Source organism: Williamsia sp., assembly GCF_036566845.1.
In the GTDB taxonomy this organism is placed as follows: Bacteria; Actinomycetota; Actinomycetes; order Mycobacteriales; family Mycobacteriaceae; genus Williamsia.
Window position 1 is genome coordinate 1 of the sequence record NZ_DATCVM010000115.1, and the last position, 57,394, is coordinate 57,394.

General features: G+C 64.5%; 53 protein-coding genes and 1 riboswitch (1 of these 54 cut by a window edge). Of the genes, 25 read left to right on the forward strand and 28 right to left on the reverse strand.

All coding sequences use genetic code 11. The features are described from left to right. Window positions 1–140: 140 nt before the first annotated feature. On the reverse strand, window positions 141–1,316 hold the full coding sequence (locus VIQ49_RS10515; RefSeq protein ID WP_331884162.1) for a PLP-dependent aminotransferase family protein: 1,176 nt from the start codon (window positions 1,314–1,316) through the stop codon (window positions 141–143). Between the two features lie 145 nt (window positions 1,317–1,461). Next, a complete protein-coding gene (locus tag VIQ49_RS10520) occupies window positions 1,462–2,880 on the reverse strand; it encodes an NAD(P)H-quinone dehydrogenase (protein WP_331884165.1) in 1,419 nt (472 codons plus the stop codon). A 140-nt stretch (window positions 2,881–3,020) separates the two neighbouring features. On the opposite strand from VIQ49_RS10520, the gene VIQ49_RS10525 reads away from it, so the two are divergent. Beyond that, window positions 3,021–3,509 carry a gamma-glutamylcyclotransferase gene (locus tag VIQ49_RS10525; protein WP_331884168.1) on the forward strand — a complete coding sequence of 163 codons (489 nt, stop codon included), beginning with the start codon at window positions 3,021–3,023 and terminating at the stop codon, window positions 3,507–3,509. Here VIQ49_RS10525 and VIQ49_RS10530 read toward each other — a convergent pair. Genes VIQ49_RS10530 through VIQ49_RS10540 form a run of 3 tightly spaced genes read right to left on the reverse strand, consistent with a single transcriptional unit; the run spans window position 3,506 to window position 6,656 of the window. Beyond that, window positions 3,506–4,720, reverse strand: a complete 1,215-nt coding sequence (locus tag VIQ49_RS10530) for a M20 family metallopeptidase (protein WP_331884170.1) — start codon at window positions 4,718–4,720, stop codon at window positions 3,506–3,508. The two genes, VIQ49_RS10525 and VIQ49_RS10530, sit on opposite strands and share 4 nt — an antisense overlap. Further along, window positions 4,717–5,922: an amidohydrolase gene (locus tag VIQ49_RS10535; RefSeq protein WP_331884173.1), complete on the reverse strand. Its 1,206-nt coding sequence runs from the start codon at window positions 5,920–5,922 to the stop codon at window positions 4,717–4,719. The genes VIQ49_RS10530 and VIQ49_RS10535 overlap by 4 nt, the downstream gene beginning before the upstream one ends. Window positions 5,923–5,963: 41 nt before the next feature. Further along, entirely contained in the window at window positions 5,964–6,656 is a 693-nt protein-coding gene (locus tag VIQ49_RS10540; protein ID WP_331884175.1) for an enoyl-CoA hydratase/isomerase family protein, read from the reverse strand. Between the two features lie 87 nt (window positions 6,657–6,743). Here VIQ49_RS10540 and VIQ49_RS10545 point away from each other — a divergent pair, with 87 nt between their 5' ends. Genes VIQ49_RS10545 through VIQ49_RS10560 form a run of 4 tightly spaced genes read left to right on the forward strand, consistent with a single transcriptional unit; the run spans window position 6,744 to window position 10,661 of the window. After that, window positions 6,744–7,583 carry a purine-nucleoside phosphorylase gene (locus tag VIQ49_RS10545; protein WP_331884178.1) on the forward strand — a complete coding sequence of 280 codons (840 nt, stop codon included), beginning with the start codon at window positions 6,744–6,746 and terminating at the stop codon, window positions 7,581–7,583. A gap of 7 nt (window positions 7,584–7,590) precedes the next feature. Then, a complete protein-coding gene (locus tag VIQ49_RS10550) occupies window positions 7,591–9,222 on the forward strand; it encodes a phospho-sugar mutase (RefSeq protein ID WP_331884181.1) in 1,632 nt (543 codons plus the stop codon). Window positions 9,223–9,231: 9 nt separating this feature from the next. After that, window positions 9,232–9,849 (forward strand): hypothetical protein, encoded by a 618-nt coding sequence (locus VIQ49_RS10555; protein ID WP_331884184.1) that lies wholly within the window; start codon window positions 9,232–9,234, stop codon window positions 9,847–9,849. 32 nt (window positions 9,850–9,881) lie between these two features. Beyond that, entirely contained in the window at window positions 9,882–10,661 is a 780-nt protein-coding gene (locus VIQ49_RS10560) for an ABC transporter ATP-binding protein (RefSeq protein ID WP_331884186.1), read from the forward strand. Window positions 10,662–10,698: 37 nt separating this feature from the next. On the opposite strand, the gene VIQ49_RS10565 is transcribed toward VIQ49_RS10560, so the two are convergent. Both VIQ49_RS10565 and upp read right to left on the reverse strand, forming a co-directional pair. After that, the gene (locus VIQ49_RS10565) at window positions 10,699–11,067 is read right to left on the reverse strand and encodes a cupin domain-containing protein (RefSeq protein ID WP_331884189.1); all 369 of its coding nucleotides are present in this window, start codon (window positions 11,065–11,067) and stop codon (window positions 10,699–10,701) included. 180 nt (window positions 11,068–11,247) lie between these two features. After that, a complete protein-coding gene (gene upp / locus VIQ49_RS10570) occupies window positions 11,248–11,871 on the reverse strand; it encodes a uracil phosphoribosyltransferase (RefSeq protein ID WP_331884191.1) in 624 nt (207 codons plus the stop codon). Window positions 11,872–11,922: 51 nt separating this feature from the next. On the opposite strand from upp, the gene VIQ49_RS10575 reads away from it, so the two are divergent. From VIQ49_RS10575 to VIQ49_RS10590, 4 genes are all read left to right on the forward strand, one after another. Then, window positions 11,923–12,240 (forward strand): type VII secretion target, encoded by a 318-nt coding sequence (locus tag VIQ49_RS10575; protein WP_331884193.1) that lies wholly within the window; start codon window positions 11,923–11,925, stop codon window positions 12,238–12,240. Further along, window positions 12,241–13,344 carry a C40 family peptidase gene (locus VIQ49_RS10580; protein WP_331884195.1) on the forward strand — a complete coding sequence of 368 codons (1,104 nt, stop codon included), beginning with the start codon at window positions 12,241–12,243 and terminating at the stop codon, window positions 13,342–13,344. 341 nt (window positions 13,345–13,685) lie between these two features. Further along, window positions 13,686–13,910 carry a three-helix bundle dimerization domain-containing protein gene (locus tag VIQ49_RS10585; RefSeq protein ID WP_331884197.1) on the forward strand — a complete coding sequence of 75 codons (225 nt, stop codon included), beginning with the start codon at window positions 13,686–13,688 and terminating at the stop codon, window positions 13,908–13,910. 87 nt (window positions 13,911–13,997) lie between these two features. Beyond that, window positions 13,998–15,293: a primosomal protein gene (locus tag VIQ49_RS10590; protein ID WP_331884199.1), complete on the forward strand. Its 1,296-nt coding sequence runs from the start codon at window positions 13,998–14,000 to the stop codon at window positions 15,291–15,293. 88 nt (window positions 15,294–15,381) lie between these two features. On the opposite strand, the gene VIQ49_RS10595 is transcribed toward VIQ49_RS10590, so the two are convergent. From VIQ49_RS10595 to VIQ49_RS10605, 3 genes are read right to left on the reverse strand one after another with little or no spacing between them, the layout of a single operon-like run. Further along, window positions 15,382–16,497 carry an adenosine deaminase gene (locus VIQ49_RS10595; RefSeq protein WP_331884201.1) on the reverse strand — a complete coding sequence of 372 codons (1,116 nt, stop codon included), beginning with the start codon at window positions 16,495–16,497 and terminating at the stop codon, window positions 15,382–15,384. Further along, complete coding sequence (locus tag VIQ49_RS10600; RefSeq protein ID WP_331884204.1) at window positions 16,494–17,801, reverse strand: thymidine phosphorylase; 1,308 nt, start codon at window positions 17,799–17,801, stop codon at window positions 16,494–16,496. The genes VIQ49_RS10595 and VIQ49_RS10600 overlap by 4 nt, the downstream gene beginning before the upstream one ends. Continuing rightward, on the reverse strand, window positions 17,794–18,213 hold the full coding sequence (locus VIQ49_RS10605; protein ID WP_414731619.1) for a cytidine deaminase: 420 nt from the start codon (window positions 18,211–18,213) through the stop codon (window positions 17,794–17,796). Before VIQ49_RS10605 ends, VIQ49_RS10600 begins: the two co-directional genes overlap by 8 nt. 226 nt (window positions 18,214–18,439) lie before the next feature. Between VIQ49_RS10605 and sdhC the strand changes: the two genes are divergently transcribed. The 4 genes from sdhC to VIQ49_RS10625 are packed head-to-tail and all read left to right on the forward strand — an operon-like array spanning window position 18,440 to window position 21,878. Next, entirely contained in the window at window positions 18,440–18,844 is a 405-nt protein-coding gene (gene sdhC, locus VIQ49_RS10610) for a succinate dehydrogenase, cytochrome b556 subunit (RefSeq protein WP_331884208.1), read from the forward strand. Between the two features lie 13 nt (window positions 18,845–18,857). After that, window positions 18,858–19,310, forward strand: coding sequence for a succinate dehydrogenase hydrophobic membrane anchor subunit (locus VIQ49_RS10615; protein ID WP_331884211.1), 453 nt, complete (start codon window positions 18,858–18,860; stop codon window positions 19,308–19,310). Window positions 19,311–19,338: 28 nt separating this feature from the next. Further along, window positions 19,339–21,093: a succinate dehydrogenase flavoprotein subunit gene (sdhA, locus tag VIQ49_RS10620; RefSeq protein ID WP_331884213.1), complete on the forward strand. Its 1,755-nt coding sequence runs from the start codon at window positions 19,339–19,341 to the stop codon at window positions 21,091–21,093. Continuing rightward, window positions 21,093–21,878, forward strand: coding sequence for a succinate dehydrogenase iron-sulfur subunit (locus VIQ49_RS10625; protein WP_331884215.1), 786 nt, complete (start codon window positions 21,093–21,095; stop codon window positions 21,876–21,878). The genes sdhA and VIQ49_RS10625 overlap by 1 nt, the downstream gene beginning before the upstream one ends. Before the next feature lie 170 nt (window positions 21,879–22,048). On the opposite strand, the gene VIQ49_RS10630 is transcribed toward VIQ49_RS10625, so the two are convergent. Beyond that, window positions 22,049–22,969, reverse strand: coding sequence for a CoA ester lyase (locus tag VIQ49_RS10630; protein ID WP_331884217.1), 921 nt, complete (start codon window positions 22,967–22,969; stop codon window positions 22,049–22,051). 760 nt (window positions 22,970–23,729) lie between these two features. Here VIQ49_RS10630 and VIQ49_RS10635 point away from each other — a divergent pair. Then, the gene (locus tag VIQ49_RS10635) at window positions 23,730–25,238 is read left to right on the forward strand and encodes an APC family permease (RefSeq protein WP_331884220.1); all 1,509 of its coding nucleotides are present in this window, start codon (window positions 23,730–23,732) and stop codon (window positions 25,236–25,238) included. Between the two features lie 75 nt (window positions 25,239–25,313). Beyond that, window positions 25,314–26,180 (forward strand): universal stress protein, encoded by an 867-nt coding sequence (locus VIQ49_RS10640; protein ID WP_331884223.1) that lies wholly within the window; start codon window positions 25,314–25,316, stop codon window positions 26,178–26,180. A gap of 72 nt (window positions 26,181–26,252) precedes the next feature. On the opposite strand, the gene VIQ49_RS10645 is transcribed toward VIQ49_RS10640, so the two are convergent. Both VIQ49_RS10645 and VIQ49_RS10650 read right to left on the reverse strand, forming a co-directional pair. Continuing rightward, window positions 26,253–27,689, reverse strand: coding sequence for an FAD-dependent oxidoreductase (locus VIQ49_RS10645; protein ID WP_331884226.1), 1,437 nt, complete (start codon window positions 27,687–27,689; stop codon window positions 26,253–26,255). Beyond that, on the reverse strand, window positions 27,686–29,179 hold the full coding sequence (locus VIQ49_RS10650; RefSeq protein WP_331884229.1) for a gamma-aminobutyraldehyde dehydrogenase: 1,494 nt from the start codon (window positions 29,177–29,179) through the stop codon (window positions 27,686–27,688). The genes VIQ49_RS10645 and VIQ49_RS10650 overlap by 4 nt, the downstream gene beginning before the upstream one ends. Before the next feature lie 188 nt (window positions 29,180–29,367). On the opposite strand from VIQ49_RS10650, the gene VIQ49_RS10655 reads away from it, so the two are divergent. Next, window positions 29,368–29,829 carry an Lrp/AsnC family transcriptional regulator gene (locus tag VIQ49_RS10655; protein ID WP_020108700.1) on the forward strand — a complete coding sequence of 154 codons (462 nt, stop codon included), beginning with the start codon at window positions 29,368–29,370 and terminating at the stop codon, window positions 29,827–29,829. Further along, window positions 29,826–31,199: an aspartate aminotransferase family protein gene (locus VIQ49_RS10660; protein WP_331884236.1), complete on the forward strand. Its 1,374-nt coding sequence runs from the start codon at window positions 29,826–29,828 to the stop codon at window positions 31,197–31,199. The genes VIQ49_RS10655 and VIQ49_RS10660 overlap by 4 nt, the downstream gene beginning before the upstream one ends. A 37-nt stretch (window positions 31,200–31,236) precedes the next feature. Here VIQ49_RS10660 and VIQ49_RS10665 read toward each other — a convergent pair whose 3' ends face one another. Genes VIQ49_RS10665 through VIQ49_RS10680 form a run of 4 tightly spaced genes read right to left on the reverse strand, consistent with a single transcriptional unit; the run spans window position 31,237 to window position 34,764 of the window. After that, entirely contained in the window at window positions 31,237–31,857 is a 621-nt protein-coding gene (locus tag VIQ49_RS10665) for a response regulator transcription factor (protein WP_331884239.1), read from the reverse strand. Further along, window positions 31,854–33,005, reverse strand: a complete 1,152-nt coding sequence (locus VIQ49_RS10670; RefSeq protein WP_331884403.1) for a sensor histidine kinase — start codon at window positions 33,003–33,005, stop codon at window positions 31,854–31,856. Before VIQ49_RS10670 ends, VIQ49_RS10665 begins: the two co-directional genes overlap by 4 nt. Then, window positions 33,005–33,826, reverse strand: a complete 822-nt coding sequence (locus VIQ49_RS10675) for an ABC transporter permease (RefSeq protein ID WP_331884242.1) — start codon at window positions 33,824–33,826, stop codon at window positions 33,005–33,007. Before VIQ49_RS10675 ends, VIQ49_RS10670 begins: the two co-directional genes overlap by 1 nt. Continuing rightward, window positions 33,823–34,764 carry an ABC transporter ATP-binding protein gene (locus VIQ49_RS10680; protein WP_331884244.1) on the reverse strand — a complete coding sequence of 314 codons (942 nt, stop codon included), beginning with the start codon at window positions 34,762–34,764 and terminating at the stop codon, window positions 33,823–33,825. Before VIQ49_RS10680 ends, VIQ49_RS10675 begins: the two co-directional genes overlap by 4 nt. A gap of 672 nt (window positions 34,765–35,436) precedes the next feature. On the opposite strand from VIQ49_RS10680, the gene VIQ49_RS10685 reads away from it, so the two are divergent. Genes VIQ49_RS10685 through VIQ49_RS10700 form a run of 4 tightly spaced genes read left to right on the forward strand, consistent with a single transcriptional unit; the run spans window position 35,437 to window position 42,078 of the window. Beyond that, window positions 35,437–37,365 (forward strand): hypothetical protein, encoded by a 1,929-nt coding sequence (locus VIQ49_RS10685; protein ID WP_331884247.1) that lies wholly within the window; start codon window positions 35,437–35,439, stop codon window positions 37,363–37,365. A 3-nt stretch (window positions 37,366–37,368) separates the two neighbouring features. Next, entirely contained in the window at window positions 37,369–38,856 is a 1,488-nt protein-coding gene (locus tag VIQ49_RS10690; RefSeq protein WP_331884250.1) for a hypothetical protein, read from the forward strand. Window positions 38,857–38,894: 38 nt separating this feature from the next. Continuing rightward, complete coding sequence (locus VIQ49_RS10695; protein ID WP_331884405.1) at window positions 38,895–40,391, forward strand: glycosyltransferase; 1,497 nt, start codon at window positions 38,895–38,897, stop codon at window positions 40,389–40,391. Beyond that, on the forward strand, window positions 40,381–42,078 hold the full coding sequence (locus tag VIQ49_RS10700) for an ArnT family glycosyltransferase (protein WP_331884253.1): 1,698 nt from the start codon (window positions 40,381–40,383) through the stop codon (window positions 42,076–42,078). The genes VIQ49_RS10695 and VIQ49_RS10700 overlap by 11 nt, the downstream gene beginning before the upstream one ends. Before the next feature lie 25 nt (window positions 42,079–42,103). Here VIQ49_RS10700 and VIQ49_RS10705 read toward each other — a convergent pair whose 3' ends face one another. Next, a complete protein-coding gene (locus VIQ49_RS10705; RefSeq protein WP_331884256.1) occupies window positions 42,104–43,264 on the reverse strand; it encodes a beta-mannosidase in 1,161 nt (386 codons plus the stop codon). A gap of 117 nt (window positions 43,265–43,381) precedes the next feature. On the opposite strand from VIQ49_RS10705, the gene VIQ49_RS10710 reads away from it, so the two are divergent. Beyond that, window positions 43,382–44,707 carry a D-alanyl-D-alanine carboxypeptidase family protein gene (locus VIQ49_RS10710; RefSeq protein ID WP_331884259.1) on the forward strand — a complete coding sequence of 442 codons (1,326 nt, stop codon included), beginning with the start codon at window positions 43,382–43,384 and terminating at the stop codon, window positions 44,705–44,707. A gap of 28 nt (window positions 44,708–44,735) precedes the next feature. Here VIQ49_RS10710 and yhjD read toward each other — a convergent pair whose 3' ends face one another. The 4 genes from yhjD to VIQ49_RS10730 all read right to left on the reverse strand — a co-directional run bounded on the left by yhjD (window position 44,736) and on the right by VIQ49_RS10730 (window position 49,026). Further along, entirely contained in the window at window positions 44,736–45,818 is a 1,083-nt protein-coding gene (gene yhjD / locus VIQ49_RS10715; RefSeq protein WP_331884261.1) for an inner membrane protein YhjD, read from the reverse strand. Window positions 45,819–45,872: 54 nt separating this feature from the next. After that, window positions 45,873–46,919: a tryptophan--tRNA ligase gene (gene trpS, locus VIQ49_RS10720; protein WP_331884263.1), complete on the reverse strand. Its 1,047-nt coding sequence runs from the start codon at window positions 46,917–46,919 to the stop codon at window positions 45,873–45,875. Between the two features lie 71 nt (window positions 46,920–46,990). Then, window positions 46,991–47,797 (reverse strand): exodeoxyribonuclease III, encoded by an 807-nt coding sequence (locus VIQ49_RS10725; RefSeq protein ID WP_331884265.1) that lies wholly within the window; start codon window positions 47,795–47,797, stop codon window positions 46,991–46,993. Between the two features lie 11 nt (window positions 47,798–47,808). Continuing rightward, window positions 47,809–49,026 carry an MFS transporter gene (locus VIQ49_RS10730; RefSeq protein WP_331884268.1) on the reverse strand — a complete coding sequence of 406 codons (1,218 nt, stop codon included), beginning with the start codon at window positions 49,024–49,026 and terminating at the stop codon, window positions 47,809–47,811. A 379-nt stretch (window positions 49,027–49,405) separates the two neighbouring features. Continuing rightward, a riboswitch (SAM riboswitch) is annotated at window positions 49,406–49,515 on the forward strand. 56 nt (window positions 49,516–49,571) lie between these two features. Between VIQ49_RS10730 and VIQ49_RS10735 the strand changes: the two genes are divergently transcribed. Next, entirely contained in the window at window positions 49,572–50,888 is a 1,317-nt protein-coding gene (locus tag VIQ49_RS10735; protein ID WP_331884271.1) for a bifunctional o-acetylhomoserine/o-acetylserine sulfhydrylase, read from the forward strand. Then, window positions 50,863–52,032 carry a homoserine O-acetyltransferase MetX gene (gene metX, locus VIQ49_RS10740; protein ID WP_331884274.1) on the forward strand — a complete coding sequence of 390 codons (1,170 nt, stop codon included), beginning with the start codon at window positions 50,863–50,865 and terminating at the stop codon, window positions 52,030–52,032. The genes VIQ49_RS10735 and metX overlap by 26 nt, the downstream gene beginning before the upstream one ends. A gap of 21 nt (window positions 52,033–52,053) precedes the next feature. Here the strand turns inward: metX and VIQ49_RS10745 are convergent, their stop codons facing one another. From VIQ49_RS10745 to VIQ49_RS10770, 6 genes are all read right to left on the reverse strand, one after another. Continuing rightward, complete coding sequence (locus VIQ49_RS10745; RefSeq protein ID WP_331884277.1) at window positions 52,054–53,553, reverse strand: Hsp70 family protein; 1,500 nt, start codon at window positions 53,551–53,553, stop codon at window positions 52,054–52,056. Window positions 53,554–53,726: 173 nt separating this feature from the next. Then, complete coding sequence (locus VIQ49_RS10750) at window positions 53,727–54,083, reverse strand: DUF3017 domain-containing protein (protein ID WP_331884280.1); 357 nt, start codon at window positions 54,081–54,083, stop codon at window positions 53,727–53,729. A 7-nt stretch (window positions 54,084–54,090) separates the two neighbouring features. Further along, entirely contained in the window at window positions 54,091–54,963 is an 873-nt protein-coding gene (locus VIQ49_RS10755) for a bifunctional methylenetetrahydrofolate dehydrogenase/methenyltetrahydrofolate cyclohydrolase (protein ID WP_331884283.1), read from the reverse strand. Between the two features lie 48 nt (window positions 54,964–55,011). Continuing rightward, window positions 55,012–56,025, reverse strand: coding sequence for an SMP-30/gluconolactonase/LRE family protein (locus VIQ49_RS10760; RefSeq protein WP_331884286.1), 1,014 nt, complete (start codon window positions 56,023–56,025; stop codon window positions 55,012–55,014). 6 nt (window positions 56,026–56,031) lie between these two features. Next, window positions 56,032–56,628, reverse strand: coding sequence for a pentapeptide repeat-containing protein (locus VIQ49_RS10765; protein ID WP_331884289.1), 597 nt, complete (start codon window positions 56,626–56,628; stop codon window positions 56,032–56,034). 21 nt (window positions 56,629–56,649) lie between these two features. After that, entirely contained in the window at window positions 56,650–57,057 is a 408-nt protein-coding gene (locus VIQ49_RS10770) for a RidA family protein (protein ID WP_331884291.1), read from the reverse strand. Window positions 57,058–57,134: 77 nt separating this feature from the next. On the opposite strand from VIQ49_RS10770, the gene VIQ49_RS10775 reads away from it, so the two are divergent. Further along, window positions 57,135–57,394, forward strand: partial view of a TetR/AcrR family transcriptional regulator gene (locus VIQ49_RS10775; RefSeq protein ID WP_331884293.1) — the 5' end (the start) only. The gene runs 346 nt beyond the window's last position; 260 of the gene's 606 nt are visible here — the first part of the coding sequence; its start codon is at window positions 57,135–57,137; the stop codon falls past the right edge of the window.

The following is a 57,394-nucleotide window of genomic DNA, read 5'->3' on the forward strand; positions in this document are numbered from 1 at the left end:
ACACCGGAACCGACACAGCATCAACAGACAAACCAGAATCAACAGAATGATCGTCAGTCACGGTGCCCCCCAGCACATCTGAACGAATACTTTCGACCAGTCTACGCCAATACCAGCGGTCTGTCGAACAAGAATTCGAACTAATTTGAGGAGCTCTCCAGAGCTATAGCCAATCGCCGAACCGCCTCGTGTAGTCCGTCCGGCGGCAACGCGGAGAAGCTGAGTCGCAGGCATTCACTGAAGTCGGCTTCCACACCGAAGGCCGCCCCCGGCACAAAGGCAACACCGGCAGTCACCGCGTCGGCCAATAGCCTCGACGTATCGACGCCGGGGATCCGAGCCCAACAGAACATTCCACCCTCGGGCTGCGAGAACTGAATCCTGCCACCCAGTTCACACTCGAGCGCCGATGTCAAAGCTGTTGCACGCAGCCGATATTCGGTCTGGACGTGAGCAACGTGAGTATCCAACCAGGCGCTGTCGTCCAGTAGTTCGGCAACCATCAACTGGCTGAAGGTCGATCCACACAGGTCGGCACCTTGGCGCAGTAGCTCCACCATCTCGATTACCCCTGACGGCCCACTCATCCAGCCGACCCGAAGCGCCGGCGCCAGGATCTTCGACGCCGAACCCAACCGGACCACCCGATCGCTATGCGCCGCAATCGGTTCGACATCCGCGCCAGAGAATCTCAACCGTCCGTACGGGTCGTCTTCGACGACGATGAATCCGTAACGATCAGCCAGGCGTGCCAGTTCGATTCGGGTTGCGGCCGTGACTGTCACTCCGGCTGGGTTGTGAAAGTTGCTGACGGTGTGGACCATCCGCGGGCGCTCGCCCGCCTCGAGCATCTCACGCAGTGTCTCCACATCTACACCCGAAGGGGTGATCGGCAACGCACGCACTCGCGCCCGCACCGACTGGAACACCTGCAGTGCACCCACGTAAACCGGGTCGTCGACGATGACCAGATCGCCGGGATTCACCAAAGCGTGCGCCAACAGGAACAGCGCCTGTTGCGAACCGTGCGTCAGCAAGACCCCGCTCGGATCATCGGCGCCGAGATACCGGGCCACCGCCTCGCGGCAGGAGTACACCCCTGCGCTCACTGTGTATTGCAGCGCCTGCGGGTCCGCACTGATTCGAGCGGCGGATTCTGAAATCCGCTCGGCAGGAATCAGTTCGGTGGCCGGCAGTCCGCCCGCCAAACTCAGCACGTCGGGCTGCTCGGTCAGCTTCAACAGATCGCGGATCGCCGACCCGCGGATATTCGCCAACGCATCGGACGGTGCAAAGGAATTCTCGACAACAAACATGGGCAACACTCTCCACGGCAGCGGTATCAATGAAGTGTGGTGATGAGAGTGGTCACCAGATCAGGCGCGCCAGTGTGAGTCGCAAGACCCACGCTAACGCGCCTGACGAGAAAAATGAAATGTCTATCTCAAATTATGAGATAGTTCAGTCCAGGTCGTCGTGCCGCACCAACTGCCGGGCGGCCTCGGTGATCGACCCCGACAGCGACGGGTACACGGAAAACGTCTGCGCCAGGTCGCTGACCATCAACTTGTTCTGCACCGCGATCGCGATCGGGAGGATCAGCTCAGACGCGTTGGGAGCCACCACAACTCCACCGATCACCACGCCCGTGGCCGGGCGGCAGAAGATCTTCACGAAGCCACGACGCAGACCGCTCATCTTGGCGCGCGCGTTCGTGGCGAGCGGCAACATGATCGTGCGGGCCGGGTACTCACCGGAGTCGATGGCCTGCTGGCTGACACCAACCGTGGCGATCTCGGGCCGAGTGAAGATCGCAGAGGCCACGGTCTTGAGCCGAATCGGAGACACGCCTTCGCCCAGCGAGTGGTACATCGCGATACGACCCTGCATCGCGGCCACCGAGGCCAGGGGCAACAGGCCTGTGCAGTCACCTGCGGCGTAGATGCCGGGCACTGCCGTCCGCGAGACCCGGTCGACGTTCAGGTAGCCACCTCGGTCGAGTTCCAGCCCGACGTTTTCGAGTCCGAGGTCGTCGGTGTTCGGCACCGATCCGACAGTCATCAGACAGTGCGAACCGTCGACGGTGCGTCCGTCGGCAAGACTGACCCGCACGCCGTCAGCGGTGCGCTCCACCTTGTCGGCCCGCGCATGCTTCACAAGCTTCACGCCGCGCTCGGCCAACACGTCCTCGAGCACCAACGCTGCATCTTCGTCTTCGCCGGGCAACACGCGGTCGCGGCTCGACACCATCGTCACCGGTACGCCGAGTTCGGTGTACGCGTGGACGAACTCGGCGCCGGTCACACCTGATCCGACAACGATGAGATGTTCGGGGAACTCGTTGAGGTCGTACATCTGACGCCAGGTGAGGATGCGTTCACCGTCGGGCTGTGCGGCGGGCAGAATCCGTGGCGACGCGCCGGTTGCGACCAACACCACATCGGCGTCCAGGATCTCCACGTCTCCGTCAGTGCCGTCGGCCTCGATCGGTGTGGCGACGATCTTGTGACGGGCGAAACCGACCTCGGGTGCGGCCAGGCGTCCACGGCCGTGAAGGATCCTGACATCCTCGCTCAGCAGCCGCGACCGGATGTCTGAGGACTGCGCGAAGGCAAGATCTTTGACGCGCTCGTGAATCTGCGGCAGGGACACGAGCGCGTCGTCGTATTGCAGGTTGATCCCCAGGTCAACGGCTCGGCGGACGTCGGTCCTGATCCCGGTGGACGCGATGAAGGTCTTCGACGGCACACAGTCCCACAGGACACAGGCGCCGCCCATGCCGTCGCTGTCGACGATGGTGATGTCGGCACCGTAGGTCGCTGCGGCGAGGGCCGCCTCGTAGCCGGCCGGTCCTCCACCGAGGATCACTATTTTCGTCATCTTCAGGTCAACTCCAGGGTGTCGGACGGGCCTGACAGGCTGCAAACGGGGCCTGACGGCGGGGGTGGCGCCACTTGAGAATCTAGTCGATCACCGGTTGCACTTTCCCGATGGGGAGCTGACCCTCTAGGCTCCTCTCCGTGCCTATCTACGCGGCCTACGGCTCAAACATGCACCCAGAGCAGATGCTCATGCGTGCCCCCCACTCTCCGATGGCGGGCACGGGCTGGCTGTACGGGTGGCGGCTCACCTTCGGCGGCGGCGACATCGGCTGGGAAGGCGCACTGGCCACGGTCACCGAGGATCGCGACGATCCCGAGGCCCGCGTGTTCGTCGTCTTGTACGACGTGACCGAAGACGACGAATCCAGCCTCGACCGCTGGGAAGGCTCCGAACTCGGGATCCATCGCAAGATCCGGGCCCGGATCACCACACCCAACGGACCTGTTCTGGCGTGGCTGTACGTCCTGGACGCCTTCGAGGGCGGGTTGCCGTCGGCGCGCTACCTCGGTGTGATGTCCGAGGCAGCCGAAATCGCCGGAGCACCCACCGAATACGTGCATCAGCTCCGTGTCCGCGAATCCCGGAATGTGGGTCCGGGGCCAGACAGCCCCGGACCTGACCACTAACGGTTACGCAGGCTCGCCTCCAGGACGATCCCGGCCAGCGTCCGAACACCCACTGCCAGCGCACGCTCGTCGAGGTCGAAGTTCGGCTGATGCAGATCGACCTGCGGGCCATGCCCGGACCACACGCCCAGCCGCGCCATCGCACCGGGGACGTTCTCGAGGTACCACGAAAAGTCTTCTCCACCACCGGATTGCGCGGTGTCGGCCAGTGCTTCGGAGCTCACCGACAAGATCGCATCACGGAACACCTCCGTGGAGACCGAGTCGTTGACCACGGGTGGGACGCCGCGTTTGTAGATCAGGTCGTAGCGCACGCTCAACGGCGCCAGCAGTCCCTCGATGATCTCGCGCACCAACGGTTCCAGCAGTGCCCAGGTGGCGTGATCACCGGTGCGGACCGTGCCCCGCAGGCGGCCTTCTTGAGGTATCGCGTTGGGCGCATCCCCGGCATGCACCGAACCCCACACCATCACGGTGCTGGTACGCGGGTCGATGCGTCGTGACAGCACGCCCGGCAGACCGGTGATGACCGCCCCCATCGCATAGATGAGGTCCGCGGTCAGGTGCGGGCGTGACGTGTGGCCTCCGGGTGAGTGCAGGACGAGTTCGACGTGGTCGGCCGCCGAGGTGATCGGCCCGCTGCGCAACCCCACTTTGCCGACCTCGAGTTTCGGATCACAGTGCAATGCGTAGATCTGCGACACGCCCCGCGTCACACCGGCGGTGACGGCATCGAGGGCGCCACCGGGCATCACTTCCTCCGCCGCCTGGAACACCAGACGCACCCCGATCGGCAGGTCCTCCATCGACGCCAGTGCCTTGCCCACGCCCAGCAGGACGGCGGTGTGACCGTCGTGCCCACAAGCATGCGAGACACCTTCGACGGTGGACGAGAACGGGAGCCCGGTCAGCTCGGCGATCGGCAGCGCATCCATGTCGGCACGCAGGGCCACCAGGGGTCCGGCGGGACCGATGTCGCACACCACGCCAACGCCCTGCGGCAGGATGCGCGGTGACAGCCCGGCCTTTGTCAGTTCGTCGACGATGATGCCGGTGGTCCGGAGTTCACTCCGCGACAGCTCCGGATGGGTATGAAAGTCCCGGCGCCAGGCCACCAGTTGCGCAGTGTTGGCGGCGAGCCAATCGTCCAGGTCCGTCAGGAACCGTTTCGCATCCACGTGTTGCCCACTCATGATTCGTTGCACACTCATCGTCTTCTGCCCGCGTCACGCGAGACTGCACCTACTCGTTTTTCCTGCTGTTGCAGGAGGTCTTCACGCCACTGCGCGTCGGCCGCGGCGCCCACGGCGGTCGCTGCCAATGCCAGCGCACCGTCGACCACCGCCTGATCCGCCGACGGCGAGGCCGCCGCCGCGGCGAACTCGATCTCATGGGTACCGGCGCCGTTGCTCTCGATGCCGATCATGGGGTGGATGGACGGCAACACATGGCTGATGTTGCCCATATCTGTACTGCCCAAGGGACGCACTCCCTCGAGTGCGGCAGGCATCGCCTCACGTCCGAGGTCTGCGATCGCACCCCGGTATGCCTCCAGCAGTCGCTGATCATGCCGGAGTTCGACGTATGTGGGTGACACCGGCGATATCTCGTACGTGCAGCCCGCAGCCAGCGCACCCGCCGCAAAGCAGGCTTCCGCCCGTTCGCGCAGATCGCTCAACGACGACTCATCCACGGCTCGCAGGTAATAGAGGAGCTCGCTGTGCGCGGTCACGATGTTCGGGGCACTGCCGCCGTCGCTGACGATTCCGTGGATCTGCTGCCCCGACTTCAAGTACTGACGCAGCAACCCGAGCGAGACCTGCGCGACGGTTGCCGCATCGGCAGCATTGCGTCCACGTTCGGGCGAGGCTGCGGCATGGGCTTCGACGCCGGTGTAGCGAATGGCCAAATCGTCCAATGCCAACGAACTGCTGGCGATCTCGTCGATCCGGCCCGGGTGCACCATCATCGCCATCGCGACCGAATCGAACACCCCGGCCTCGGCCATCACGATCTTTCCGCCGCCGGTTTCCTCGGCGGGGGTCCCCAGCACCATCACGGTGATGCCGAGTTCATCGGCGATCTCGGCGAGTCCTCGGGCGGCGCCAACGGAGATGGCGGCAATCATGTTGTGGCCACAGGCATGCCCCAACCCTGGCAGCGCGTCGTACTCGGCGCAGAGGCCGACCACCAGGTCGCCCGAGCCGTAGGTCGCGGTGAACGCGGTGGGCAGGTCCGCCACACCGGTGGCGACCTCGAAACCATAACCGTCGAGCAGATCGGTCACCTTGGCGACGCTACGGCGTTCCTCGAAAGCCAACTCCGGTTCGGCGTGGAGTGAGTGGGACAACTCGACCAGGTCACCGGCAACGGCCTGCACGGCCTGTGCACCTCGCTGCCCGATCTGTGTCATCGGGTCATTCTCTCACCATCGCGATCGGCACTTGATCTGAGTTAACCAACCAGGGAAGACGGCGTCGGATAGGCGAGGTCGGCGAGCAGGGGCGCACGCAGCCCCTTCTTGATCATTTCCAACGCCGGACCGGCCAGAGGACCACGCGACGCCGCGATGTCGGACGCCGTGGACGGCAGTGCACCGATGTCGACAGCCTGCTCGACGATGCCCGCGGTCACCGCGTCCAGGCCGCCGTACCGCCGCCCGGTGGTCATGGCCTCGGTGGCGGTCGCATCGGTCAGGCGGGTACGGAGCAGCGTCGCCATCCCCCTGGTGAACGGCATGCCGAGCTGGATCTCGGGGAGCGACCAGAACCCACGCTCGGTCCGCATCAACCGATGATCGGCACAGAGCGCCAGCATCGCGCCGGCGCCGAACGCGTGGCCGTTGATCGCGGAGACGGTGGGCTGAGGGAACGTCAAAATGCGCGTGTACAGCGCGTGGACACGGTCGAGGTAGGCCGGCAGCGTGTCGCCGTTCGCACCGATGTACTCCACGTCGAGCCCATTGGAGAAGAACTTTCCGGTTGCGGTGATGACCAGTGCGCCCCGCTTTTTGTCCACGACCTCGTCGAGGCAGGCATTGATCGAATCGAGCCAGTCGATCCCGAACCTGTTGTCGGTGTCACTCTCATCACCCTCGGTGCCCAGATAGAGCGTGTGCACGGTGTCTTGTGTGGTCACGTACGGCATGCGGCGAGCCTAGCGGTCCTGCGATGCCCCGATGCGACGGACACGGGGAAGCGCGAGCGCGAACGGTTTTCGCCTTAGGGTTGGGCCATGGCAACCGAAGGACCCGACGTGGTTTCCCCCAGCTTCGATCCGTCGATCGATCCCATCGGCGCAGCGCAGGCCGCAGCCGATGCGATCGCCGCAGCAACAGGAAAGCCGAGTCACGATGTCGCCGTGGTTCTCGGTTCGGGGTGGGCGCCGGCCGCAGCCACGCTGGGTACCCCTGACGCGAGCATCCCGATGGCAGACCTGCCGGGATTCACACCACCGAGCGCGGCCGGGCACTCCGGGACCGTGCATTCAGTGCGCGTCGGCGGCCGTTCCGTCCTGGTGTTGTTGGGCAGAACCCATGCGTACGAAGGATATCCGTTGGCCAGCGTTGTCCACGGCGTACGAACCGCTGCCATGTGCGGCGCCGGGACGATCGTGCTCACCAACGCCGCCGGCGGGTTGCGCCATGACATGGCGGTCGGCCAGGCGGTCTTGATCAGCGACCATCTGAACCTCACCGCCCGCTCCCCTCTTGTCGGCGCTCAGTTCGTCGACCTGGTCGACGCGTATTCACCGACTCTGCGGAAGATCGCCCAGTCGGTCGACCCATCGCTGGCCGAGGGTGTGTACGCGGGTCTGCCTGGCCCCCACTACGAAACACCCGCCGAGATCAACATGCTCAGGGTTCTCGGCGCCGACCTGGTCGGCATGTCGACGGTGCACGAGACCATCGCCGCCCGCGCGGAGAAGATGGCGGTCCTCGGTATCTCATTGGTGACCAACCTCGCGGCGGGCATCACCGGCGAACCGCTGAACCATGAAGAGGTTCTCGAAGTCGGTCGCGCGTCGGCCACCCGGATGGGTCACCTGCTGGCACAGGTGATCGAGCAGATCTGAGATACCGATGACAACTCCCGATGCAGTGGCCGCCTGGATCGAGGCCGATCCCGATCCCCGTACCCGGACCGAACTCGCGTCGCTGGACCCGGCAGCATTGGGTGAACGTTTCTCTGACACACTGCATTTCGGCACTGCGGGTCTGCGGGGTCCGGTCCGCGGCGGCCCACTGGGAATGAATGTCGCGGTGGTCACCAAGGCCACCGCCGGCCTCGCGCAGTGGCTGATCGATCACGGTCACACCGGCGGTACGGTGGTCGTCGGACGGGACGCGCGCCACGGCTCCGAGGACTTTTTTGCGGCCACTGCGGAAGTTCTTGCGGCGCAGGGGTTCGACGTCGTGGCACTGCCGGAACCGGGACCGACGCCGCTGGTCGCGTACGCCGTCAGGCACCTGCATGCGGTCGCCGGGATCCAGATCACCGCCTCCCACAACCCGCCGGCCGACAACGGCTACAAGGTCTATCTCGAGCACGGAGCGCAGTTGGTTCCGCCTGCCGACGCCGAAATCGAGGACTTGATCGCCGCCACCGGACCAGCGATCGACATCCCGCGGACACCGGTCGCGCCGGATGAGCGGGCCCGCAACAACATCGGGCACTATCTGACGCGCATCGTCACCCGGTTCGGCCACCGTGATCATCGCTCGATCAGTATCGCCCTGACAGCAATGCACGGCGTCGGCGGAGACCTCGCGGTCCAAGCCCTGCGCGAGTGCGGCTTTCACGACGTCACCGTGGTCGGATTGCAGCACGCCCCCGATCCGGACTTCCCGACGGCAGCATTCCCGAATCCCGAAGAGCCTGGCGCGGCGGACCTGCTGCTCGCGCTAACCGAGGACATCGACGCCGACATCGCCATCGCCCTCGATCCCGACGCCGACCGCTGCGCTGTCGGCGCGCGGATCGACGGCACCTGGCGGATGCTCACCGGCGATGAGACCGGAGCGCTCCTCGGCGCCCAGATCGTCGCCGCGCACACGGGGGAAGACGTGCTGGTGGCCAACACCATCGTGTCCGGCAGCCTGCTCGGCAAGATCGCCGCCGCCGCCGGAGTCCGGTACGCGGCCACACTGACCGGTTTCAAGTGGCTGGTCCGCGCCGGGGACGGCCTGGTCTACGCCTACGAAGAAGCCATCGGCCACTGTGTAGACCCGGACGGCGTACGCGACAAAGACGGCATCAGCGCCGCGGTCGCGCTCTGTGTCCTCACCCAGGAGCTCGCCGACTCCGACCGTGTCCTCGCCGACCGGCTCGACGAGATCGAGGTGGAGCACGGCGTCCATCTGACCGGTCAATACTCGGTGCGGGTCGACGACCTCACACAGATCGCCGCCATCATGGAAGACCTGCGAACGAGTCCACCGAGGCAGCTGGACGGGGTAGAGGTCGACGCCGAGGACCTACTCGAACGTGCACCTGGCGCGTCGACCGACGCCGTCCAGCTCACCGGCAACACTGAAACCGGCCAGGTCAGGGTCATCGCCAGGCCATCGGGTACCGAGCCGAAGCTGAAGTTCTATCTCGAGGTCGCCGAAACTCCCGGCCCGCCACCGGCAACGGCACGTACCTCCGCGCAGGCGCGGCTGTCGGCGATCACCGCAGAAATTGCCGCGTTCTGTGCCGGTGGTCGCCGGTAGGGTGAGCGCGTGAGCGGAAACCATTACCCGACACCACCGCCGAGGTCGCCGTGGTCGTCGCCGGTTGTGATCGGTGCGATGATCGCCGGCGTTCTGCTGCTCGCGCTGGCCGTGCTGCTCGGCTTTCTCCTCATCCCCTCCGACGACTCGACGCCGCAAGCCGAAAGCAGCAGCACCACAACAACCCCACCGGTTTCGACACAGACCGTGACGGGAAGGCCGTCCACCGTGACAGCACCGCCGTCCACGGTGACGAGCACGGTGCCGCCGACGACCACAACGACGCCGCGCTCCGTCGGTCCGCAGCCGACGGTCCCGGGCACGGATCAGCATGGTTTTGTCAGCGGCCCACGCTGCAACACATCTGCGGACCCCGCCGTGATGGTCGGCCAGACAGATCGGTCGAAAGTCGTTGTCTGCCAAGTCGGTAATCAGACCGGCCGGTACTACTACAAAGGACTGGCCGACGGTTTGACCGCGGAGATCGGATTTCCGACCCGCTCCGGCGACCAGTTCGTGGCCATGAAGGACGGCTACACATATCGGATCACACCGTCGTCGCTGACCATCACCACAGGCGGCGACGTCGTCAGTGCCGAACCCATGATCTACTACTGGACGAATTGACCGTGACACGAAGCGAATCGAGCTCTGCCCCCATGTCCGATGTTCTGCATGCCACCGGAATCGACGTGGTGCGGGGCGGACGATACCTGTTGCGGGACATCGATTTCACCGTCCACCCCGGTGAACACTGGGCGCTGTTGGGCCCCAACGGCGCGGGTAAATCGACACTCCTCCACATCCTCGGCGCGTTCGGGCACCCGACGCGCGGCACCGTCGATGTGCTGGGTCACCGGTTGGGCCGGGTCGACATGCGCGAATTGCGCACGCATATCGGACATGTCGACCCACGGCATCGTCTCGACCTCCCGCTGAGGGCGCACGACGTGGTCCTGACCGGTCTGACCAACACGCCCGAACTCGATCCTCGCCGCCGTTACACCGATGACGACCACCGGCACGCCGACGATCTCCTCGAACTCCTCGGAATGTCGCAGCGCCGGGATTCGGTGTGGACCACGATGAGTCAGGGCGAACGCGGCCGAACCCTCATCGCCCGGGCCCTGATGCCTCGGCCGTCCCTTTTGCTGCTCGATGAACCCGCGACCGGGCTCGACCTCGCCGCCCGCGAACAACTGCTGAGCAGCATCGACCAGCTCCGAACCGAAGTCACCGGACTGGCCAGCGTCCTGGTCACCCACCACCTCGAAGACCTTCCGACGAGCACCAGCCACGCACTGTTGCTGCGCGACGGCGAGACCGTCATCGCGGGCCCGGTCGAGAAGTCGCTCACCTCGGCAACGATCACCAAGTGCTTCGACCACCCCGTCCAGGTGACCCGAGACTCCGGCCGGTGGGCGGCGCGCAGTAGCTGACACCGCACACCACGATCGAAGGCCCCGCGTCCACTTCTCAGATGAGCGAGTCGTCGGTCTCCGCCGTCAGCGGTCCACCAGCATCACCGGTGTTCTGAACGCCGGCGGGCTCGACGAGCATGGCGTGGACCTCCCCTTCCGCGACAGGGCAGTGTTCAACACCCCTGGGCACCACGAACAACTGACCCGGCCGCACGCGGACGTCGCCGTCACGCATCTGAATGGTCAGTTCACCCTCGACCACAAAGAACAGCTCATCGGTTGCAACATGCTTGTGCCACACGAACTCACCTTCGAGCTTTACCACCTTTATCTCGTAATCGTTGAGCCGAGCCACGACCTTCGGTGACCAGTGCTCGGAGAACGATGACAACTTCGCAACAATGTCTACTGCATCCTTCGACATACTCCGATCCTGGCACACCCCACCAGACCTGGCGCCTCAAAAGTTTGGTCCAACCGGAACATCGCTCAACAACCCGCTTGACGAGCGCCACCAAGAAACCCCGAACAGATTCTTCGCATTCCGCCCGGGCTCGATCAGCGGTTGACCGAATTCGCTGACCGGAGGTCGCCCAGGTTTGACCTACCGAGGCCCGAACTGGCGGTCTCCGGCATCTCCGAGGCCCGGGGTGATGTAGGCGACGTCGTTGAGCCCGTCGTCGATCGCCGCCGTGACCAGCCGAACCGGAAGTCCCGAATTCTCGAGTGCTGCAACACCTTCAGGTGCTGCCACAACACATACCGCGGTGATGTCCGAGGCTTTGCGGGTCACCAGCAATTCGATCGTGTGGATCATCGAACCACCGGTGGCAAGCATCGGGTCGAGGACAAACACCGGCTGACCGGACAGGTCGTCGGGCAGGGATTCGAGATACGGCACCGGCTGATGTGTGTCCTCGTTGCGGGCGATTCCCACAAAACCTACATTGGCCTCCGGCACCATCGCGTGTGCCTGCTCGACCATGCCCAGGCCTGCCCGCAAAACCGGGACGAGCAACGGCGGGCTCGCCAGCCGGACGCCCGTGGTCTCGGTCACCGGCGTGGACACCGGGATCTCCGCGACCGGGGCACCGATCAACGCCTCGTAGATCAGCATCTGGGTCAGGTCTGACAAGGCTCCGCGGAACGCCGCGTTGTCGGTGTTCTTGTCGCGCAAGGTGGTCAGCCTGGCCGCGGCCAGAGGATGATCGACAGTCCGGATCTGCATGGGCTAACCATACGAGGGAACCAGACCGCATGCCTATCGCGTCGTACTCCCATGACCTCGGTATCTGTTGAACCCGCCGCTCTGACCACCGCCGCTGCCGGCACCCGATCGGTTGGCGCCCAGATCGCGGCGTACGCGGCCGCCGGGCGCGTCGAGGCGGTCGGGCTCATTCCCACCTTCGGGCTGATGGGCGCTGAGTTCGCCGCAGCGGCGGTGATGGTGACGGAGCGGCACACTTCTGAACTCACCGCTCTCGCGTCCCGAATCGACACCCTGGCCACCGGCCTACAGCAGTCCGCAATCACCTATTCGGGCGCCGACGATGCCAACGCACAGCAGATCAGCGCCGTACAGACCAAGGCGCTGTAGATGATCCCCGTCGAGATCCTGATCGCTCCGCTGCAGGCGCTACTCGCCACCCTGGGTACCGGCCGTTTGCCCGGCGGCGCTCCGGCCACGCAATTGAGAACGGTTGCAACAGTTCTCGACGAATCGCGGGCCGGCCAATACCGTGTGAACACCGAACTCAAACCCCAGTGGTCAGGCACAGGCGCGAACTCGGCGATCGCGGTCCTCGACGAGGTGGTCGCCGCGACGGCGAATTACTCCGACAACAGCGTTGCCATCGCCGACATCATCGAGTCCGCCGCCGACAAGGTGCGGCGTGCGGCCCTCGAACTCGAAGCCATCCTCGACTCCTTCGTCACGATCGCCGCAGCGATGGGGCCTTCGCTCTTCTCACCCGCGGGCGTGACCGCGATCCTGCCCGTCGCGATGGATCACCTGCAACGCGGCATCGACGTCGTCGAACGCACCCGCACCGAACTGAGCACCGACACCGAACGGCTTCTGCAGGTCGGGCGGACACCCGCGCCGGCCGCAACCGATTCGGTCATCCCCCAGCTGGCCCGCGTCGGCACCGAACTCGGAAACCTCTCCAACGCAGCATTCGGGCCGGTCACCGCGGTTGCCGACTCAGCCGCGTCCACCTCAGCCATGCCCGCATCAGCAACGGCCCCGGACCCGGGAGCCGCGCAGACTGTCCCCGCCGGGCTGTCGGCCGCCGACCCCGACGGCACCGGCGTCGCGATCACCCTGCCGGACGGGTCGGTCGCCTACGCACCCAACGAGCGCGCCGCCACAGCGGTGCGGGCCGCGCTGAGTCAGCAAGGCGTGCCCTACGTATGGGGTGGCACCACCCCCGGAGTCGGTCTCGATTGCAGCGGCCTGACGCAATGGGCGTACCGCGAAGCCGGTGTCGAACTCCCCCGGCTCGCCCAAGATCAGGACACCGCCGGAGTGGCTGTTTCTTCAGCCGACCTCCAGCCCGGCGACCTTGCGGTGTGGTCCGGCCATGTCGCGATGTACATCGGCAACGGCCAGATGGTCGAAGCTGGCGATCCGGTCAGCGTTTCGGCCGTCCGAACCACCAACCTGGATCAGACGTTCGAGGGGTTCTACCGGCCGACGTGACGCACAGAAGCAATGTCACTAGGTGGTGAACGCGCAGGGGAAGGTATCTCGCAACGCCTTTATCTGGCGCTGTAACTCGTAGACGTCTTTGCGTATCTCGAAAACGTTGGTGCCTGACTTTTCCTCGTCGATCGCCTTCTCCAAGCGGTCAATCCACGCATCCAGCTCACCGACCAACTAACGCGCCTGCGCGGCGTCGGCTTCGCTGCGGCCCGAAGTACTCATGGCCAAGCACCTTAGGTGACCAACCAGATGGCAATTCACTTGAACCCCGGGTCAACCAAAAAGAAACGGAAGGTGACCAAACTGGAGCCAACATCAAGTTGGTCGTACTATTTCGCGTGCACTCCATCGATGAAGAACGCCAGCAGATCGCTCAGATCGTAGACAAACTCACCAAACGACACGATGATCTCGACCCGATGTCCGTCACCGCGGCCGTCGATGACGCCTACCAACGATTCGACGGTCAACCGATTCGGGATTTCGTGCCGTTGCTGGTCGAACGTCGTGCGCATGATCGACTCGGCAGTGCAGCCACCGTGACGGCAGGCTCCGTCAACTAGAGGTCAGACGAATTCATGGCAAAGCCACAGCTGTATTCGTGAGGCGAGGTAGCCCACCGTCGGCATCGGTGACTAGGCTCTGTCCCCATGGCCGGAGACATCGTCCCAATCGAACTCGTGATCACCGAAGGCAACACCTTCACGCTGTGGGCTCCCCGCTGGCGCGAGGGTGATGACGAGTGGGAAGCGTTCCTGGGTCTCGACGAAGACCTGTACGGATTCAGCTCGGTCGCCGAACTGGTGGCGTTCATCCGCTCGGGTGCCGAGAACGATCTCGACGAGCATCCCGCGTGGCAGACCGTGGTCGGACTCAAGGCCGACGAGTTCGAACCCGCCGAGGACAAGTCCTTCGACCTCATCGCAGTCCCGGAACTCGCCGCTGAGGACCCCACGCCCGAGGTCATCGCCAAGCTCGAAGACGTCCTCGAGATCGTGCGGATCATCGGCGAGGTCTGCGAACTGACGCCGATCACCAAGTTCTTCAACGGCAATCCGATCCTGGGCGCGGTCACCACGGGTACCCGCAACTTCATCGGACGCGAGGGCGCCGAACTGTGGGAGCGGATCGGCACACTCATCGACAAGCGCTGGGACGACGTCATCGACGCCATCGATGAGGTCATCAGCTCTCCGGACGTCGACGCGGACGCGGTGACGGTGGCCGACGACGAACTTCTCGCTGCCGCGAGCGCCGAAGAAGAGGACGAACTCGACGACGACGTCGAGATCGTCGACAGCGAAGACGATGACGATTCGGATGACGACGTCGAAGAAGACGACGATGACGATGAATACGAAGATATCGACGATATCGACGATATCGACGAAGACGATTTCTGGGCGTCCGTTGGCATCGACCCCATCCAGATCATCACCGCCGAAGGTGAGTTCTACTCGCTCCGTTGCTACCTGGACGACGATCCGGTATTCCTCGGCACCAACGGCAAGATCTATGCGTTCAACAGCAAGCGGGCCCTGGAGCGGTACCTGGCCGACGACAACGAGCACGACCTCTCCGCGATCAGCACCTTCGAGGACATCCAGATCGCTGCGACCGACGGCTCGCTCGAGATAGATGTCTACGAAGACAACGTCTACGTTCTGCCGGGCCTGACCGACGACATCGTCGACGGTCCCCGTCGCATCGACCGCAAGCAACTCGAGCTGGCTGTCGAATTGCTCACGGACGCAGCGGATTATGCCGATGACGACACTGTCAGCGAAGCGTTGGGAACCACCACACCACTCGGCTGGTTCGTGGACTACGCGCTCAACCCCGACCCGAAGCGCATGGCACCGAGTCCGCCGTTCGACAACGAATCCGAAGCGTGGCGCGCACTCGAGCACGACTTCGACGCCCGACTGGACAAAAAGCGCGACTGACATCGAATACTGATGAATACGAGGGCGGCGAGGGAGAACTTCCCTCGCCGCCTTTCTATATGACAGCTTTCAGGGCTTCATGGCCCGCTCAGCCGATCAGGACTGCATAACCCGGCTTGATGACGTCGTCGATGATGGCCAAACGCTCATCGAAGTGGATGAACGCCGATTTCATGGCGTTGACGGTGAAGCGTTCCAGATCGGACCACCCGTATCCGAACTGGTCGACCAGCACCTTGCACTCGCGGCTCATCGTGGTGTCGCTCATCAGCCGGTTGTCCGTGTTGACCGTCACCCGGAATCGCAGTCGGGCAAGCACATTGAACGGATGCTCGGCAAGGCTCGCCACGGCTCCGGTCTGCACGTTGGAACTCGGGCACAATTCGAGCGGGATCCGCTTGTCGCGGACGTAGTTTGCGATGTCCCCCAACTCTGCGCCGTCGAAGGCAGCGGCGGCCAGGTCGGCGCCAACGGGCAGTGTGATGTCGTCGATGACCCGAACACCGTGGCCGAGCCGATCGGCACCACAGAAGCTGATGGCCTCGTGGATCGACGGCAGCCCGAACGCCTCACCGGCGTGAATCGTGAACGGTGCGTTCGACGCCCGCATGTACTCGAAGGCATCGAGATGCCGACTCGGTGGGTAGCCCGCCTCTGCGCCGGCGATGTCGAAGCCGGCAACACCCTGATTCCGGTATCGGACGGCCAGCTCCGCGATCTCCCGTGACCGCGCTGCATGGCGCATCGCGGTGACCAGGGTGCGCACCTGGATCCGGCGGCCGCGCGCCGCAGCCTCGGCCGTTCCTTCGGTGAAACCTCGCAGTACCGCCTCGACGACCTCATCGAGCGTCAGCCCGGCCTCGAGATGCTGCTCGGGCGCGAACCGCACCTCGGCGTAGACAACTCCGTCGTCGGCGAGATCATCGGCACATTCCCGAGCCACCCGCTCGAGAGCCGGCGCGGTCTGCATCACGGCGACGGTGTGATCGAACGTCTCGAGGTATCGGACCAATGAGCCGCTGTCGGCGGCCTGCCGGAACCACGCAGCGAGATCGGCGTCGTTGTCGGCGGGCAGGGATTTGTATCCGACTTCGTGGGCGAGCTCGAGCACCGTTCCCGGACGCAGGCCACCATCGAGGTGATCGTGCAGCAGCACCTTGGGAGCGAGTGCGATGGACGTCAGATCCAGCGGCGAGGATGTCATGGGTCGACGGTAACCCGATCGATCACCCGGGACCCGGATTGCGGCGCTGCCGAACCGATCACAGCGGCGTCGGCCAGTGCGTGGGCTCCCGCCGCGAATCGCTCCGACGTCTGGGTGTACATCGTGAACAGCGGGTCACCGGCACCCACTGTGTCCCCGGCCCGAACGTGCCAGCGCACACCGGCTTCGGCTTGCACGGCCTCGCCCTGCCGTTCCCTGCCCGCGCCCAGACGCCAGGCCGCGACCCCGACCGCCATCGCGTCGATCGACTCGACGATGCCCGATGCGCCGGCTGTGATGACCTCGTGGTGACGCGCTTGCGGCAGCGGAGCCCTCGGATCACCGCCCTGTCCGGCGATCATCGCCTCCCAGACGTCCATCGCCTTTCCGTTGTGAAGATTCTCGGACGGATCGACGCCCGTGATCCCACCAGCGGCCAACATCTCGCGGGCCAGTGCGACGGTCAGCTCGACGACGTCGGCGGGACCACCCCCGGCGAGGACCTCCAGCGACTCGGCCACCTCGATGGCGTTACCTGCCGTCAGCCCGAGAGGTTCGGCCATCGACGTCAGCAATGCCGAGGTCCGCACGCCCGCGTCGTTGCCTATCTCGACCATGATCTGGGCGAGTTCGCGCGCATCGCTCTCCGACTTCATGAACGCCCCGGAACCGACCTTCACATCGAGCACCAGCGCACTGGTGCCCTCCGCGATCTTCTTGCTCATGATGGAACTGGCGATGAGCGGTATCGATTCGACGGTGCCGGTGACGTCTCGCAACGCGTAGAGCTTCTTGTCGGCAGGCGCCAGTGACGAGCCGGCCGCACAGATCACCGCTCCGGCCGATTCGAGCATTTCAGTGATTGCGGAGTTCGTGAGGTCGCACCGCCAACCCGGAATGGCCTCCAGTTTGTCGAGTGTGCCACCAGTGTGACCCAGGCCACGTCCCGACAGTTGCGGCACCGCAATGCCATACGACGCGACCAGCGGCGCCAGCGGCAGCGTGATCTTGTCCCCCACACCACCGGTGGAGTGTTTGTCGACTGTCACCAACGGCTCACCGCGACGATGCAGATGAGTGAAGTCCATCCGCTCACCCGTATCGATCATCGCCTCGGTCCAGCGCGCGATCTCGCGACGGTCCATGCCGCGCAACAGGATCGCCATCGCGAGCGCCGACATCTGCTCATCGTGAACCAGACCGGCGGTGTAGGCGTGCACCACCCAATCGATCTGCCCGTCGGTCAGCGCCTGGCCGTCGCGCTTGGTCCGGATGACCGAGACCGCGTCGAAGACTTCAGCCATGGACGTCCCCAGACACCCGACCGGCCGCCAGGTCCGACGGACCGAAATGGTCCGGGAGCAACTCGCCCAAGGGCTTCGGGCCGCCGCGATGATCGATCAACATCTCCGGACCGCCGTGTTCGAGTAGCACCTGCCGGCAGCGCCCGCAGGGCATGAGGATTTCCCCGCGACTGTCGGTACAACTCAGAGCGACCAGGCGCCCACCACCGGTGACGTGGAGGTTGCCGGCAAGTGTGCACTCGGCACACAGCCCCAATCCATATGAGACATTTTCCACATTGCAACCCGTCACAAAACGACCATCGTCGACTAGGGCGGCTGCCCCCACCGGATAGGCGGAATAGGGGGCATATGCCCCCTCCATGGCCTCAAACGCTTTGTGCTGCAATAATTTCCAGTCAATTTCTGACACCACAGAGTGATCCTCTCGCTATTGACGCCGACAGAAGCGGACATCACCTACACGCAAAAACCTTGGTAAGGCAAACCTAATTCGAGATGTGTTGCAGCTCATATCCACTCGGGCAGGATTCTTTCTCACATCAGCTTAGGTTTATGGTTTGTGACGTGGGTCCACGATCGAGCAGCCGGAACCGCGCTCGACGCGTCCATCAACGATGTTGGAGGCCAATTTCTCGATGAGCATTCCTACCGAGACCGCGCCCGAACCGGTGCGCAAGCGCTCGTTGTACCGGGGCGACCCAGGCATGTGGTCCTGGGTGCTGCACCGGATCACCGGCGTATCAATTTTCTTCTTCCTCTTTGTACACGTACTCGACACGGCAGTGATCCGGATTGACCCGGACAAGTACTCCGAGATCATCGAGACGTACAAGAACCCGATCATCGGCCTGATGGAGATCGGCCTCGTTGCCTGCGTGCTCTACCACGCACTCAACGGTGTCCGGATCATCCTGGTCGACTTCTGGTCAAAGGGTCCGAAGTTCCAGCGACAGATGCTCTGGACGATCTTGACCTTGTTCGTGATCATCTTCGGCGCAGCGGCCATCCGCCTGCTGCAGCTGCTCGTGGAACACATTTAGGAAGGCGCCGCAGATGACCGCATCACAAGCACCTCGGATCGCCAAGACCTTCGGCACCGACCACGATCGTCCGGCCAGCCTCGACAACCCGCGCTCACCACGCCGGCCCAAGGGCGGCAACTTCGAGAAGAACGCATGGCTCTTCATGCGCTTCTCCGGAATTGCTCTGATCATCCTGACCATCGGTCACATGTTCATCATGCTGGCGTGGGACGACGGCGTTCACCGCATCGACGCCTCCTTCGTCGCGGCACGGTGGAAAGAGCCGTTCTGGCAGGTCTGGGACCTCTCCATGCTGTGGCTGGCACAGCTTCACGGCGGCAACGGTGTGCGCACCGTGATCGCCGACTACTCCCGCAAGGATTCGACCCGCTTCTGGCTGAACGTGCTGCTGGGCCTGTCGATGATCCTGGTGCTGCTCACCGGCACCTATGCCCTGCTTACCTTCGACGTGAACAGCGTCTAGACCCGGCCCGAATCGGAGCAATAAACACATGCAGGAACATCGTTACGACGTAGTCATCATCGGTGCCGGCGGCGCCGGGATGCGCGCGGCAATCGAGGCCGGGCCGCGCGCCCGCACCGCAGTGCTGACGAAGCTCTACCCGACCCGCAGCCACACCGGCGCAGCACAGGGTGGAATGTGCGCCGCACTGGCCAACGTCGAAGAAGACAACTGGGAATGGCACACCTTCGACACCGTCAAGGGCGGAGACTACCTCGCCGACCAGGACGCGGTCGAAATCATGGCCAAAGAGGCCATCGACGCCGTGCTCGATCTGGAGAAGATGGGGCTGCCGTTCAACCGCACCCCTGAGGGCAAGATCGATCAGCGCCGCTTCGGTGGACACACCCGAGACCACGGCAAGAGCCCGGTCCGGCGCGCCTGCTACGCCGCCGACCGCACCGGCCACATGATCCTGCAGACGCTCTACCAGAACTGCGTCAAGCACGACGTCGAGTTCTTCAACGAGTACTACGCACTCGACATCTGCCTCACCGAGAACGAGCAGGGTGAGCAGGTGGCCACCGGTGTGGTCGCCTACGAACTCGCCACCGGTGAGATCCACGTCTTCCACGCCAAATCGATCGTCTTCGCCACCGGCGGTAGCGGCCGGATGTACAAGACCACATCCAACGCCCACACCCTCACCGGCGACGGCATGGGCATCGTGTTCCGCAAGGGCCTACCGCTCGAGGACATGGAGTTCCACCAGTTCCACCCGACGGGCCTGGCCGGACTCGGCATCCTGATCTCCGAAGCCGTCCGCGGCGAGGGCGGAATCCTCCGCAACGCCGACGGTGAACGTTTCATGGAGCGCTACGCACCGACCATCAAGGACCTCGCTCCCCGCGACATCGTCGCCCGCTCGATGGTTCTCGAGGTCCTCGAAGGCCGCGGCGCCGGACCGAACAAGGACTACGTCTACATCGACGTGACCCACCTCGGTGAAGAAGTCCTCAACGAGAAGCTCCCCGACATCACCGAGTTCGCCCGGACCTACCTCGGCGTCGACCCGGTCACCGAGTACGTGCCCGTGTTCCCCACGTGTCACTACGTCATGGGCGGCATCCCCACCAAGATCAACGGTGAGGTGCTCCGCAACAACGACGAGGTCGTCCACGGGCTGTATGCCGCCGGCGAATGCGCCTGCGTCTCGGTGCACGGCGCCAACCGTCTCGGCACCAACTCGCTCCTCGACATCAACGTGTTCGGCCGTCGCGCCGGCATCGCTGCCGCCGAGTACGCGCTGTCCAACGACTTCACCGAACTGCCCGAGGCACCGACCGCCATGGTCGACGAGTGGCTCGAGACGATCCTGTCCGAGCACGGACACGAGCGCGTCGCCGACATCCGCACCGAACTGCAGGCCACGATGGATGCCAACGCGTCGGTGTTCCGCACCGACGAGACCCTGACGAAGGTGCTGGGCGACATCCGCGGGTTCAAGGAGCGGTACAACAGCATCCGCGTGCACGACAAGGGCAAGCGCTTCAACAGCGACCTGCTCGAGGCCATCGAGCTGGGCTTCCTGCTCGAAATGGCAGAGGTCACCGTGGTGGGCGCACTCAATCGCAAGGAATCCCGCGGCGGCCACGCCCGGGAGGACTTCCCGGATCGCGACGATGCGAACTACATGCAGCACACGATGGCCTACAAGAAGGGCGAGGGTCTGCTCGCCCCGATCGAGTTGGACTACAAGCCAGTGGTCCAGACCCGCTACGAGCCGATGGAGCGGAAGTACTGATGACTGCCACCACTGATATCGCCCCCCGCCACGACGATCCGCCGTTGCCTCCGGTTCCTGACGAGGCAACGATGATCACCCTCAAGATCAGCCGGTTCAATCCGGAGGATCCTGACGCCCAGGGCTTCGAGAGCTTCCGTGTCCCGGCTCTGCCGACCGACCGGCTGCTCAACCTGCTGCTGTACGTGAAGGGCTACCTCGACGGCACCCTGACGTTCCGTCGGTCGTGCGCCCACGGCGTCTGCGGCAGCGATGCCATGCGCATCAACGGCGTCAACCGGCTTGCCTGCAAGCTGCTGATGAAGGACCTGCTCCCGAAGGACAAGTCCAAAGAGATCACCATCACCATCGAACCCATCAAGGGTCTGCCGGTCGAGAAGGATCTCGTTGTCGACATGGAGCCGTTCTTCGACGCGTACCGCGCCGTGAAGCCGTTCCTGATGACCAGTGGAAACGAGCCGACCCGCGAGCGCATCCAGAGCCAGTCCGACCGCGCCCGCTTCGACGACACCACCAAGTGCATCCTGTGTGCGTGCTGCACCACGAGTTGCCCGGTGTACTGGAACGAAGGCAGCTACTTCGGCCCGGCCGCGATCGTCAACGCCCACCGGTTCATCTTCGACAGCCGTGACGAAGGTGCTGCCGAGCGTCTCGACATCCTCAACGACGTCGACGGTGTGTGGCGCTGCCGCACCACCTTCAACTGCACCGACGCCTGCCCTCGTGGCATCCAGGTGACCCAGGCGATCCAGGAAGTCAAACGCGCGTTGATGTTTGCGCGTTGATTTCTGCCCGCTGATCACCTGGACTCGTCCAACATATGGCCGCCACCCTTCACCGGTGGCGGCCATATCTGTATCGCGGGAACTCCCGCCATTGTCAGCCCCCTCAGTAGGGGCCGAGGGCAGATTTCCCTCGGCACCCACTCACGGGGCGGACAATGGCCAGGTTCTTCTCAGTAGTGGTAAGTGTCCGACGGTGCCGGCATGTGGTCCGGATCGTCGAACTCCTGAACGAACTCGATGCCGTACGCACGGGCCAGGTCCAGGATCTTGGTACCGCGGGCAATGCGGGGCAGATCGGAGCCGTTGCGGATCTCTCCACCGTCACGCTCGTACTCGGCGAAGAACTCGAGCGCCCAGGCGATCTCCTCGTGCGACGGCGACAGTCCCTCGTTGACCGCGGCGCACTGATCGGGTGTCAGGCAGATCTTTCCGGTCATCCCGAACTCCGCACTCACCGCGGTGGCCTCGCTGAGCTTGAGCGCCGACGAACCGACCGTGGGTCCGTCGATCGCGCTGGGCAGATGTGCGGCCTTGGCCGCGATCGTGAACCGAGACCGGGCATAGGCCAGTGTCGCCGGCTGATCACCGAACCCGGTGTCGCGACGGAAGTCCCCGATACCGAAGGCGAGCCGGAAAGTTCCCTTGGCCGAGGCGATCTCGCTGATCCGTTCGAGACCGCGTGCGGTCTCGACCAATGCCACGATCGGCACACCTGGCAGTCGCTTCGCCGTTTCGGTGACGTGATCCACCGACTCGACCATCGCCAGCATCACGCCACCGACCTTGACCTCACTCAATGCGGCGAGATCCTCGGCCCACCACTGGGTTCCGAATCCGTTGACCCGCACCCAGTCACGATTGCCCGCGGCGAGCCATCGGATGACGTTGTCGCGCGCGGCATCCTTGTCCTTCGGGGCCACCGCGTCCTCGATGTCCAGAACAACGATGTCGGCACGCGAATCGGCAGCCGGCCCGAATCGCACACTCTGCAACCCGTGGACCAGGAGCCAACTGCGGGCCAGCACCGGATCGATGCGCGATCCGATGTCGTCGGGGTCGGTGGCCGGAGTTGGGCTCTGGGAGTCATTCACAGCTGCCCATGATCCTCCATCGTCACTGGTGACACCAAAGCACCTCCCTAATCGGACTGGAGTACTGCTTTGGCAAACCCGTTAGGAGAACGAAACAGCGTCGGCCGCAATCGCCGGGATCAGCGAGGCTGTCAAAACGCTTCCATTCGGCGAGTCGTTGATCTGTTGCCATCTCTGGGCCGGACTCTGGAATCTTGGGTGCCGACCCGCACATACTCGTAGGACTCTCATCGGCAACGATGGCAGAAGCCTTCTTCGCCAACTCGCCGCCGAGCGGCCGGGTGCGGGCATCCCGACGGCGAGATACTTGGCTCGCGTGGTCGCCCGAGATCACCCCGTGCCCATCGATGAAACGGGGTAGGTCCCCGAACGCCGCTTCCACCCCGTCTTCGAACATGTTTGCTATCGTGCCACGCGGCTACGCCACTCCCCGGTCGTCAACTCCATCCCGGGGATGGATTCGAGGTCTGTGGACGCAACCACACCGTGGTCCATATCCGGTCGATTTGCCCTGCGATCTCGCCTGTAGTCGACCATCCACCTCACGTCAGCATTCCTCCGGTGGAACTCCATCGGCTTGCACCGACCTGCGACGACCACACCCTCGATTCGCCACCGATTCCGACTGCCAATCGGTAGGCAAACAACTGATTCAGTCGAAATGTTACCGGCCTGGAAACAATTCCGTCGTTACTCAGCGCCAACACCACGAAAATCGTACGGTGGGCATGTTCGAATCCCTCACTGTCGGGAGACACCCATGGCCATAACGGAAACACCTGGTCCGATCGTTCCAGACAAGGGCTTGCGCGCCGGGTCGCTCGGCCTCTTCGGGAACGTCGTCATCGGACTCTCGGCGGTCGCACCCGCCTACAGTCTCGCGGCCACACTCGGATTCGTCGTCGCGGCCGTGCACGAGAAGGCGCCGGCGATGTTCGTCCTGGCCTTCATACCCATGCTGCTCATCGCCTTCGCCTATCGGGAACTCGGCGACGACACCCCCGACTGTGGCACCACGTTCACCTGGGGCACCAAGGCTTTCGGTCCGTGGATCGGCTGGATCGGCGGCTGGGGCCTGGCCGTGTCGGCGATCATCGTCCTCGCCAACGTGGCCGAGATCGCCGGTGTCTATCTGCTGAAGTTCCTGAACCTCGACTCGTGGGCGGAGAATCTCTGGATCAAAGTCCTTCTCGGGTGCGCCCTGATCGTGCTGATGACGTGGGTCAGCATCCGCGGCATCCTGATCAGCGAGCGAATGCAAAACGTACTCATCATCATCCAGTTCGGCGTCCTGATCATTGCCAGCGTCATCGCACTGGTCAAGGTCGGATTCGACAAGGCCGGCCCGCAGGCCATCAACCCGAGCCTGTCGTGGCTGTGGCCCAGCGGGCTGACCTCCTCATCCATCGCCGAAGCGGTGATCCTCTGCATCTTCATCTACTGGGGCTGGGACGCGTGTCTGGCCATCGGCGAGGAGACCAAGGACTCCGCCAAGACACCCGGGCGGGCCGCGGTCATCACCACGATCATCCTCGTTTGCACCTACGTCCTGGTTGCCTACGCGATCCAGTCGTTCGCCGGATTCGGTGAGGAGGGAATCGGGCTGAACAATCCCGACAACGCCGACGACGTTCTCACGATCCTCGGCGATCCCGTGGCCGGGTCCGTGATGGCATCGCTGCTGTTGCTGACGGTCTCGATCTCTGCCCTGTCCTCGACTCAGTCGACCATCCTTCCCACCGCCCGCGGAACACTGTCGATGGCCGTGTACGGCGCCATTCCCAAGCGCTTCGCCCGCGTCCACCCCCGATACATGACACCGGCTTTCGGCACGGCCGTCATGGGCGCCTCGGCGCTGATGTTCTATCTGGTGCTCTCCCTCGTCAGCGAAGACACACTGGGAGACTCCATCTCGTCCCTCGGGCTCGCCGTCGCCTTCTACTACGGGATCACCGCGTACGCCTGTGTCTGGTACTTCCGTCGCACGTTGACACAGTCGGTCCGTAATCTCTTCTTCCGCGGGATCTTCCCGTTGATCGGCGCGCTGGCAATGACCTGGGCATTCATCCAGAGCGCGATCGACATGTACGCCACCGACTACGGATCCACCTCGATCGGCGGCGTCGGCGGCGTGTTCATCATGGGTGTGGGCATGCTGGTCCTCGGCATCCCGTTGATGTTGCTGTGCTTCGCTTTCGGACCCAAGGACTTCTGGAAAGGGAAGACCCTCAACGCCAACACCGAAGTGAAGGTGCCCGATGTCTACTGAGACACTGCCGGACCGGACACCATGCAGCACAACGTCATCCACGGAAGCGTCATCCACGGAAGCGAGCATCGACTCATGAGACTCACAGTGGGATACCTCTACACCGACACCGGGGACGACGGCGTCAACCTGGCGATCGCGATCGCTGCGACGACCGGCGCCGCGATCGATCTGGTCTGCGTGGTCCGCACCATCGAACCCGACGGCACCCCGGGCCGCGCCGGATTCCAGCAAGCCCTGGTCAACAAGGCCCAGAAATGGCTCGAAGAGGGCGCCGAAGACATCCCCGACGACATCGAGGTCGTCCTGCACACCCCGGTCGCCGAGTCGTTTCCGCAGGCGCTCATCGACTTTGCGGTGCAGTCGGAGGCCACCATGATCGTGGTCGGCGGAACCAGCGACGGCATTCTCGGCAAGCACACACTCGGGAGCATCTCCTCGGCGCTCACCCATGCCTCGCCGGTGCCGGTGGCTCTGGCTCCCCGCGGCTACAAGCGTTCCGAGCCGCCGGTCATCCCCACACTGACAGTGGCCATCCCGACCACCGAGTCAAAGGACAGCCCACTCCCCTTCGCCCTGGATATGGCACAGAAGGCAGGCCTGAACCTGCGGCTGCTGTCGCTGGTCTCACACGATGACGTCCCCGGTGCCGACGACGAGTCGAAAGCGGTCCGGCAACGGCACATCGCCGCGGCAACCGAGAACCTCGAACTCGCGAAGAAGAGCTGCGGGGGTGCCGTCGAGATCGAATCCCTTGTCGCCGAGGGAAATACCGTCGAGGAAGCGCTCGAGCAATTGACCTGGTCCCGCGGCGATGTCGTCGTCATCGGATCAGGGCACCTGGCACCTCCCCGCCGTGCGTTCCTGGGGTCGATGTCGGCGCGCATCCTCAAGAATACCGAGGCACCCATCGTTGTCGTCCCCAAGGGCTACACGCCCTGAGCACCCGGTTTTGGTGGGTTCTGGCGACTGCGACCTGCGCGAATGCTCACCACAACCCACCAAGATCGGGTGTCAGGAGTCGAATCCGAGGCCGACCGCGTCCATCGCCTTGAGCCACAGTCCGCGACGGCCTCGATTCCGGTCGGCGCGGGCGAACTCCCGACGGGTCATGGTGATCCCGAACCAGCGCAGCGGCTCCGGCGGAAACGGGATCGGTTTGGACCGCACCATCTTCAGCCGGGTGCGTTCGGTGTCCAGCCCGTCAACGAGATCGAGTGCGGTCGCGGCCCCGAAATGTGCTGCCCCCACCCCGAGTCCGGTGAATCCCAGCACCGAGACGACCTTGCCACCCATGCTGACGTCCCAGAAGTTGTTGAACCGCGAACATGTGTCGATGACGCCACCCCACGTGTGGGTGGCCTTGATGCCCTCGAGTTGTGGGAACACCTGCAGCAGATGCTCGGCGAGCAGACCGAACTCGCCGGGCTGCTGGGCCCGACGCGGATCGGTGTCACCGCCGTAGTAGTAGATCGCATCCCAGCCACCGAACAGGATCCGGTTGTCGGCGGTGAGCCGGAAGTAGTGGAACCGATTTCCGGAGTCCGCCAGACCCTGACGTCCGGACCAGCCGATGTCCGACATCTGTTTGTCGGTCAAGGGTTCGGTCATGATGGCGTAGTCCCACACCGGCACCATCAGGTATCCGAGCTTGCGGCGCAACGGCTTCGACGCCGACGTGGCCAGCACCACCCGCGCCGCGTCCACCGTCCCGTAACCCGTCCCGACTTCCACCCGATCCCCTGCCGAGGTCAACGACGTCACCTGACTGTGCTCGAACACACGGACCCCGAGACGTTCCGCCGCCGCGGCCAGCCCCCAGGCCAGCTTCGCCGGGTCGATCATCATCACGTCCGGGTCATACATCGCGCCGTGTGCCAGAGGACTGCGCACATGCTTGGCCAGTTCGTCGCGGTCGAGAAAGCGCAGCGGCTGATCGAGTTGTCGCCCTTGATCCACAACCTCTTCGAGCCCGGGAACCTGCCAGTCGAAGCTCGCCAGGTTGAGCTCACCGGTGCGATCGGCATCTGCGTCGATCCCGAGCCGGGTGATCGCGTCGGCGATCGCATCGAGGGTCTCGACACCCATCCGCAACAGGTCCGCCAGTTCGTCGGCGTAACGCTCCATGCCGTTGGTCAGCCCGTGCGTCAGACTCGCCGAACAGAATCCACCGTTGCGACCAGATGCCCCCTCTGCGATCCGATCGCCTTCGAGGAGGACAACCGACCGCCCGGGGTTCGCCTCGGCGGCCTGGACCGCCGTCCACAGACCGGTGAAACCCCCACCGACAACAACGAGGTCGGCACTGTGCCGCCCCGCCAGGCGGGCCCGTGCGGCGGGGCGCTCTGGCCGGTCCAGCCAGAACGGCGCCGGGGTCGCTCCGGCAACCATCGCGGTGCCACGCGCGGTGGGCTCGAGCGCCCAGGCCGTCTCCGATCCCGAGGTGTTCATTGCGGCAGCGTGAAAATCGTTCGGTGCCATGGTTTGTGCGGTACTCCTGTGATGTCACTCATCACGTGTTTGATGGTGAGGTATTCGTCGAGCGAGTAGGCGGACATGTCTTTGCCGAAGCCCGATGCACCCACGCCGCCGTGGGGCATCTCGCTGATGATTGGGATGTGGTCGTTGATCCACACACATCCGGCACGGACCTCCCGGGAAGCCCGTTGCGCCCGATACACATCCCGCGTCCACGCCGATGCGGCCAGACCATAGACGGTGTCGTTGGCCATGCGCAGCGCGTCGTCGTCGTCGTCGAATGCACTGACGGTCAGGACCGGTCCGAAGATCTCGTCCCGATAGACCTCGGCGTCTTCGGGTACATCGGCGAGAACAGTAGGTGCGTAGAAGGCACCTCGTCCCTCGGGCGCCCGGCCACCGGTGACCAACCGGATGCCGGAACCGAGTGCGCGATCGACCATGGCGGCCACCTTGTCCCGGTGGTGAATCGAGATCAGCGGTCCCATGTCGGTCGCCGGGTCGGTGGGGTCACCCACCGACATCTTCGACATGAGTTCGCCGACGCCGGCAACGAAGTCGTCATAGAGCGGGCGGGCGACGATGGCCCTCGTCGCTGCGGTGCAGTCCTGGCCGGAGTTGATCAGTGAGCCCGCCACGGCGCCATGGATCGCGGCCTCGAGGTCGGCATCATCGAAGACCACAAACGGCGCTTTGCCACCGAGTTCGAGCTGAACTCTGGTGCCGCGCGCGGCGGCCTGCGACATCACCTGGCGGCCGACACCAGTGGAGCCGGTGAACGTGACCAGGTCGACCCCGGTGTGACCCGCGATCGCGGCACCGACCTCGACCCCGGTTCCGGTGAGCACGTTGAAGACGCCGTCGGGAACACCGGCATCGGTGGCGAGCCGCGCCAGGGTGAGTGTGGTCAACGGGGTCAGCTCGGCGGGCTTGAGGACCACCGTGCACCCGGCGGCCAGCGCCGGGATCACCTTCCACACCGCCATCTGGAGCGGGTAGTTCCATGGCGTGATCGAACCGACCACGCCGACCGCTTCACGGCGAATCGACGACGTGTGGTCGCCCGAGTACTCGGCGCTCGCCTTGCCTTCGAGGTTGCGGGCCAGCCCGGCGAAGAACTCGGTGTTGTCGATCGAGCCCGGAACGTCGAACTCGGTGGCCAGTCGGATCGGCTTTCCGGTCTGGCGTACCTCTTCTGCGGCGAGTTCATCCGCGACCTCCGACATCGCGGACGCCAGTGACCGCAGCGTGGCACTCCGTTCGGCCGGGGTGGCACTCGCCCACTGCCCCAGCGCATCTCGTGCGACGCCCACGGCCTTGTCCACGTCAGCGGCCGTGGCCAGCGTCGTGGAGGCGACAACAGCGCCGGTTGCGGGATCGATGACATCGTGATCACCACCGGCACCCGGCAACGCGCGTCCATTCACCCATCCGGCGGCAAAATCCTCTGAACCGGTCGTCATATCAGTCCTCGCGGGCGATCGTTTTCGGTTGGGGCTGACACCACCCTAGCCGATCGACTGTGCATTTCGCGATGGATGCCGACACACGACGGAGGTTTTCCTCTGTTTCAGTTGCGGATTATTGCGGATTCCGTAGCATGTGGTGTGCAACGATCGAACCGAACTGCGCATCGAGAAGAATCAGGGCCATGACCGAGCAACCGATAGTCCTGGACAACATCTCCAAGAAGATCATCGAGGAGTTGCAGGCCGATGGCCGCCGCTCGTACGCCTCGGTGGGCAAAGCGGTGGGTTTGTCGGAAGCCGCGGTGCGCAACCGGGTTCAGCGCCTGAGCGAGGCGGGCGTCCTCCAGATCGTGGCGGTGACCGATCCGATGCAGGTGGGCTTTGCCCGGCAGGCGATGATCGGGATCCGTTGCACCGGAGACACCGCAGCTCTGGGCGAGGCCCTCGCCGAGGTCGACGAGATCGACTACGTGGTTCTCACCGCCGGATCCTTCGATGTGGTCATCGAAGTGGTCTGCGAAAACGACGAGCATCTCCTGGAGGTGCTGAACAAGAAAGTGCGATCGCAGCCTGGCGTGACCGGGACAGAAACCCTGGTCTATCTGAAATTGGTCAAACAACAATACAATTGGGGCACCCGATGACCGCAGTCGAGAACAACACCTCCACACTTGGCGCCCGCTCAGCACGCCACCTGTGGGGCCATTTCTCCAGACACGGCGACACGACCACACCACCTGTCATCACCCGCGGCGAAGGCGCCCGCATCTTCGACGACCGCGGCCGCAGCTACCTCGACGGACTGTCGGGACTCTTTGTGGTGCAGGCCGGACACGGCCGCATCGAACTCGCCGAGGCCGCCGCCAAGCAGGCCAAGGAACTCGCGTTCTTCCCTCTCTGGTCCTATGCGACCCCACCGGCCATCGAATTGGCCGAACGCCTCGCACACCATACACCGGGCGACCTCAACCGGGTCTTCTTCACCACCGGCGGTGGCGAAGCCGTGGAAAGCGCATGGAAACTTGCCAAGCAGTACTTCAAGCTGACCGGCAAACCCGGCAAGCACAAGGTCATCTCGCGGTCGATCGCCTATCACGGCACACCGCAGGGCGCGCTGGCGATCACCGGTATCCCGGCGCTGAAAGAGGCGTTCGAACCGCTCACACCGGGCGCGTTCCGAGTACCGAACACCAACATCTACCGCGCCGGCGAGCACGGTGACGACCCCAAGGAATTCGGTATCTGGGCTGCCAACCGCATCGCCGAGGCCATCGAGTTCGAGGGGCCCGACACGGTTGCCGCGGTGTTCCTCGAGCCCGTGCAGAACGCGGGCGGCTGCTTCCCGCCACCGCCCGGTTACTTCCAGCGCGTCCGCGAGATCTGCGACCAGTACGATGTCCTCCTGGTCTCCGATGAGGTGATCTGTGCGTTCGGCCGGATCGGTTCGATGTTCGCCTGCAACGACTTCGACTACATACCCGACATCATCACCTGCGCGAAGGGCATGACCTCGGGCTACTCCCCGATCGGCGCGATGATCGCAACCGACCGGCTCTTCGAGCCCTTCAACGACAACGCCACATCGTTCGCCCACGGCTACACCTTTGGCGGACACCCGGTTTCGGCGGCCGTCGCACTCGCGAACCTCGACATCTTCGAGCGCGAGGGTCTCAATGATCGGGTCAAGACGCTGGCTCCGGACTTCCGGCGGACTCTCGAACGTCTGCACGACCTGCCGATCGTCGGAGACGTGCGGGGCGAGGGCTACTTCTACGGCATCGAATTGGTGAAAGACAAGGCCACAAAGGAAACCTTCACACCCGATGAGGCCGAGCGGGTCCTGCGCGGTTTCCTGTCGACTGCATTGTTCGACGCCGGACTCTACTGCCGCGCCGACGATCGGGGCGACCCGGTGGTGCAACTCGCGCCTCCACTCACCTGCGGGCAGGCCGAGTTCGACGAGATCGAGCAGATCTTGCGCTCGGTGCTGACCGAGGCCTACACCAAGATCTGAGCAGACCGCCGGGGCCGACCGGGTAGCCCGGACCGGGTCAGATCCATCCGTGCCTACGGGCGATGAGCGCCGCCTCGTATCGGTTGGACGCGCCCAGTTTGGCCATCGCCGACGACAGGTAGTTACGGGTGGTACCGGCCGACAGATGCGCACGCCTGGCTATTTCGTCCACCGATGCGCCGTCGATGGCGAATTCGAGGACGTCGGCTTCACGTGCGGTGAGCACCGTGTCGCCGGTGCTGATCGCTTCGGCGGCCAGTTCCGGATCCACGTGGCGGCCACCGTTGTTCACCCTACGGATCACAGTGGCGAGAGTGGCAGCCGACGTCGTCTTGGGCAGAAATCCCCGCACCCCCGCGGTGAGCGCCCGCTTGAGATAGCCGGGCCGCCCGTGACTGGTGACGATCAGGATGCCGGCACCGGGTGTGAGAGCAAGAAGCTCGGTGGCGGTCTCGATGCCGTCGAGGCCGGGCATCTGCAGATCGATCACAGCAACGGCGGGCGGTTCGCCGTCGGCCACCCGTCCGCGCCACAGGCTCACGAGTTCCTCTCCCGAGTCGACATCCGCGACCACGTCGAGGTCGTCTTCGAGATCGAGCATCGCTGCCATCGCGGTGCGGACGAGATTTTCGTCGTCGGCAAGCAGTACCGGAATCACTTTTTCTCCCACTGTATTTCGAGAACGAAGGTCTCGCCGTTCCTGGTGGTGTCGAGCCCGGCACCGACGTACGCGAGTCGTTCCGCCAGGCCACTGAGCCCGGAGTGATCATCCGGATCACCGACGTGGCCAATCGGGGTTCCGTTGTTACGCAGTGACATTCCCGCGGCACCGATCGTCAGCTTCGCCGAGGTGGCCGACGAATGCCGGACGATGTTGGTGGTTCCCTCTCGCACCACCCACGCAGCCACCTCGTGGAATTGCGCGGGCACCGCGGCAGGGTCGCCTTCGATGACCAGCACACAGCCTGCCGCCGCCAGGAGTGAGCGCGCCCCGGCCACCTCACCGTCGAGGTTGATGTCGCGATAGCCGCGCACCAGCTCACGCATCTGGTCCATCGATTCGACTGCGAGCGCCTTCACGTCGTCCATCTCCGCCGCCGCTCTGTCACCGGCCCCGCCACGTGAAAGTGTTGCGGCCAGCTCACTTTTGACCGCTATGGCGGAGAATCCGCGGCCGACCACATCGTGGAGGTCGCGGGAGAAGCGCAGTCGTTCCTCGGCAACCCGCAGCCGAGCCTCGACTCCCTTCGCCCGTTCCAGGTCATCGACGACCTCCAGGCCCCACAGCGTCAGCAGTGTGGTTGCGACGAGGAATCCCCCGATGAGGAACATGACCGCAGCCAACCGCAGACCTGCGGCCGGAGACGCTCCGAGAGCCGCACCGGAGACGATGCTGATGCCGACGACGATCCACCATCTCCGGCGCAGAAACGAGACGATCGACAGCGTCGCGAGCAGGGCGGCAAAGATGCCGGTGACACGCGCGGCCTCGACGACGGATTCGGCGGAGGCCACGTTGGCGATGATCGCGCAGATGCCCCAGATCGACAGCAGAATCGCCGCGCCCGCCGAAAGCGCCCACCGCCGGAACCCGACCGCGGGAGACCCGGACAACGCTGGTTGGGCCTGCACGGCGACGACGGCTGCGGCGCCGCAGACGACGATGCCGGCCGCAGACCACGGCACCTCGGCGGTGGCCGCCGAAACGACCACCACCGCGGCGATGGCCCCTTCAAGGGTGAGCAACGTGTAGAGCCGGAACTTCACCGGCCCCGACAGCTCACGCCACCAGGAAGCCACCCGCATCATCCGCGGTCGTCCCAGCGGAAGGTTGTTGCGACGATTCCGAGCGCCAACACGGTCCACACACCCAGTGTGGCAAGTGGCTGTGCCATCTCGGCGAAGGTACCCGCGAAATCCAGTGCCTCCTCGGATTCACCGGCGGTCGCCGGTGTACCTGCCACGCCGAGGGAGATCAGGTCCGACAGGGCCGCGAACGGTGTCCACGTGACCACATCGCCGAGACGGTCGGGAAGGATGTCGCGGATGGATTCGAGGCCGATCATCGCGATCATCATCACCGGCAGCGAGGTGATCTGCGCCGCTTCGGCATTCTTGGTCACCGCGCTCGTCGCCAGTCCGAGCAGCGCGAACACGATGATCCCGCCGGCCAGGGCAAGGATCAACGCAATCGGGTTGACCGGTGCCGGCGCACCGGCGCCATAGATCACCCCGGAGACGATGACCGCGCCGATCCCGGTGAGAATCGCGCCGGGCACAGCGGGTGCGGCCTGGATCTGCCAGTCCGCGGCCTCGCCTGTTCGGAGGCGCTTCAGCACACCTTCTCCCCTGCGAGTCGTGATCATCGACAGCACCGAGTAGTACTGCACGAACAGAAAGGCCATCAGCGCGAACATCTCGAGACCGGTGGTGGTCACCTCGGCCGTGGCACCGGACTCGTTGCGGGCGATGAAGAACGTGGCGAGCGGAAGGGCCACCGGGAACACGGTTCCCAACGTCACCAGGGTCTTGTTGCGGACGAACTGCCGGTATTCGGCCTTCGCGAGCGCCATGAGAGGGCGTCGGCCGTGGTCGGCGGCAGCGGGGGCGGTGGTGGTGATGGTCATCGGTGTGCTCCGATCATGTCCGGGGTGAACGCCGAGGATTCGGCAGGGTCGTGTGCGATGTCGAGGAACACCGATTCGAGAGATGCGGCGCGGGCCTCGAAACCACCGAGCCGGAGCCGGTTGGCTTCCGCCCAGGCCAACACCTCGGACAGGTGTCCTTGCAGGTCATGGGTGTACGCGGTGACGCGGGCCCCGGCATCGATCCGGGCGCCGGGTAGCGGCGGCAGCGCAAGTCCCGGGTGGTCGAAGATAATTCGCGCCGGATGCTCGTCGACGATGTCCCGGAGCGTGCCACGGCGCGCGATCTGACCTTTGTGCATGATCGCAATCCGGTCGGCCAGTGCCTCCGCCTCGTCGAGGTAGTGAGTGGTGAGCACCATCGTCACCCCCGATGCCTTCAGATCGGCCAGCAATTGCCATGTCGCACGGCGACTTTCCGGATCGAGGCCGGTGGTCGGTTCATCGAGGAACAGCAGCCGTGGCTGCCCCAGGAGAGCGCACGCAAGGTCAACCCTGCGCTTTTCACCGCCGGACAGCGCTCGGACGCGCACGTGCGCTCGGTCAGTGAGATTCACTTGCGTCAGGACCGCTTCAACGGTGGTCGGGTTCGAACACGTCCCGCGCCACATCTCCAACGTCTCGGTGATCGTGAGTTCGGCCGGCAACCCACCGGACTGCAACATGATGCCCACTTGTGGACGGACGACCTTGCGGTCGCGGCGCGGGTCGACGCCGAAGACCTCGACGTCGCCGGAAGACGGTGCAACAAGGCCTTCCAGCATGTCGAAGGTCGACGTCTTACCGGCACCGTTGGTGCCGAGCAGCGCGAAGACCTCTCCCGCAGCGACATCGAGGTCGATGCCCTTGACCGCCTCGAACGCGTCACTGCCCTGGCCATAGACCCGGCGTAATCCGCGGGCGGTGATCACGGCGTTCATCGCTGACCCCACTTCCGGTCCGAGACGGCGACAACACGGATTGTCAATGGATAGTCGTTCGGTGTTGTGTTCATGACTCCACCCTCGCCGAGCCCGGTCCCCACCAGTAGTGCGCGCAATCATCAATCCGGCGTGCACTTCTCACGACCTGCCGATGACAAATGTCATCTCGCTTTCTCGAGCGGCCGATGATCGATACCGATGAGCTCGAACCGAGCACCGAAAATTGCATGTGCCCCGACACAAACTCGATGAATGCACTCGCCACCACTGCGAATGTGCCGCCGGGCGTTCGGAAATGTCGCCGTGACAAAAGCGCGCGCGACCATGATATTCAGCGGCCGACATCTCTCGAAGGCGAAATCAATACCAATTCCCGTCGCCACTCGTGGCACGCAGAGGCACCTCTGATCGCCTTGTCCCACGACGAGGACCTACTCAATCGAAGGTTTGCGGCAAACCCCACAGTGCAGATGTGTCGTTTGTCGACAGAATCCGAGTTCACGGCGTCATTCAGACCAGACGCTTGCCCTCGATATTTCTACAAGGCAGGCACCGACCAGGTAACGCGAAAGAAAATAGAACAGGTTCATGCACGTTTATTTGTTTCTTACGTTTACGATTACCGGGATGACTACGGCACACAGACGATCCATTCGCATATTTGCCGTGGTGGCCACGGTAAGTCTTGTTGCAATTCCGGCACTTCTGGTTCCCGCGGTGAATGCGGCGCCCGGTGATGGCGGAACACCAGCGCAGGCGCCGGTGGTGGATTTCCGCACGCTCGGCCGCGATTCGACCGTCGCGATATATGGCCAGGAGGGTGAGACCTCTCTGACCATTCCGGTCCCGCCCGGCCTCACCGCTTCCGAAATACAGGCGTCGGTGCAGGTACCGCCGAACTTGCAGCGAGCCACCCTCACCGCCACACAGGGCACCGAAACGCTCGCCCGCGTCGAGTTGCCGGTCGGGGCGCCGGCGCCGGCGCCGATCGCCATCGGATTGCGGGGCGCGGAGATCATCGACAACGCCGTCGATCTCACCCTGCGAACCGACCTGGTCCCGATCAACGGCACCTGCCTCGTCGACACCGATCTGCCGGTCGAACTGACCGGTGCCGCGATCAACTTCGCCGGCACCGAGGCGACACCGGAAACCATCGCCGACTTCTTGCCGCCGTTGCTCGAGAAGCTCACCATCGCCATACCGGCCGCACCCACCCAGACGGAATCCGATGCTGCGGTTGCGCTGACCTCCTCCATGGTGGCCCGATATGGCGCACAACCGATCGACGTTGCGGTGGAAGCGCTTCCCGACGGCCAACAGACCCTCGCGACCCCATCCGAGGCTCTCGAGCGTCAGATCACGATCCTCGAACGCCCCGCGAGCGCCGTGGAACTCGTTGGCTCTGTCGGGGTCCCGACCCTGCTGATCAGCGGGCCGGCCCCTGATCTGACCAACCAGGTCAACCTGCTCACCAGCAATCTGTCGCGACTGGCGATCAGTTCCAAGGCTGTCGCGGGCCCACTCCGGGTGACCCCTCAGCTGCCCCCGTCGTCGACGACCCTCGCCGACATCGGCGAACCGGGCCGAAGTGCCACGGCCACAACCAATCCCCAGGTCACCATCGGAATCGATCAGACACGACTGGGTCGGTCCGCGAAGGGCATCAGGGTGAACCTCAAGGGCTCCTACACGCCGTTGCCACCGAATTATGGCGGGCAGGTGGTGGTCTCGGTCGGTGACACCGTGATCGATCGATGGGCCGCCGAGCCGAATGGGATCGTCGACACCTGGGTCGACATCCCTGACGACCTCCTGCAGCGTTTCACGGACCTGACCGTGGCGGTCGACGCCGCGGGCAACACCGGCGGCTGCGGCGACAGCGCCCCGATCACACTCACCATCGACGGCGACAGCCCGGTCGAGAGCACAAACGCGAACCCGCCGCTCCCGACAGGTTTCCAATCGGTCCCGCAGTCGATGATGCCGCAGATCGAGGTCGGGATCGGTCCCGACTCCTTCGCCGACACGATTCGGGCGGTCACCATCGTCGAAGGCTTGCAGCGTCTGAGCGCGGTACCGATCAGCACCACGGTGGTCCCGCTGGAACAGGCGCTGAGTTCGTCGAACCCGGCGATCCTGATCTCGGCCTCGGGCTGGGATGACAACGAACTGACACTGCCGGTGAGCAAGCCCGCCTCCGGCCCGATCATGCTGACCGGTGTCGACGGCAACAACACCGAGACGTCGCTGACCCTGGATCCCGATGTGAACTTCGGGTCGTTGCAGACGGTGTACGACGGTGAGCGCACCATGCTGGTCGCCACCTCGACCGATGTACCCGCTCAGCTGGACCGATTGCTGAACTGGCTCGACGAGGACGAGGCTCGCTGGGTCACCGTGAACGGCGACGCACTTGTGCAGGCTGCGGATCGAGACCCGATCACCGTGATCACCGACAGCGCGACGCCGCAGCAGCAGTCCGATGACAACAACGACTCGGCCGTGCGCTGGATCGCTGCGGGTGTACTCGTGGTCATCGCCATCGTGGTCGCGATCATCGTGTTGCGAAGCCGCCGCCGCGAACCGGGGAGCTGATCGATGTCGGCCGCAGAATCAGGTCTGCTGCCCACCCTGCACCCCGGCTACCGAGTTGCGTTCCGCTGGACGCTGATCGGTGTCGCCACACTGATCGCGTTCTGGCCGAGCTTTCGCAGTCTCGCAGAGGAGATCGGTTCCGGCAGTCTCATCGGCTACGTACCGGCCATCCCCTTGCTGACGCTTCTCGCCGCCCAGGGGGTGGCGAGGCGACGCGGCGATGAGCTTCCCATCCACGATCGTCAGATCGACCTCATCGTCGGATTCATGGGCATGGTTCTGGCGCTTCTCGTCAAAGGTGTACTGCTCGGCCGCTACGCGGACCAGTACCATCTGCTTCGGCTCGACATGCTGGCCCTGTGGTTGTTCGTGGTCAGTGCGTCGGTGACGATGTTCGGCCTGCGCCCCGTCGCCCGATTCGCCTGGGTCTGGCTGCTGCTCCTCGCGGTGTTCCCGATCGGCTTCCGGCTCCTGATCATATCGCTGGGCGGAACCCGGTATGCGGCAGGATTTGTCATGGTCCTGCTGGCGGCGGCGGCCACCGCCCTTGCGGTCGGACGGACCCGGCGCCGCGCACTGCTGGGCGCTGCGGCCACCACCGCGCTCGGCTGCGCGATCGTGATCCTGATGATGCTGCTCTACCCGGACGTACGGGTCGTGGCGTACGAACTGATCCCATCGTTGACGGCCGCCATTGTGGTGTGCTCGTGGATGTACCTGCAAGCGCGGCGTGGTGAGACGAAAGCGCCGCTGAACAGGCCGATAAACTCGTTGTCGGCGAAGACAATCCAGCTCGGCGGTGCCATGGTGCTGGTGTTCGCGGTGTTGTTGTCACTGGTCGGCCTGCCCGCCTCCTCCTCGCCTCCGATCCATCGCGAGAATGCCCTACGCTTCGGCACACCGCTGATCGCACCGGTCGGCTGGCAAATCACCGACGTCACCGAGTTCAGCTTCGTCAAACGATTTTTCGGGCGCAATTCAACCCTGATTCGCCAATACCTCGTGGCGGACGAGGGAAATCCGGCGTGGGACAAGCTGTCGCGTCCGCGCACCGTGGTCATGGACAGCGTCGTATCCCGGCGGCCGATCGTCTTCAAGGTCTACCCCGACAACGTCATCTATGACATGAGGGCGAGCCGGATCAGCCAGGGCCGCAAGATCGATCTCGGCAACGACATCATCGGTGAGCTCTTCACCGTCCTCGACGACACCCTGCACGTGACGTGGACGAAACTGACGTGGACATGGCAGAACGCCACCCAGGCCCAACGTGTCACCCTGCTGTCGGTTGACAACCACGATCCCGGTGCACCTTTCCCCGAACCACAGGATGCGCTGGTCGCCAACCTCAATACCGTGTTCTCCGTTCTCATCCGCGGCAATTCGGTGGTGACCAACAAAGACCCCAACTTCAAGGACGCCGGGATGCTGACCATGCTCGGACGAGATCTGGTGGCCACGCAGATCGACTCGGCGAAGGAAAAGTCATGATCGAGCCCAACGGATCCGGCCGGCCCCACAACGTCGGGATGACCACCGAAGGGATGGACCCCGACAGCGACGAATTCAAGGAAACGGCGCTGTTCGACGCGATCGAGGGTCTTCGCGCAGTCGACCCGTTGCGATCAGCATCCACCGCGGTCGTCGGTTGGCAGAAGGCGGTCCTGATCGGGTTCTGCGTGGTGGTGATCGGGTGTGCCATATGGCAACCCACCGCCACCGTGACGTTCCTGATCGGGCTCTGCACCCTGTTCTACGTGTGGTCGATGTCGGACCGGCTGGTGCTCTTCCGGCGTGGACTCGCGTCGGGCCCGATCACCATCAGCGACGAACGCGCGCGGGCCGTACCCGATTCCGAGCTCCCGACGTACACGATCCTGGTGCCGGCCTACAACGAACCGGAGGTGGTCGCCGACCTCATCGGGGCGATGGCCGCACTCGAATATCCCGACGAGAAGCTCCAGGTGCTGTTGCTCCTCGAAGCCGATGACGAGGTCACGATCAATGCCGCCAAAGCGTGCGGCGACGTGGACACGATCACCATCGTCCTGGTCCCGGCAGCCGACCCACGGACCAAACCCAAAGCTTGCAACTACGGACTGCACCTGGCGACCGGTGACATCGTCACGATCTACGACGCCGAAGATCTGCCGGATCCACTGCAGCTGCGCAGGGTTGTTGTCGCCTTCTCCGAAAGTGACGAGACGGTTGCCTGTGTGCAGGCAAAGCTGGCGTTCCACAACGGAAGACAGAATCTGCTCTGCGGCTGGTTCACCGCCGACTACGGTCTGTGGTTCGGGTACCTGCTCCCCGGACTCATGCGGAGCAAATCCCCGATCCCCCTCGGCGGCACCTCGAATCACCTCCGGCGTTCGGTGCTGCGCGAGATCGGCGCCTGGGATCCGTTCAACGTCACCGAAGATGCCGATCTGGGGGTCCGGATCGCCGAAACCGGTTATCGCACAGCGGTGATCGACTCCGTCACACTCGAAGAGGCCAACAGCGACCCGATCAATTGGATCCGCCAGCGTTCCCGCTGGTACAAGGGATACCTGCAGACCTGGCTGGTGCACGTGCGTCGCCCTGTCAAACTCTGGAAGGCGATCGGCCCCATCGGCTTCATCCGATTCAGTCTGCTGCTCATGGGCACACCGGTCATTGCGTGCCTGAACCTGGTCTTCTGGTTGATCACCGTGATGTGGTTCCTGGGCCAGCCGGCCTTCATTCAGGAAGTGTTCCCCTGGTACATCTACTTCCCGGCGCTCATCTCGCTCATCTTCGGCAACGGCGCCACGATCTACATGAACCTGATCGCCATTCGTGAGGACGACCGGCCCGATCTGCTGATTCCGGCACTCACCGTTCCCATCTACTGGGTGATGATGAGCATCGCCTCGGCGAAGGGCTGCTATCAGCTGATCCGGAATCCGTCGTACTGGGAGAAGACTTTCCACGGATTGTCGGTCAAGACCGACGTGAACCCGGATGACCCGGCGACCGTGGTGGAGGCAGGCAATGCTCGGTAGCCGCCGCCTGAGCGCCATCATCTATCTCGTCACCACAGCGGTCTACCTGGGTGCCGGGTACTTTCTCGGTGTCCACCACGGCTTCCTGATGGGCGACGCACTCTCTCGCGTGTCCGCGGCCCAGTCGGTCCTGTTCAGCCGCGATCCGCACGTCGCCGCCATCGGCTTCATCTTCACGCCGCTGACCGCGCTGGTACAGCTCCCCACTGTCGGGCTCAGCGGCATCTGGCAGCCGCTGACCGAGTTCGCCTATTCCGGCTCGATCATGTCCGCGCTGTTCATGGCGGGTGCGGCGGTTCAGGTCTTCGGAATCGGTTCGGACCGCGCGCTTCCCCGCACCTTCACCCTGTTCATCACCGCGATGTTCGCGTTCAACCCGATGATCGTCTTCTACGCGTCGAACGGTATGAGCGAAGCCCCATTCATCTTCTTCGTGTGTTGGGCGGTCCGCCGCCTGATCGCCTGGGTCACCGACGACGACGTCCACCACCTCGCCACCGCCGGAATCGCGCTGGCGCTGGGATATCTCACGCGTTACGACGCCGTCGCCGCCATCGCCGCCGCGTCGATCCTCGTCGGCGCGATCACGGCGACGCGCAGCGCCAAGCACCTTCGCTGGAAGCGCGCGCTGCTCGACGGTGGTCTGATCGCCCTCCCCGGCTTCTTCGCGTTCCTCGGCTGGGCCGCCACGAGTTGGTTGATCACCGGAGAGGCATTTGCCCAATTCACCTCGCAGTACGGCAATTCGGCGATCATGCAGCAATCCGGGTCCGGAAAACCCACCGAGTTCGTCCCCGGCCTCGAGTTCGCCATCACCTCGACCTTGATGCTGGCACCGACGCTGATCGTGCTCGCGATCGGATCCGGTCTGGCCGGCTGGTGGCGACGCGACTGGCTCCCATTGTTGTTCCCGCTCCTCGTGTTCGGCGCGGTCCTCGCCTTCCAGGCGTACAGCTACGCCAGCGGATCGACCTTCGGATTCCTGCGGTTCTACATCCTCGCCCTCCCGATGGCCGCCACCATGGCGGTGCTCATCCTGCCCGCGCGAGCGTGCACCATCACCAAGCGGCGCGGCAGATATGCCCCCCGCCAATCACTCTCCGCCGTCCGTCACCCGACACCGCGTCACATGACCGGCCGGAACCGGGTGTGGCCCGCATTTGTCGTCTCGGCCCTCCTCCTCGCGGTCACGGTCCCGAGTTCTGCATGGGCGATGAGCAAACCGAAATACGCGCCGCAGGAATATGCCCTCGGCGCCATCCTCGCGCCGGAGCCGGACAACGTCTCCGAACGCAAGGCGACCGAGCATCGCGTCGTCGCGACCTTCTCCACCGAGCGAGGGATCGCACAGTACCTCGATGGGCTCAATCTGCCCGAGGGCTCGGTCCTCGCCGACACGGTGTACGGATTCGCGGTGGTGGTCGCCTCGACAAAACCCAAAACCTTTGTGGTGCCCTCAGATCAGGACTTCACCGCGATCCTGAACGATCCGGCGTCGAACAACGTCCAGTACCTCCTCGCGGTGCCCAACACCGGGCGAGGCCAATCCGACGCGCTCAACATTCGGTATCCGACGCTCTACGACACCGGAGCCGACATCGCCACACTCGCACTCGAAGTCCCCAATGACGGCGAGAACCAGCCGGTTTGGCGAATATACCGGGTCCTTGCCGATGTCGAGAACTGATCGGGAGACACCACACCGGTCGACATCAGGATTGGCCCTGCAGACTCCCGACGACAGTGAGCAGCGGGTCTGACGGCCCGATATCGAGGGTGCACTGGTCGGTGCGTGGGTCGGGCACGAACGACCAGAACAGGGCACCGGCCGTACCCGCGGCCCGCTGCGCCTCGACTCTCGTCTCGAGATCGGTGGCGCGCGCATCCAAGGGGCGACACGACCCGGCCTCCTGTCCGACCTCGGCGACGATCAGCGGCTTTCCCACCGCCTTGGCCTGCGTGATCCGCCGGGCCAGGCCGTTGTCGGAATCACCCGGAATCGGCACACCCACCGGCCCATAGTCGTGGTAGTCGAGCACGTCGATTCCGTCCGAGCCGGCGATGAACTCGTACTCCTGGCCCTGTGCGCCACACTGACCGCCACCTGCCAGGCCGGCCCAGACGGGGGTGTCCGGGTCGATGGCCCGCAACCGGGCTCCGGCCTCGTCGAAGAAGGCCCGCAACACCGCAGCGGCATCTTCAGGACACGTGCGGTCCTGCCACTCACAGGAATCGTCGACGCAGGTGCTGGTCTCCGGCTCACCCATCAGCTCCCACCCGGCCAGCGAACTCCGGTCGCCCCAGCGGCCGACCGCCGTGTCCAGCCATTGTGCGTAGGTCATCGCCTGTGCACCGGCCACATTCGGGACGGCATCAGGCCCGTCCCACTCGTCCGCATACCAGTCACGATCCTTGAATTCGAGGTCTTCACAAGCACCTTCACCCGACGCCAGCACCGGGACCACAAATTGATCGTGCCGCTCGGCCGCGTCGAAGACGGCATCGAGCGGACCGAAGTCGATGAGCCCGGATTCCTTGTCGACGGCCATCGCCGAATAGAGATCGAACCTGGTGATCGACGGATCGGGCAGCGCCTCGAAATAGTTGTCCAGATCGACCTGGGCCCCGCAGCCCTTGTTGACGGTCCAGTCGGTGCCGAGCTGATAGGCGTTCAAACCGGTCGGCCACCAGGTGTCGCCGTCGAGCAGGAATCCGTCGCCGGTGGTCTCGACACGCGAACCACGCGGGGGCGTCGTGTCGGTGGAGCCGCAACCGGCGATCAGGACCGCCGCGGTCACGAACAGAGCCATGACCGTGCGCACCGGTCTGCGCCCGCCCGGCGCGCAGCGGCCGAAGGGATTTGGGCGGCTCATCACCGGATCCTAGTCCCGGCCAACCGGCATCGAGTAGATCTGTTCAACCGATTTCCCGCCCTTCGACGGCTCCGCCACGCCCGGACCGCTGTATTGTCCGGTGCGATGATCCGACCCATGACACGCGCCGCCGCACTGTTGGTGGCGTCACTCCTGCTCACCGGTATCGGCTGCCCGGCCGTGTCCGCGGCCGACCCCGTGACCACCATGCCGCCGGCAGGTGCCTCACCGGCACCCGAAACGGTCACCGACACATGCCCTTACCAGACCACACCCGTTCCACCGGTCGACGAGTCCGAGGTCGTGCCCGCCGGTGACACCACGCCGGCCCCGCTACCGATTCCCGATCCGCCGGTCGGCGGCAGTGAACTCGGCGCCTGCGGGGTGGTACTCGCGCCGGGCGCGGCGCCGGCACCCCCGGGTCTGACCGCGGCCGGGTGGTTGATCGCGGACCTGACCGCGGGCACGGTGCTGGCCGCCAAGGATCCACACGGTCGGTACCGGCCCGCGAGCACCATCAAGGTGCTGCTGGCGCTCGTGGTTCTCGACGAACTCGATCTCGATGACACCGTCGTGGGCACGCAGGACGACGACGAGGTGGAAGGCGACTCGGCCGGAGTCGGACCCGGGGGCACGTACACCGTGCACGACCTGCTCACCGGGCTGATGCTGTCGTCTGGAAACGACTGTGCACATGCCTTGGCGCGCAAGCTCGGTGGCACCGAGACAACACTCGAGAAGATGAACACCATGGCAGCACACCTGGGTGCGCAGGACACCAGGGCCGCCTCCGCCTCGGGACTCGATGCCCCGGGGATGAGCACCTCCCCCTACGACGAGGCCCTCATCTTCCGGGCAGCCATGAAAAACCCCGACTTCGTCGAGATCTCCGCGCAAGATCAGTTCCGCTTCCCCGGATATCCGGGCATGCCCACCGAAACACCGTCCGCATCCGACGACGGCTACTCGACCGAAACCATCCCGGAGACCACGCCGACGGGCGAGCCGGGCATCGACCTCTACAACATGAATCAGCTGCTCTACGACTACGAGGGAACAGTCGCCGGTAAGACCGGATACACCGACGACGCCCGCAAAACGTTTGTCGGCGTCGCCGAACGCGACGGCAGACAGATCCTCGTGGTCCAGATGTACGGGCTCAACGACAGCCCCGGCTCGTACTGGCGCCAGGCCGAGGCGATGCTCGACTACGGCTTCGCGCAGCCGGCCGACCAGAACGTCGGTGTCCTGATCGACGGACCCGAAGACCTGATCGAAGAACTGTCGGAATCAGACCCACCCGGCACCGGTGACAACGCGGCATCGGCCGACGCCTCGTCCGATGGACTGTCGGGCACGGCGAAACTGGCGGTCGGTCTGGTCGGTGCGCTGATCGTGGTGTCGCTCGTCTACGCCGGGCTGCGGCTGAACAGACGGTCCTGACGCCCCGTTCGCGGACCGGCGAACAGGCTCAGCGCTTGCGCCGGGCCGCCGCCGAAATGCCCAATGCCGCAACCACGCCGGCACCGACTGCCGCGGCGGCTCCCCGCCCGGACAGTCCTTCGCGGACATCGACGCGCGGGCTGATGACCACCGGATCGGGCACCGTCGTGGGCTCGTACTTGCGGTTGCGTGGATCGGTGGCCGCCCACGCGGTGGCGAACAGGATGATCCGGGTGGTGATGAAGGCAAAGACCATGATGCCCAGGATCGGGCCGAACGTGGCGCCGGCGGGGCCCGTGACGACGGACTGGAGATAGAAGCTCGCGACCTGCTTGAAGATCTCGAAGACCACAGCGGTGAGCAGGCCTGCCTTCCACGCGTTGCGCAGGGGCAGCGCCACCCGGGGCAATTTGGCGATCACCCACGTGAACAGCAGCCACGACGCCAGGATCGAGAGCACCACCGAGATGGCCCGCACCGCCCATGACACTCCGGGAAGGTCTTCGACGCTCAGCCACTCCAGGATCTGATGCACCAGGCTGCTACTGGACAGCGCAGACAACGAGAAGGTGACGATCATGGCCAGGAAGAGACCGACGAGCGCGCCGAGATCGGACAGCTTGGTCTTCACGATGCCGGGCGATTCGGGTTCCGACCCCCACTGCACGGTGAGTGCGTTCCGCAGGTTGGCCATCCACCCGAGGCCGGCGTAGAGCGCGATCAGCAGGCCGAGTACACCGATCGTGGCACGGGATGCGATGGCCTGGTCCATCAGATCCGTGAGCTGTTCGCCCATACTGCCGTCCACCGAATCGGCGATCTTCTCTTTCGCCTTGTCGAGTAACTCCGGATTGTTGGCGAATACGAAGCCGGCCACCGCGAACCCGATCATCATCAGTGGGAACAGTGCAAAGATGCTGAAGTACGTCGCACCGGCGGCAAAGTAGTCGCCCTTGGAATCCTGATATCGCGTCGCCGCGTGCATGATGTGGTCGAACCACGGATATCGGGCCCGCTGCTTGTCGAGAAACGACGGTTTGTCTGCGCCTTCCGGCAATGCGGTCGCGTTGTGCTTGTCTGCGGCCCGCCCCGGCTTGGACGCCGTGGTCATGACATACCTGCCTGCGCGTACTCGGCGTGTGACATCTGGTTCCCCGTTCGGTGTTCAGTCGAGCGGTACTGGAGCTACAAAACCCACCTTGTCATAGACCGTTGCCAACGTTCGTGCAGCTACTTCTCGAGCCGTCTGCGCGCCCGCGGCCAAGATCTGGTCGAGCTGCGCCGGATCTGTCATCAGTTCATCGAACCGGGCCCGCAGGGGGATGACGAACTCGCCGAGCGCGTCGGCGGTGTCGATCTTGAGCTGGCCGTATCCCTGACCGTCGTAGCCGGCGACGATGTCGTCCACCGATTTACCGGTCAACGCAGACTGGATGGTCAGCAGATTGCTGACGCCCGGCTTGTTCTCTCGGTCGAAGACGATCTCGCGGCCGTTGTCGGTGACCGCCGAACGCAACTTCTTCGCCGACCGTTTCGGTTCGTCGAGCAGATTGATCAGACCGGCATCGGATTCCGCCGACTTGCTCATCTTCGCCGACGGGTTCTGCAGGTCATAGATCTTCGCGGTCTCGGCGACGATATAGGCCTCCGGGACGATGAACGTCTTGCCGAAGCGAGAGTTGAAGCGCTGCGCCAGATTACGGGTCAGCTCCAGATGCTGGCGCTGATCCTCACCGACGGGCACCTGATCGACTTGGAACGTCAGGATGTCGGCCGCCATCAGGATCGGGTAAGTGAACAGACCGACGCTCGACTGATCAGCGCCTTGCTTGGCCGACTTGTCCTTGAACTGGGTCATCCTGCCGGCCTCGCCGAAACCGGTGATACACGAGAGGACCCACGTCAACTGGGAGATCTGCGGCACATGCGACTGTAGATAGATCGTGGAACGCGCCGGATCGACACCCAGCGCCAGCAGTTGAGCGACGCTGCGGCGCGAGCGGTCCCGAAGGGCCTTGGGGTCATGTGCGGTGGTGATGGCGTGCATGTCCGGGATGAAGTAGAAGGCCTGCTCGAACTCGTCCTGCAACCTCACCCACTGCTGGACCGCACCCAGATAGTTCCCCAGATGGAACGAGTCACTGGTGGGCTGGATGCCCGACAGGACTCTCTTGCGCCGGGCGGGCTTGGTTTCGGTTGCCGATTGCGTCACGGACGAATTCTCTCATCCGCCCGCCACCGCATTTCATCGCACCGCACCCGGCATCGCGCCACAGACGAACCTCAGGAGTACTCGACGGTGACCGGCGCATGGTCTGACCACCGCAGATCGTAGGCGCCCGCGCGGTCGACCCAGGACTTCGTCGCTGTCGAGGCCATCACCTTGTTGGCGAGCTGATAGTCGATCCGCCAGCCGGCGTCGTTGTCGAATGCCTTGCCGCGCCAACTCCACCAGCTGTACGGCCCGGCAACCTCGCCGGCGAGATCGCGGGCGACATCACGCCATCCGGACTCCAGGACGCCGGCCACCCACGCGCGTTCCTCCGGGAGGAAGCCGGGGTTCTTCACATTGCCCTTGGCGTTCTTGAGATCCAGGGCGGTGGGCGCGATGTTCCAGTCGCCGCCGATCACCACCTTCCTGCGCTTGCGGCCCAGAGCCGCGAGGTGCTGACCGAACTCGTCGAGGAAGCGGAACTTCGCCTCGCGTTTGTCACCGTCGGCGGCACCTTTGGGCAGGTACAGGCTGGCGACGGTCAGCGAGCCGAAATCGGCTTCGATGTAGCGCCCGGTGTCGTCGAACTCAGCACTGCCGAAACCGCCGCGCACTGTGTCCGGCTCGCTGCGCGAGAGGATCGCCACCCCCGAGTGACCCTTGACCGACGACTCGTTGAGGCTCAGGAACCAGCCGTCGTCCAGAACCGGGGCCAAAGCCTCGGCAACCTGCTCTTGACCGGCCCGCGTCTCCTGCAACAGCACGTGGTCGGAGTTGGTGTCCCGCAACCACGGGATCAGGCCCAGGTTGCGTTCGGAGCGGTGCTTCACCGCGGCGCGGATGCCGTTCACGTTGATCGTCGTCACGATTGTGGTCACGTCGGGCGAGCCTACGTGCGCACTGTGACAGCGGACCTCCGGGCATACAACAGGGCCAGTCCGAGCACGGCGAGTCCGGCGACCGCCAACCCGGCCCCGAGCAGGGACGGTGCTCGATACCCGTACCCGGCCGCGATCACCAGGCCACCCATCCATGCCCCACCCGCGTTGGCGATGTTCAGGGCCGAATGGTTGAGCGCCGCGGCCAGGGTCTGCGCATCCTCGGCGACATCCATCAGACGGATCTGCAATGCGGGCGTCAGCGCGACACCGGTCAACCCGATGAAGAAGGTAAGGATCAGCGCTGCCCACGGATTGCCCGCCGTCAGTGCAAACGCGACCAGCACCACCACGATGGCGACAAGACTGACGAAGATCGCCCGCACCACCCCGCGATCTGCGAGTGCGCCGCCGAGGATGTTGCCGGCCACCATGCCCAGACCGAACAGCATCAGCGCGAACGGGACAAACGACTCGGATACGCCTGACACACTTGTCAGCGTGGTGCTGATGTAGGTGTAGAAGGCGAACATGCCACCGAATCCGACGATGCCGATGAGGAGCGCAAACCACACCTGCGGACGTTTCAGCGCACCGAGCTCGGTCATCGGATTGGTGATCTTCATATCGGACAGTGCCGGCAAGAACACGAACAGCGCCGCAATCGTCAACAGCCCGATGATCACGACCACCACAAACGCCGACCGCCAGCCGAGCGCGCCGCCGAGCCAGGTCGCCGCCGGCACCCCGACGACGTTCGCGACGCTCAGACCGATCATCACCTGCCCCACCGCTTTCGCCCGCGATTCGGGGCCCGCGAGGTGCGCGGCGACCAACGCCGCCACACCGAAGTAGGCACCGTGCGGCAATCCGGCGACGAACCTCGCCGCCATCAACATGCCGTAGTTCTGCGCGAGCACGGTGGCGGCATTGCCGATCGTGAAAGCGACCATCAACGCAATCAGCAAGGTGCGGCGCGACACCCGGGCGGTGAGCGCCGCGATCGTGGGCGCACCCACCACAACACCGAGCGCGTAGGCCGAGATCACGTGCGCGGCGGTCGGCTCACTGGTCCCCAGTGATTCGGCGATGTCCGGCAGCAGTCCCATCGCGACGAACTCGGTCGTCCCGATGCCGAACGCGCCCAGCGACAGGGCCAGGATGGCCGCGCGTCTACCGCCACGCACCTTGCCCGATGATTCGGGCGCGAGCGTGCTGACTGCAGACATGATTCGACCTCTCAGGGTGACCGGGGCGCGACGGCGACACTGCCGACATGACTACGATCCAACCTGTGGAAGCCCCCGGCCATTCCGGAACAGGGGCGTGAGCTGACCCACAGGCCGGATCCCGGGTGGATGGCCGGGCAGCGCTCTTTCTGCTCGCGTCACCGGTGCCTGGAATACAGCGCCCGCATCGTTGTCCGGAACACCCACAGACCGTCGCCCCACGACGGGCGAGACTCGGTTCGCGACAGTCCCGCACGCGGGCGCCATCTCAACGCGATTCGCCCGATGTACAGGGTTTCTGACACCCGTGCGAACGCCAGAATCGCTGTGCGCTGAACGGTTTCTTACCGGCGAACCGCGTGTTATATCCTTTTGGCCAGGTCCTGAGTATCAGCCACAAGCCCCGGCTGGCTGATCGGCAACCCTCCAACCGCGGTGGGGTGCTCCGGGTGACGACCAGGTTGCGGTTCGCCGCGGCAAGCGCGGGTCCGGATGGTCGGACCCTCTAATTGGATGCCCTACCGACCAAGAAAGAGAAGTCCTACATGTCTGACACTGACGTCAATCCGGCTGACAACTGGAGCTTTGAGACCAAGCAGGTGCACGTCGGCCAGAGCCCGGATTCGGCCACCTCTGCCCGCGCCCTGCCGATCTACCAGACCACGTCGTACACGTTCCGCGACACCGAGCACGCCGCCAACCTCTTCGGATTGGCCGAGCCGGGCAACATCTACACCCGCATCATGAACCCCACCCAGGACGCCGTCGAGCAGCGCATCGCGGCCCTCGAAGGTGGCGTCGCAGCCCTGCTCGTCGCGTCGGGCCAGGCGGCTGAGACGTACTCGATCCTCAACATCGTCGAAAACGGTGGCCATGTGGTGTCGAGCCCCCGTCTGTACGGCGGCACGTACAACCTCTTCCACTACACGCTGCCGAAGCTCGGGATCCAGGTCAGTTTCGTCGACGATCCCGAAGACCTCGACAGCTGGCGCGCCGCAATCCAGCCCAACACCCGCGCCCTGTTCGGTGAGACCATCTCGAACCCGAACAACGAGATCCTCGATCTCCCCGGCATCTCGGCCGTCGCCCACGAGGCAGGCCTGCCGCTGATCGTCGACAACACCGTCGCAACCCCGTACCTGATCAACCCCCTCGCCCACGGCGCCGACATCGTGGTCCATTCGGCCACGAAATACCTTGGCGGACATGGCACCGCGATCGGCGGCGTGATCGTCGACGGCGGCACCTTCGACTGGCGGGGCCAGCGCGACGGAGTGGACCTGTTCCCCGGCTTCACCACCCCGGACCCGAGCTACCACGGCGCGATCTTCGCCGACCTCGGCGCTCCGGCCTACGCCCTCAAGGCCCGCGTGCAGTGGCTGCGCGACACCGGTGCCGCCATCTCGCCGTTCAACGCCTTCCTCATCGCCCAGGGTCTGGAGACCCTCAGCCTGCGCGTCGAACGCCACGTGTCGAACGCCCAGACCGTGGCCAAGTACCTGGAGGGGCACCCTCAGGTGGAGTCGGTGGCCTACGCCGGTCTCGAATCCTCGCGCTGGTACAAGCGAGGTCAGGAACTGGCTCCGCGTGGCCAGGGCGCGATCATCGGCTTCGAGATCGTCGGCGGAGTCGACGCAGGCAAGAAGTTCGTCGATGCGCTGGTCCTGCACAGCCATGTCGCCAATATCGGCGACGTGCGCTCGCTGGTCATCCACCCCGCCTCGACCACCCACTCCCAGCTGATCGCCGAAGAGCAGCTGGCCGCCGGCGTGACCCCCGGACTGGTCCGGTTGGCTGTCGGCATCGAGAACGTCGTCGACATCATCGCCGACCTCGATGCAGGCTTCGCTGCGGCCAAGTGAGGTGAGTATCGACCCGCACACGCCGCCACGAACCCATCCGGACTGGGAATCCCTGCCCGATGGGCAGCTGACCAGTGTGCCGGTCGGCCCGATCTCGCTGGACAACGGTGGACGGATCGAGAATGTGACCCTGGCGTTCCAGCGCTGGGGCACACTCTCGCCCACCCGCGACAACGTTGTTCTGGCACTGCATGCCCTGACCGGTGATTCCCATGTAACCGGACCCGCCGGTCCCGATCAGCCCACCCCCGGTTGGTGGGATGGGCTGATCGGTCCGGGCGCCGCGGTCGACACCGACGAATGGTGTGTCGTCTCGGCGAATGTCCTCGGTGGATGCAGCGGTTCCACCGGCCCGGCGTCACTGGATTCCGAAGGGCAGGTGTGGGGTTCACGTTTCCCGCACCTCACCGTGCTCGATCAGGTCCGCGCCGAGGTCGCGTTGCTCGATGCGTTGCAGATCGAATCCTTGGCAGCCGTCCTCGGCGGTTCGATGGGTGGCGCCCGCGCTTTGGAGTGGGTCATCGGTTACCCCGAGCGGGTGCGCAGCGGCTTGATCCTGGCCGTCGGCGCTCGCGCCTCGGCTGACCAGATCGGCACGCAGACAACACAGATCGCGGCGATCAAGGCCGACGCAAACTGGCAGAACGGCGACTATCACGGCACCGGTCGCACGCCCACGTCCGGCCTCGGCATCGCCCGCCGCATCGCGCACATGTACTACCGCAGCGAACCCGAGCTCGACCAGCGGTTCGCGAATCATCCGCAGGGACAAGAGGATCCGCTGTCCGGCGGCCGCTACGCGGTGCAGAGTTACCTCGAGCACCAAGCCGACAAACTGGTCAGCCGGTTTGATCCGGGTAGCTACGTGGTGCTGTCCGAGGTGCTCAACAACCACGACATCGGTCGCGGACGCGGCGGCGTCGAAGCTGCCCTGCGGAGCTGTCATGTACCCGTGGTTATCGGTGGCATTGACTCCGACCGGCTCTATCCCCTGCGACAGCAGATCGAGTTGGCCGAACTCATGCCCGGCTGCGTCGATGGATTGCATGTGGTGCATTCCGCCAATGGCCACGACGGATTCCTGACCGAATTCGAAGCGGTCTCAGATCTTCTCAAGAAGACTCTCGACCTGGCACGCCGCTGACCGTCAGCTGGCCGGTGGCCTTCAGGTCGCCGGTGGCGAGGTCAGCACCGGAGCCGATGGCGCATCGCCGGAACCCTGAATATCCGAAGGGGCCGCCGGAGCCGCCGGAGCCGCGGGCGCCAGAGCTGGCGGCGATTCGGTCTGATCGCCCCCGCCGGGCGCGGAATCCGGCACGGTCTCCGAAGGCTGTTCGGGCCCAGTGGATTCCGGCGGCAATGTGGACGGCGGCAGCAGAGTCGGCGGCCACGGGATACTCGGCAGCGGGAACGGGATCAGCGACGGGTTCAGCGTCCTCGTCGGCGAATCCGACGGAGCTGGCGGCGGCGGCAATTCGGTTGTCTGCCACCCCGGATCCTGGTTCCCACCATTGGTCGGTGGAGCCACCTCCTGCGTCGTCTGTGCCGGAGTGATCGTCGGTGTAGAGGTCACCTGCGTGGTGGTCGGCGACTCCGGAGACATGTGGGTCTGTGGTGGCGCCTCCGCGATGACCGATGGCACCGACGGAGCCGCAGACTCGGTCTCCGGTGTCGACGGGTTGCCGGCGAGTGACGATCCGACCGCATACACGGTCAGCAAGGCGCCGGCGAGCAACGCACCGAACATGGCCAGCGGCGCTGCCGCCAACCACTCCCGACTGCGACGTCCGCCGATGAACGCAAGCCCGCCGGGACGGTTACTCGTCGCCGCCAAGCTGGCCGCACCGGTGGCAGCAACCGATTCCGGACCGCGCGGAAGAACCGCCTCGATGCCCACCTCTCGCGTGATGAGAGCACGCACCAGCGGAACGTTCGCGATCCCACCGATGAGGACAACCGCGTCGGCTCCGGACGTCGCGGCGTACTCGGCAACCTCGGTGGCGGCGGCCTGCGCCATCGGACGGGCGAGATCTTCGAACGACGACCGGGTGAAGGTTCCCAGACCCGCCGCTCCACCGATCGTCAGTGACGTCGACTGCCTCACGGAAAGTTCTTCTTTGGCGGTCCGGCAGGCACTGAGCACTGAGCGACGACGCCCACGAAGGCGCCCGCCCGCACTGCATTCCTCCACGAGCAGCGCATCGAGTGCCGTACCCGAGATCGCCTCGCTCCGAGTGAGGTCTGTGGCCCGTCCGGTCTGCGGATCGAGCTTGTACAGGCTCATCCCGGTGTCCCCGAGATCGACGACGACCACGGAGCCGAACCGACTGATCTCACCGCTGGACGCCAATTGATGTGCGACGGCTTCTGTTTCCGCGATCAATTGGATTTGCCGCTTGGCACCGGTTCCGCGGGAGGCGATTTCGCGGGCGTGCTCGTCCGTGCGATACGCAACGCCGATCGGCCCGACACGTCCGCCACGGTCTTGCGCATTTCCGAGCATCAGGTCGATGCCGGAGTTGACGCGGCCGGCGCGGGTCAAACCGTCGGTGACGTCTACGTCGATGACTCTGTTGATCGAACTCTGGCCGCCATTGTCATCGGTCGTCAGCAGGACACAGTGGATCATTCCACTTCCTGCAGACAAACCCAGTGACGTACTCATGGTCCTCATTCCGATCGCGTATGGCTCGGTGGGGCCCCAGCTGTGTCGTTTTCACACTCCGGAAATGTTCGCTGCCGCTGCCGGACAGCCCCCCGCTCCATCTTCCGGTCGGTGTCAAGACAATTTGCTTTACTATAGTCAACCGAAAAATGCAGCAACGGAAACCATTGTAATCAATCTGTGCCCAACGGGTCGATCGAGGTTGACAACCAGAGGATTGCGACACCGACAATCACCATCGACGAGACGTCGGACATCCGGCCACGAACCTCGAGGAGACCGGCGCGCGACGTCGGCAGAATCGCCCGCAACAATGCCGCCAGCAGTGCTGCCGATCCGAGGACGAATGTTCCTCGCCGCCAGCGGTCGAAGATCAAGAAGATCGCGGCCACCACGATCAGCGCCATCACGGCGATAAAAGGTATCTGGACCAGCACGCCTCTCAACTGCCGAGCGCGATGGAGACGGCGGGCACGCGCACGGCCGGCGCCCGGTGCTGCCCCCTGGCCCGCGGCCGACCTACTGCTCATGCCGAGATCAATTCCGCAGCAGTGCGGTTTCGGCACGCTCGACGACGTTGGCCATCAGGAAGGCGCGTGTGAGCGGGCCCACACCACCGGGATTTGGTGAGACGTGCCCGGCGACGTCCCAGACGCCGGGATCGACGTCGCCGACCAAGCCTTCCACCGTTCGACTGACACCCACATCGACAACCGCTGCACCGGGCTTGACCATGTCCGCGGTGATCAGGCCGGCAACTCCCGCGGCAGCGATGACGATGTCGGCGCGCGACACCTCGGCGGCGAGGTCGGCAGTGCCGGTGTGACAAAGGGTGACGGTGGCGTTCTCCGTCCGGCGGGTGAAGAGGAGCCCGATCGGACGTCCCACGGTCACACCGCGCCCGACCACGACCACATGCGATCCGGCAATCGGCACGTCATACCGCCGCAGCAGATGCAGGATGCCGCGTGGGGTGCACGGCAACGGGGCGTCGGACGAGGTGCCCGATCCGTCGAGAACCAGACGTCCCAGGTTGATCGGATGCAGTCCGTCGGCGTCCTTGGCCGGGTCGATCCGCTCCAGGGCCGCATTCTCGTCGAGATGCTTGGGCAGCGGCAGCTGGACGATGTACCCGGTACAGGCCGGGTCGGCGTTCAGCTCGTCGATGACCTCGTTGAGTTGCTCGGTGGTGATGTCGGCCGGCAGATCCTTGCGGATCGATGCGATGCCGAGTTTGGCGCAATCGTTGTGCTTCCCACGCACGTAGGCGTGCGAACCGGGGTCCTCACCCACCAGCACGGTGGCGAGACCGGGAACGATCCCGGCGGCACGGAGCTTGTCGACCCGCGCCTTCAGATCGACAAAAACTTCATCACGGGTGGCTTTTCCATCCAACACAGCTGCACTCACGACACCCATCATTTCAGGTCGCGGCCGCGAGATGTGCACGCCATGGATCTAGCGGGTCTCGAACCATGCGATTTTCGACGAATTGATGCCCGAGATCCACACTTTGCCCCCCGTTTCGACAACGCCGGTGCTCAGTCCGAAACCCGGGATGTGCACTCGGCGATCAGCGACAACACGGCCGCCGGGCAACTCGATCTTCAGCAGCCACAACGGGGCCGGAGGATCCGGCAGGAATCGGTCGGGCACACGCCAGACCAGCTTTCGCAGTCGAGGATATCCGGAGAGAAGCTCCAGCGGCCGACTACGCATGCCGGCCATCGCCAGCCACATGTGCCCGCCGTCCGGGCTCAGCGAGGCGTTGTCCGGAAATCCCGGAAGCCGATCGACGGTTACCGCCTGCTCACCCGTCGCCGGGTTGTAGGACCGCACGCGATAATCGCCCGTTTCGGCGATGTGAAGAAGCCCGCCGTGCGCGACGAGCCCGTTGGCGAACTGCAGGTCGTCAAGGACAACGGTGGCCGCCGGCCGGAGGTCGTCGTCGAACTCCACCCGGATCAACCGGCCCGTCGCGGAATGCTCGATGATGTCGGCCTTGTAGTAGTCGTAGCCGAATCGCGTGGTGGATTGGCTGACGTAGAGCTCACGCGGCTGCGGATCGACACCACCGGTGTGTTCGGTGACGATCACATTGGAGCAGAACGTCAGGGGCACCCCATCGACCTGGTCGACGACCATCTCGATCACGTTGGTGTCGAGGTCCATCTGGAGCAGGCCGCGTTCGCTGTCACAGATGAACAGTCGTCGACCGAGGATTTCCAACCCCAGCGGGCGCCCGCCCGTCGTCGCGACAACCTGCCGGCGCCCGGAGTCGGGATCGATGCAGATGATGTCGCCGCCGATGGCCCCGGTCCAGATCCGCCCTCGACCGTCCACAACAACGTCCTCGGGTGAGTCGGACTCCACATCGATGACCGTGATCTGCGGTTCCTGAGGCTGCGGCCAGTCTGCGGTCGATGCCGGTGTGGGCGTCCATCGCACCGGTGATATCGCAGGCTTTGCCATCGCCGTTCAGCCTCCGATGTTGAGTCCGTGCGCCGCCGCGAATTCCATCGCCTGGCCGTGGTCGACGAGCGAATCGGTGACCTTGGCCTGCAACCAGAGCATCGGATCGATTCTCGCACCTCGCAGATTCGCCTGACCGAGCTTTGTCCCGATTGCGCGGACCCCGGTCAGGTCGGAGCCGGTGAGGTCGGCGCCGGTGAGGTCGGAGTCCGCCAGGTTTGCCTCGCGCAGCCGGCATCCCCTCAAAATCACACCCGAGAGGTCCAGTCCCCCGATCGAGGTGAGGGACAGATCGCTGTCGACGATCTTCATCGGCCGGACCCTCGAGTTGGTGATGACAGATCCCAGCAGGCTGCAGTCGGCGATCTCGATCTTGTTCAGATGCGCGCGTTCGAAGTGGCAGTTCCGGAACGCACTGGAGGAGTGTTTCGAGAACGAGAGGTTGACACCGGTGAAGTCGCAGTCGGTGAAAATCACTGCGCGAGTCGATAATTCACTCAGATCGGCTTCGACAAAACTGCAGCTGACGAACTCTCTGTCCTCCCAGGTCTCCCCGGAGAAGTCGGCATAGTCGAATTGCTGCCCCTCGGCTACGTCAGTCATCCCCCATGTCTACACGGCGACTCAGTCAAGAACCGCGGTCGCCTCGATCTCCACCATCAGATCCGGTTCGCCCAGACCGGCGACGCTCAAGAGCGTGATCGGTTTCGTCGGGTCGACGCCCAACTTCGCGGCCGCCCGGCCAACGCCCTCACCGAGCAGCGGGTACTTGTCGGGCGACCAATCCACCACGTAGATCGTCAGCTTTGCGACGTCGTCGAAGGACCCGCCGACCGCTGCCATCGCCGTACCGATGTTGAGCAGCGCCTGCTCCACCTGCGCCGCGAAGTCGCCATTGCCCACCTGATTCCCATCGGCGTCGCGGGCGACCTGCCCGGCGATGAACACCAGGCGCGATCCCGTTGCGACCGACATCTGTCGGTAGACATCAGGTTTCGGAAGCCCGTCGGGATTGATCAGCTCGATTGCCATGACTACTCCTCGTGAATTTATGACCCCGCAGGCGCGTTGCCCACCCAAACCATAACACTGCTATGTATTGTGGATCCATGGTTCGCGTCAAGAATCCTGAGATCCGATCGATGCTCATCGAGCGCGCAGCACAGATGTTGCGGGCACGAGAACCGGTGACCTTGCGGGCACTGGTGTCGGGGACACCGGTCTCCACGATGGCGGTCTACACGTACTTCGACGGCATGGAGGGGCTGTGGAAGGCCTTGCGCCAGGAGGGTTTTACCCGGCTTTCCCAGAAACTTGCCGACGTCGAACCATCCGCAGATCCAGTGCAGGACCTCGCTGCGCTGGGTGC

Excerpts from the sequence above, each read along its gene's own strand:
- VIQ49_RS10515 (WP_331884162.1), bottom strand. The coding sequence starts at position 1,316 with ATGTTTGTTGTCGAGAATTCCTTTGCACCGTCCGATGCGTTGGCGAAT.
- VIQ49_RS10520 (WP_331884165.1), bottom strand. The coding sequence starts at position 2,880 with ATGACGAAAATAGTGATCCTCGGTGGAGGACCGGCCGGCTACGAGGCG.
- VIQ49_RS10530 (WP_331884170.1), bottom strand. The coding sequence starts at position 4,720 with ATGAGTGTGCAACGAATCATGAGTGGGCAACACGTGGATGCGAAACGG.
- VIQ49_RS10535 (WP_331884173.1), bottom strand. The coding sequence starts at position 5,922 with ATGACACAGATCGGGCAGCGAGGTGCACAGGCCGTGCAGGCCGTTGCC.
- VIQ49_RS10540 (WP_331884175.1), bottom strand. The coding sequence starts at position 6,656 with ATGCCGTACGTGACCACACAAGACACCGTGCACACGCTCTATCTGGGC.
- VIQ49_RS10545 (WP_331884178.1), top strand. The coding sequence starts at position 6,744 with ATGGCAACCGAAGGACCCGACGTGGTTTCCCCCAGCTTCGATCCGTCG.
- VIQ49_RS10550 (WP_331884181.1), top strand. The coding sequence starts at position 7,591 with ATGACAACTCCCGATGCAGTGGCCGCCTGGATCGAGGCCGATCCCGAT.
- VIQ49_RS10560 (WP_331884186.1), top strand. The coding sequence starts at position 9,882 with ATGTCCGATGTTCTGCATGCCACCGGAATCGACGTGGTGCGGGGCGGA.
- VIQ49_RS10565 (WP_331884189.1), bottom strand. The coding sequence starts at position 11,067 with ATGTCGAAGGATGCAGTAGACATTGTTGCGAAGTTGTCATCGTTCTCC.
- upp (WP_331884191.1), bottom strand. The coding sequence starts at position 11,871 with ATGCAGATCCGGACTGTCGATCATCCTCTGGCCGCGGCCAGGCTGACC.
- VIQ49_RS10575 (WP_331884193.1), top strand. The coding sequence starts at position 11,923 with ATGACCTCGGTATCTGTTGAACCCGCCGCTCTGACCACCGCCGCTGCC.
- VIQ49_RS10580 (WP_331884195.1), top strand. The coding sequence starts at position 12,241 with ATGATCCCCGTCGAGATCCTGATCGCTCCGCTGCAGGCGCTACTCGCC.
- VIQ49_RS10590 (WP_331884199.1), top strand. The coding sequence starts at position 13,998 with ATGGCCGGAGACATCGTCCCAATCGAACTCGTGATCACCGAAGGCAAC.
- VIQ49_RS10595 (WP_331884201.1), bottom strand. The coding sequence starts at position 16,497 with ATGACATCCTCGCCGCTGGATCTGACGTCCATCGCACTCGCTCCCAAG.
- VIQ49_RS10600 (WP_331884204.1), bottom strand. The coding sequence starts at position 17,801 with ATGGCTGAAGTCTTCGACGCGGTCTCGGTCATCCGGACCAAGCGCGAC.
- sdhC (WP_331884208.1), top strand. The coding sequence starts at position 18,440 with ATGAGCATTCCTACCGAGACCGCGCCCGAACCGGTGCGCAAGCGCTCG.
- VIQ49_RS10615 (WP_331884211.1), top strand. The coding sequence starts at position 18,858 with ATGACCGCATCACAAGCACCTCGGATCGCCAAGACCTTCGGCACCGAC.
- sdhA (WP_331884213.1), top strand. The coding sequence starts at position 19,339 with ATGCAGGAACATCGTTACGACGTAGTCATCATCGGTGCCGGCGGCGCC.
- VIQ49_RS10625 (WP_331884215.1), top strand. The coding sequence starts at position 21,093 with ATGACTGCCACCACTGATATCGCCCCCCGCCACGACGATCCGCCGTTG.
- VIQ49_RS10635 (WP_331884220.1), top strand. The coding sequence starts at position 23,730 with ATGGCCATAACGGAAACACCTGGTCCGATCGTTCCAGACAAGGGCTTG.
- VIQ49_RS10640 (WP_331884223.1), top strand. The coding sequence starts at position 25,314 with ATGAGACTCACAGTGGGATACCTCTACACCGACACCGGGGACGACGGC.
- VIQ49_RS10645 (WP_331884226.1), bottom strand. The coding sequence starts at position 27,689 with ATGAACACCTCGGGATCGGAGACGGCCTGGGCGCTCGAGCCCACCGCG.
- VIQ49_RS10650 (WP_331884229.1), bottom strand. The coding sequence starts at position 29,179 with ATGACGACCGGTTCAGAGGATTTTGCCGCCGGATGGGTGAATGGACGC.
- VIQ49_RS10655 (WP_020108700.1), top strand. The coding sequence starts at position 29,368 with ATGACCGAGCAACCGATAGTCCTGGACAACATCTCCAAGAAGATCATC.
- VIQ49_RS10660 (WP_331884236.1), top strand. The coding sequence starts at position 29,826 with ATGACCGCAGTCGAGAACAACACCTCCACACTTGGCGCCCGCTCAGCA.
- VIQ49_RS10670 (WP_331884403.1), bottom strand. The coding sequence starts at position 33,005 with ATGCGGGTGGCTTCCTGGTGGCGTGAGCTGTCGGGGCCGGTGAAGTTC.
- VIQ49_RS10675 (WP_331884242.1), bottom strand. The coding sequence starts at position 33,826 with ATGACCATCACCACCACCGCCCCCGCTGCCGCCGACCACGGCCGACGC.
- VIQ49_RS10680 (WP_331884244.1), bottom strand. The coding sequence starts at position 34,764 with ATGAACGCCGTGATCACCGCCCGCGGATTACGCCGGGTCTATGGCCAG.
- VIQ49_RS10690 (WP_331884250.1), top strand. The coding sequence starts at position 37,369 with ATGTCGGCCGCAGAATCAGGTCTGCTGCCCACCCTGCACCCCGGCTAC.
- VIQ49_RS10695 (WP_331884405.1), top strand. The coding sequence starts at position 38,895 with ATGACCACCGAAGGGATGGACCCCGACAGCGACGAATTCAAGGAAACG.
- VIQ49_RS10700 (WP_331884253.1), top strand. The coding sequence starts at position 40,381 with ATGCTCGGTAGCCGCCGCCTGAGCGCCATCATCTATCTCGTCACCACA.
- VIQ49_RS10705 (WP_331884256.1), bottom strand. The coding sequence starts at position 43,264 with ATGAGCCGCCCAAATCCCTTCGGCCGCTGCGCGCCGGGCGGGCGCAGA.
- VIQ49_RS10710 (WP_331884259.1), top strand. The coding sequence starts at position 43,382 with ATGACACGCGCCGCCGCACTGTTGGTGGCGTCACTCCTGCTCACCGGT.
- yhjD (WP_331884261.1), bottom strand. The coding sequence starts at position 45,818 with ATGACCACGGCGTCCAAGCCGGGGCGGGCCGCAGACAAGCACAACGCG.
- VIQ49_RS10730 (WP_331884268.1), bottom strand. The coding sequence starts at position 49,026 with ATGTCTGCAGTCAGCACGCTCGCGCCCGAATCATCGGGCAAGGTGCGT.
- VIQ49_RS10735 (WP_331884271.1), top strand. The coding sequence starts at position 49,572 with ATGTCTGACACTGACGTCAATCCGGCTGACAACTGGAGCTTTGAGACC.
- metX (WP_331884274.1), top strand. The coding sequence starts at position 50,863 with ATGCAGGCTTCGCTGCGGCCAAGTGAGGTGAGTATCGACCCGCACACG.
- VIQ49_RS10745 (WP_331884277.1), bottom strand. The coding sequence starts at position 53,553 with ATGAGTACGTCACTGGGTTTGTCTGCAGGAAGTGGAATGATCCACTGT.
- VIQ49_RS10750 (WP_331884280.1), bottom strand. The coding sequence starts at position 54,083 with ATGAGCAGTAGGTCGGCCGCGGGCCAGGGGGCAGCACCGGGCGCCGGC.
- VIQ49_RS10760 (WP_331884286.1), bottom strand. The coding sequence starts at position 56,025 with ATGGCAAAGCCTGCGATATCACCGGTGCGATGGACGCCCACACCGGCA.
- VIQ49_RS10765 (WP_331884289.1), bottom strand. The coding sequence starts at position 56,628 with ATGACTGACGTAGCCGAGGGGCAGCAATTCGACTATGCCGACTTCTCC.
- VIQ49_RS10770 (WP_331884291.1), bottom strand. The coding sequence starts at position 57,057 with ATGGCAATCGAGCTGATCAATCCCGACGGGCTTCCGAAACCTGATGTC.